Annotated in this window: 44 protein-coding genes and 3 pseudogenes (1 of these 47 running past the window's edge); 23 read left to right on the top strand and 24 right to left on the bottom strand. The window is 70.7% G+C overall.

Translation table 11 applies throughout. From position 1 onward, the window contains the following. The 11 genes from IEZ21_RS38575 to IEZ21_RS38525 all read right to left on the bottom strand — a co-directional run. Positions 1 to 442 carry the 5' portion of a methyltransferase domain-containing protein gene (locus tag IEZ21_RS38575; protein WP_189326490.1) on the bottom strand. Its footprint begins 440 nt before the window's first position, so the window shows 442 of its 882 coding nt (coding positions 1-442); the start codon lies at positions 440 to 442; its stop codon lies off the left edge, out of view. Positions 443 to 479: 37 nt separating this feature from the next. After that, positions 480 to 1,583 carry a type III polyketide synthase gene (locus IEZ21_RS38570; protein WP_189326489.1) on the bottom strand — a complete coding sequence of 368 codons (1,104 nt, stop codon included), beginning with the start codon at positions 1,581 to 1,583 and terminating at the stop codon, positions 480 to 482. Then, a complete protein-coding gene (locus tag IEZ21_RS38565; protein WP_189326488.1) occupies positions 1,580 to 2,029 on the bottom strand; it encodes an SRPBCC family protein in 450 nt (149 codons plus the stop codon). Before IEZ21_RS38565 ends, IEZ21_RS38570 begins: the two co-directional genes overlap by 4 nt. A 38-nt stretch (positions 2,030 to 2,067) precedes the next feature. After that, positions 2,068 to 2,889 (bottom strand): bifunctional 2-polyprenyl-6-hydroxyphenol methylase/3-demethylubiquinol 3-O-methyltransferase UbiG, encoded by an 822-nt coding sequence (gene ubiG / locus IEZ21_RS38560; RefSeq protein ID WP_189326487.1) that lies wholly within the window; start codon positions 2,887 to 2,889, stop codon positions 2,068 to 2,070. After that, on the bottom strand, positions 2,889 to 4,139 hold the full coding sequence (locus IEZ21_RS38555; RefSeq protein WP_189326486.1) for an acyl-CoA dehydrogenase family protein: 1,251 nt from the start codon (positions 4,137 to 4,139) through the stop codon (positions 2,889 to 2,891). The genes ubiG and IEZ21_RS38555 overlap by 1 nt, the downstream gene beginning before the upstream one ends. Before the next feature lie 5 nt (positions 4,140 to 4,144). Further along, positions 4,145 to 5,335 (bottom strand): acyl-CoA dehydrogenase family protein, encoded by a 1,191-nt coding sequence (locus tag IEZ21_RS38550; protein ID WP_189326485.1) that lies wholly within the window; start codon positions 5,333 to 5,335, stop codon positions 4,145 to 4,147. Continuing rightward, the gene (locus tag IEZ21_RS38545; protein WP_189326484.1) at positions 5,332 to 5,607 is read right to left on the bottom strand and encodes an acyl carrier protein; all 276 of its coding nucleotides are present in this window, start codon (positions 5,605 to 5,607) and stop codon (positions 5,332 to 5,334) included. Before IEZ21_RS38545 ends, IEZ21_RS38550 begins: the two co-directional genes overlap by 4 nt. A 547-nt stretch (positions 5,608 to 6,154) precedes the next feature. Further along, positions 6,155 to 6,418, bottom strand: coding sequence for an acyl carrier protein (locus IEZ21_RS38540; RefSeq protein WP_189326483.1), 264 nt, complete (start codon positions 6,416 to 6,418; stop codon positions 6,155 to 6,157). Between the two features lies 1 nt (position 6,419). Continuing rightward, a complete protein-coding gene (locus IEZ21_RS38535; protein WP_246568591.1) occupies positions 6,420 to 7,751 on the bottom strand; it encodes a type III PLP-dependent enzyme domain-containing protein in 1,332 nt (443 codons plus the stop codon). After that, a complete protein-coding gene (locus IEZ21_RS38530; protein ID WP_189326482.1) occupies positions 7,741 to 9,297 on the bottom strand; it encodes a class I adenylate-forming enzyme family protein in 1,557 nt (518 codons plus the stop codon). Before IEZ21_RS38530 ends, IEZ21_RS38535 begins: the two co-directional genes overlap by 11 nt. Next, the gene (locus IEZ21_RS38525; RefSeq protein ID WP_308429687.1) at positions 9,294 to 10,319 is read right to left on the bottom strand and encodes a ketoacyl-ACP synthase III family protein; all 1,026 of its coding nucleotides are present in this window, start codon (positions 10,317 to 10,319) and stop codon (positions 9,294 to 9,296) included. The genes IEZ21_RS38530 and IEZ21_RS38525 overlap by 4 nt, the downstream gene beginning before the upstream one ends. A gap of 270 nt (positions 10,320 to 10,589) precedes the next feature. On the opposite strand from IEZ21_RS38525, the gene IEZ21_RS38520 reads away from it, so the two are divergent. From IEZ21_RS38520 to IEZ21_RS38510, 3 genes are all read left to right on the top strand, one after another. Beyond that, a complete protein-coding gene (locus IEZ21_RS38520; protein WP_189326480.1) occupies positions 10,590 to 12,101 on the top strand; it encodes an MFS transporter in 1,512 nt (503 codons plus the stop codon). A gap of 171 nt (positions 12,102 to 12,272) precedes the next feature. Continuing rightward, positions 12,273 to 12,806 carry an SRPBCC family protein gene (locus tag IEZ21_RS38515; RefSeq protein ID WP_189326479.1) on the top strand — a complete coding sequence of 178 codons (534 nt, stop codon included), beginning with the start codon at positions 12,273 to 12,275 and terminating at the stop codon, positions 12,804 to 12,806. Then, positions 12,803 to 13,192, top strand: a complete 390-nt coding sequence (locus IEZ21_RS38510) for a YrdB family protein (protein WP_246568589.1) — start codon at positions 12,803 to 12,805, stop codon at positions 13,190 to 13,192. The genes IEZ21_RS38515 and IEZ21_RS38510 overlap by 4 nt, the downstream gene beginning before the upstream one ends. 107 nt (positions 13,193 to 13,299) lie before the next feature. Here the strand turns inward: IEZ21_RS38510 and IEZ21_RS38505 are convergent, their stop codons facing one another. From IEZ21_RS38505 to IEZ21_RS38495, 3 genes are all read right to left on the bottom strand, one after another. Further along, positions 13,300 to 15,090 carry a fatty acyl-AMP ligase gene (locus IEZ21_RS38505; RefSeq protein ID WP_189326478.1) on the bottom strand — a complete coding sequence of 597 codons (1,791 nt, stop codon included), beginning with the start codon at positions 15,088 to 15,090 and terminating at the stop codon, positions 13,300 to 13,302. 25 nt (positions 15,091 to 15,115) lie between these two features. Next, positions 15,116 to 15,913 (bottom strand): thioesterase II family protein, encoded by a 798-nt coding sequence (locus IEZ21_RS38500; protein WP_246568587.1) that lies wholly within the window; start codon positions 15,911 to 15,913, stop codon positions 15,116 to 15,118. Between the two features lie 257 nt (positions 15,914 to 16,170). Then, positions 16,171 to 17,016 carry an AfsR/SARP family transcriptional regulator gene (locus tag IEZ21_RS38495; protein ID WP_246568586.1) on the bottom strand — a complete coding sequence of 282 codons (846 nt, stop codon included), beginning with the start codon at positions 17,014 to 17,016 and terminating at the stop codon, positions 16,171 to 16,173. A 219-nt stretch (positions 17,017 to 17,235) separates the two neighbouring features. Between IEZ21_RS38495 and IEZ21_RS38490 the strand changes: the two are divergent. Beyond that, positions 17,236 to 17,460: pseudogene (locus tag IEZ21_RS38490) on the top strand (CoA-binding protein); the annotation flags it as partial. On the opposite strand, the gene IEZ21_RS38485 reads toward IEZ21_RS38490, so the two are convergent. After that, positions 17,358 to 18,488 carry a transposase gene (locus tag IEZ21_RS38485; RefSeq protein ID WP_189326477.1) on the bottom strand — a complete coding sequence of 377 codons (1,131 nt, stop codon included), beginning with the start codon at positions 18,486 to 18,488 and terminating at the stop codon, positions 17,358 to 17,360. The pseudogene IEZ21_RS38490 and the gene IEZ21_RS38485 sit on opposite strands and share 103 nt — an antisense overlap. A gap of 327 nt (positions 18,489 to 18,815) precedes the next feature. On the opposite strand from IEZ21_RS38485, the gene IEZ21_RS38480 reads away from it, so the two are divergent. The 6 genes from IEZ21_RS38480 to IEZ21_RS38455 all read left to right on the top strand — a co-directional run bounded on the left by IEZ21_RS38480 (position 18,816) and on the right by IEZ21_RS38455 (position 26,706). After that, positions 18,816 to 20,534, top strand: coding sequence for a trypsin-like peptidase domain-containing protein (locus tag IEZ21_RS38480; RefSeq protein ID WP_189326476.1), 1,719 nt, complete (start codon positions 18,816 to 18,818; stop codon positions 20,532 to 20,534). Between the two features lie 4 nt (positions 20,535 to 20,538). Then, positions 20,539 to 22,662 (top strand): tetratricopeptide repeat protein, encoded by a 2,124-nt coding sequence (locus tag IEZ21_RS38475; protein WP_189326475.1) that lies wholly within the window; start codon positions 20,539 to 20,541, stop codon positions 22,660 to 22,662. Between the two features lie 67 nt (positions 22,663 to 22,729). Next, positions 22,730 to 24,187 carry a vWA domain-containing protein gene (locus IEZ21_RS38470; RefSeq protein WP_189326474.1) on the top strand — a complete coding sequence of 486 codons (1,458 nt, stop codon included), beginning with the start codon at positions 22,730 to 22,732 and terminating at the stop codon, positions 24,185 to 24,187. Continuing rightward, complete coding sequence (locus tag IEZ21_RS38465) at positions 24,184 to 25,089, top strand: hypothetical protein (protein ID WP_189326473.1); 906 nt, start codon at positions 24,184 to 24,186, stop codon at positions 25,087 to 25,089. The genes IEZ21_RS38470 and IEZ21_RS38465 overlap by 4 nt, the downstream gene beginning before the upstream one ends. After that, a complete protein-coding gene (locus tag IEZ21_RS38460) occupies positions 25,086 to 26,327 on the top strand; it encodes an ABC transporter substrate-binding protein (protein ID WP_189326472.1) in 1,242 nt (413 codons plus the stop codon). The genes IEZ21_RS38465 and IEZ21_RS38460 overlap by 4 nt, the downstream gene beginning before the upstream one ends. Positions 26,328 to 26,358: 31 nt before the next feature. Beyond that, positions 26,359 to 26,706, top strand: a complete 348-nt coding sequence (locus tag IEZ21_RS38455; protein WP_189326471.1) for a CU044_2847 family protein — start codon at positions 26,359 to 26,361, stop codon at positions 26,704 to 26,706. 1,367 nt (positions 26,707 to 28,073) lie between these two features. On the opposite strand, the gene IEZ21_RS38450 is transcribed toward IEZ21_RS38455, so the two are convergent. The 5 genes from IEZ21_RS38450 to IEZ21_RS38430 all read right to left on the bottom strand — a co-directional run bounded on the left by IEZ21_RS38450 (position 28,074) and on the right by IEZ21_RS38430 (position 38,477). Then, on the bottom strand, positions 28,074 to 30,983 hold the full coding sequence (locus IEZ21_RS38450; protein WP_189326470.1) for a S8 family serine peptidase: 2,910 nt from the start codon (positions 30,981 to 30,983) through the stop codon (positions 28,074 to 28,076). Positions 30,984 to 30,998: 15 nt separating this feature from the next. Next, entirely contained in the window at positions 30,999 to 34,118 is a 3,120-nt protein-coding gene (locus tag IEZ21_RS38445; RefSeq protein ID WP_189326469.1) for a hypothetical protein, read from the bottom strand. Between the two features lie 19 nt (positions 34,119 to 34,137). After that, on the bottom strand, positions 34,138 to 36,393 hold the full coding sequence (locus IEZ21_RS38440) for a hypothetical protein (RefSeq protein ID WP_189326468.1): 2,256 nt from the start codon (positions 36,391 to 36,393) through the stop codon (positions 34,138 to 34,140). A 303-nt stretch (positions 36,394 to 36,696) separates the two neighbouring features. Next, a complete protein-coding gene (locus IEZ21_RS38435) occupies positions 36,697 to 37,653 on the bottom strand; it encodes a hypothetical protein (protein WP_189326467.1) in 957 nt (318 codons plus the stop codon). Continuing rightward, positions 37,650 to 38,477: a hypothetical protein gene (locus IEZ21_RS38430; RefSeq protein WP_189326466.1), complete on the bottom strand. Its 828-nt coding sequence runs from the start codon at positions 38,475 to 38,477 to the stop codon at positions 37,650 to 37,652. The genes IEZ21_RS38435 and IEZ21_RS38430 overlap by 4 nt, the downstream gene beginning before the upstream one ends. A 232-nt stretch (positions 38,478 to 38,709) precedes the next feature. Between IEZ21_RS38430 and IEZ21_RS38425 the strand changes: the two genes are divergently transcribed. After that, positions 38,710 to 41,481, top strand: a complete 2,772-nt coding sequence (locus IEZ21_RS38425) for an AAA family ATPase (protein ID WP_246568584.1) — start codon at positions 38,710 to 38,712, stop codon at positions 41,479 to 41,481. A gap of 177 nt (positions 41,482 to 41,658) precedes the next feature. Here IEZ21_RS38425 and IEZ21_RS38420 read toward each other — a convergent pair whose 3' ends face one another. Then, positions 41,659 to 42,687 (bottom strand): AraC family transcriptional regulator, encoded by a 1,029-nt coding sequence (locus tag IEZ21_RS38420; protein ID WP_189326465.1) that lies wholly within the window; start codon positions 42,685 to 42,687, stop codon positions 41,659 to 41,661. 94 nt (positions 42,688 to 42,781) lie between these two features. Here IEZ21_RS38420 and IEZ21_RS38415 point away from each other — a divergent pair, with 94 nt between their 5' ends. Beyond that, positions 42,782 to 43,633: an NmrA family NAD(P)-binding protein gene (locus IEZ21_RS38415; RefSeq protein WP_189326464.1), complete on the top strand. Its 852-nt coding sequence runs from the start codon at positions 42,782 to 42,784 to the stop codon at positions 43,631 to 43,633. 58 nt (positions 43,634 to 43,691) lie between these two features. Then, positions 43,692 to 44,120: a pyridoxamine 5'-phosphate oxidase family protein gene (locus tag IEZ21_RS38410; RefSeq protein WP_189326463.1), complete on the top strand. Its 429-nt coding sequence runs from the start codon at positions 43,692 to 43,694 to the stop codon at positions 44,118 to 44,120. A 326-nt stretch (positions 44,121 to 44,446) separates the two neighbouring features. On the opposite strand, the gene IEZ21_RS38405 is transcribed toward IEZ21_RS38410, so the two are convergent. The 3 genes and pseudogenes from IEZ21_RS38405 to IEZ21_RS38395 all read right to left on the bottom strand — a co-directional run bounded on the left by IEZ21_RS38405 (position 44,447) and on the right by IEZ21_RS38395 (position 49,996). Further along, positions 44,447 to 46,363, bottom strand: a complete 1,917-nt coding sequence (locus tag IEZ21_RS38405; RefSeq protein WP_189326462.1) for a recombinase family protein — start codon at positions 46,361 to 46,363, stop codon at positions 44,447 to 44,449. Positions 46,364 to 48,190: 1,827 nt separating this feature from the next. Beyond that, the gene (locus IEZ21_RS38400; RefSeq protein ID WP_189326461.1) at positions 48,191 to 48,727 is read right to left on the bottom strand and encodes a flavoprotein; all 537 of its coding nucleotides are present in this window, start codon (positions 48,725 to 48,727) and stop codon (positions 48,191 to 48,193) included. Further along, positions 48,724 to 49,996 (bottom strand): annotated as a pseudogene (locus tag IEZ21_RS38395) (helix-turn-helix domain-containing protein). The gene IEZ21_RS38400 and the pseudogene IEZ21_RS38395 overlap by 4 nt, the downstream one beginning before the upstream one ends. Before the next feature lie 179 nt (positions 49,997 to 50,175). Between IEZ21_RS38395 and IEZ21_RS38390 the strand changes: the two are divergent. The 10 genes and pseudogenes from IEZ21_RS38390 to hypA all read left to right on the top strand — a co-directional run bounded on the left by IEZ21_RS38390 (position 50,176) and on the right by hypA (position 57,655). Continuing rightward, complete coding sequence (locus IEZ21_RS38390) at positions 50,176 to 50,616, top strand: ATP-binding protein (RefSeq protein ID WP_189326460.1); 441 nt, start codon at positions 50,176 to 50,178, stop codon at positions 50,614 to 50,616. 2 nt (positions 50,617 to 50,618) lie between these two features. After that, entirely contained in the window at positions 50,619 to 50,906 is a 288-nt protein-coding gene (locus IEZ21_RS38385; protein WP_373302355.1) for a carboxyvinyltransferase, read from the top strand. After that, positions 50,867 to 50,983 (top strand): annotated as a pseudogene (locus IEZ21_RS38380) (IS5/IS1182 family transposase); the annotation flags it as partial. The gene IEZ21_RS38385 and the pseudogene IEZ21_RS38380, both read left to right, overlap by 40 nt. Positions 50,984 to 51,128: 145 nt before the next feature. Continuing rightward, complete coding sequence (locus tag IEZ21_RS38375) at positions 51,129 to 52,709, top strand: hypothetical protein (protein ID WP_189326459.1); 1,581 nt, start codon at positions 51,129 to 51,131, stop codon at positions 52,707 to 52,709. Between the two features lies 1 nt (position 52,710). Continuing rightward, positions 52,711 to 53,802, top strand: a complete 1,092-nt coding sequence (locus IEZ21_RS38370) for an NADH-quinone oxidoreductase subunit B family protein (RefSeq protein WP_189326458.1) — start codon at positions 52,711 to 52,713, stop codon at positions 53,800 to 53,802. A 64-nt stretch (positions 53,803 to 53,866) separates the two neighbouring features. Further along, positions 53,867 to 55,660 (top strand): nickel-dependent hydrogenase large subunit, encoded by a 1,794-nt coding sequence (locus IEZ21_RS38365; RefSeq protein ID WP_189326457.1) that lies wholly within the window; start codon positions 53,867 to 53,869, stop codon positions 55,658 to 55,660. After that, complete coding sequence (locus tag IEZ21_RS38360) at positions 55,653 to 56,216, top strand: NifU-related iron-sulfur-binding protein (RefSeq protein WP_165345782.1); 564 nt, start codon at positions 55,653 to 55,655, stop codon at positions 56,214 to 56,216. Before IEZ21_RS38365 ends, IEZ21_RS38360 begins: the two co-directional genes overlap by 8 nt. Further along, positions 56,213 to 56,809 carry a DUF5947 family protein gene (locus IEZ21_RS38355; RefSeq protein WP_189326456.1) on the top strand — a complete coding sequence of 199 codons (597 nt, stop codon included), beginning with the start codon at positions 56,213 to 56,215 and terminating at the stop codon, positions 56,807 to 56,809. The genes IEZ21_RS38360 and IEZ21_RS38355 overlap by 4 nt, the downstream gene beginning before the upstream one ends. A 42-nt stretch (positions 56,810 to 56,851) precedes the next feature. Continuing rightward, positions 56,852 to 57,058 carry a hypothetical protein gene (locus IEZ21_RS38350; protein ID WP_165345780.1) on the top strand — a complete coding sequence of 69 codons (207 nt, stop codon included), beginning with the start codon at positions 56,852 to 56,854 and terminating at the stop codon, positions 57,056 to 57,058. A gap of 240 nt (positions 57,059 to 57,298) precedes the next feature. Beyond that, the gene (gene hypA, locus IEZ21_RS38340) at positions 57,299 to 57,655 is read left to right on the top strand and encodes a hydrogenase maturation nickel metallochaperone HypA (RefSeq protein WP_189326454.1); all 357 of its coding nucleotides are present in this window, start codon (positions 57,299 to 57,301) and stop codon (positions 57,653 to 57,655) included. The last annotated feature ends 16 nt before the right edge of the window (positions 57,656 to 57,671 follow it).

Raw genomic sequence — 57,671 nt, 5'->3', positions numbered from 1 at the left:
TCTCCAGCGCCCAGACCACGTCGAAGGTGTCGTCCGGGTAGTCGGTGTGCATGGCGTCGACCAGCCGGAACCGGGTGCGGTCGGTGACCTTGGCCTCCGCGGCCTTGGCCTCGGCGCGGGAGATCTGCTCGGCGCTGATGGTGATGCCGTCCACCGTGCAGCCGAGCGCTCCGGCGAGGTGGACGGCGGAGGCGCCGATGCCGCAGCCGGCGTCGAGGACACGGGCGCCCTCGGGCACCGGACCGAAGGCGATCAGCTCCTCGACCAGCCGCACCTGGGCGGCATGCCGGCCGGGGTCGGGCTCGCCCTCGGCCCAGTACCCGTGGTGGATGTGCTCGCCCCACAAGTCCTCGTACAGGTCGATCAGTCCGTCGTAGTGGTCCTTGATCGCCGCGGTGAGGTCCGGGGTGGACCAGCGCGGTTCGAGTGCACTCGTCGTCATGGCGGGATGTCCCATCGGGATCGTCGGGGTCAGGGATTCAGAAGCGGACGAGCGCCGACTCCATGGTCAGCCCGGGCCCGAACGCCATGAGCACGGCGTGCTCGCCGGGCGCGGGCCGGGCCTCGCGCAGGATCCGGTCGAGGATCAGCAGGATGGTGGCGGAGGAGCAGTTGCCGTGCTCGGCGAGCACGGCCCGGGACGGGGCGAGCTGGTCGGGCGTGAGGTCGAGCTTCTCGCCGACGAAGTCGATGATCTTCGGGCCGCCGGGGTGGACGCCCCAGTGCCCTATGTCGCCGACGTCGAGGCCGTGCGGGGCGAGCAGCCGTTTGACGAACGGCTCGATGCTCTCGGCCAGGTAGAACGGAACGTACGGCGAGAGCGTCATCCGGAACGCGTCGTCCTCGATGTGCCAGCTCATCGCGTGGGTGGTCTCGGGGTGGGTCTCGGTGTGGGTGCCGAGGAACACCGGCCCGGGTCCGCCGTCGTCGGCGCCCAGCAGCGTCATGGCGCCGGCGTCCCCGAACAGCGCGTTGACGACGGCCTGTTCGGCCGTGTACTCGGGGCGCAGATGGACGGAGCAGACCTCGGCCGATCCGGCCAGGGCCAGTTCGCCGGGGCGTGCGGCGAGGGCGTCGAAGGCGGCCTTGAGGACGTTGAACGCGGCATTGCAGCCCATGTGCCCGATGAAGGTGCGCCTGAGGTCCTGGCGCAGGCCGAACTCCTTCGCGAGCAGGATGTCGGGGGTGGGGCCCGCGTATCCGGTGCAGCTGGCGAACACGAACGTGCCGATGTGTTCGCGGAGTTCGGCCGCGTCGAGCACCCCGCCGACCGTCCGGCGGCTCATGGCGAGGACGTTCTCCTCCCATGCGGCCATGCGCGGCTTGATGGGCGGAAAGCCGTCGGCGTAGGCGGTGCGAGGGTCCCAGGCCATGTGCCGCCGGGACACCCCGGATCCGCGGAAGATCTCCTCGGCCTGGGGCACGTCCTGGAACACCGCGCGGTAGTACTCGTCGAAGGCGCTCTGCTGGGGTACGACGGTGTCGGGCGCGGCGGTGCGCAGCGCCAGCAGCTTCGCCACTCCGCGGGCCGTTGTGCTGCCGGCGGCGGGGGCCTCGGTCAGGGTCGCCCGGGAGTCGGTCATCCCGTCGCCCCCGACTCGACGCGCTCCTTGATGGCGGCGAGGAAGCCCTCGGTGACCTGGTCGCTCTGCTGCCGGGCGAAGGGTTCGACGAGCGGCAGGACGACGGGCGCGATGTCGACGTCGGCCTCCGAGCGGGTGTCGATCTCCAGGTAGGTGGTGCCGGTCTCGTTGCCCGGGGCGGTGCGGAACTCGCCCCAGGAGCGGAAGTTGTGCTCACCGACCGGTTCCCAGCGGATCCGGGCCGGATCGGTCGCGTCGAAGCGGGTGCGGTGGTCGGGGGTGTGGCTGACGGCGCCGTTGGAGATGGTGGCCAGCACGTAGTGGTAGACGTCGTTGCCCTCGGCGGTGAGGCTTTCCACGCCGGGCATCAGCAGGCCGCAGCCCACCACGTCGAGCAACAGCGCGCGGACGGCGGCCGGTTCGGCCTTCACTTCGGTGCCGGCCACGCTGGCGGAGCGTATGGAGACCATGGCTGTCCTGTTCTTCACGGAGTGCACGAGGTGCTTCGTTTGACGGCGTGGCCGATGTAGCTGGCCGAGAGGTCGCCGGTGAGGGTGAACTCGCCCAGGCGGCGGTGGCGCAGCAGCCCGGGCAGCAGCGCCGGCAGGGGGCGGGCGGGGCCCAGGCCGTGGGTGTCTTCCAGGAGCAGCCCGGCGTCGTGGAGCAGGCCGCGCAGCTCGGTCGGACGGATGAACATCTTCCAGTTGTGCGTGCCCGGTTTGATGATGCCGAGCAGCTTCTCGGCGACCAGGATGAGCAGCAGGTAGCTGCGGACCGTCCGGTTGACAGTGTCGAAGAGGAGCACGCCGCCGGGGGCGAGCAGCCGGTCGATCTCGGCCAGCGCGGTGGGCAAGTCGTGGAAGTGCTCCAGCACGTCGGAGGCGACGACCGCCTCGGCGCAGCCGTCCGGCAGTCCGGTGCCGTAGGCGGAGCCGACCAGGTAGGTGACGTCGACGCCGGAGGCGGCCGCGTGCCGCCGGGCGGCGGCGACGGTGCCGGCGGACAGGTCGATGCCGGTGACCCGGTAGCCGCGGGCGGCAAGGTTCTCGGCGACGAGGCCGCCGCCGCAGCCCAGGTCGACGACGCGGACGGTGCCGGCGGGGCGATCGGGGTAACGGGCCTTGAGGACGCGGTCGAAGTAGCCGGTGCGGGCCGGGTTCATCTCGTGCAGGGCGCGCAGCGGGCCCTCGGTGTTCCACCAGTCGTCGCCGACCTTGTTGTAGTACTCGTTGTCGATCGGCACCTGGCCGGGGTCCAGCGCGCCGGTGCGGCCGGACGCGGTCGTCGAGGATGCTGAGGTCGCCATCACACCCACCTCGGGGTCTCGACCGGGCTGATGCCCAGGGTCGCCTTGCCGATGAACTCCCGGGCCATGTCGTTGGTGAAGGGCAGCAGCGGGCCCGCCTTGACGTCCCGCCAGATCTGGCCGATGCGGGAACCCTCCCGGATGCCGGAGCCGCCGATGACCTCGAAGGCGGTGGCGACGACGTGCTCCGCCTCGTTGGTGATGTAGTACTTCGGTACGCAGGTGTCGGCGACGAACGCGGGCAGGTCCTCGCCCGGGTCCACGTGCCGGGTGGCGTACTCGGTCAGCAGGGCGTCCATGGTGGCCAGCGAGGACCGCATGCGGGCGACCGCGAACTGGATACCGGGCAGCCGCGCGAGATCGGCGACAGCAGTCGTGGACCGGCCCCGGGTGCGCTCGACCGCCAGCTCGTACGCCCGCTCGGCGAGCCCGAGGAACACGGCCGCGAAGCAGTAATGGCCCCACTGTTGACGGGCCATCACGAACAGCGGGGTCAGTCCGTCGGGGAAGACGGAGTCGTCGGCCTCGACGCGCAGGGAATCCAGCTTCAGCGAGTGGGAGCCGGTCATCGGCAGGGCGAAGCCGCTCCAGCGGGACGCGACCTCGATCCCGGCCCCCGCCTCCGGCTTCTCGACGAAGAAGGCGGCGAGGTTGAAGGGCGGTTCGAGGTGGTCGTCGTCGAGACCGGCGGTGACCACCAGGTGGGTGGCGGCGTCGTAGCCGGTGGCGAAGTGCTTGAGCCCGTCCAGGACGAAGCCGTCCGGGACGCGGCGGGCGGTCGTGGAGGGCCGTACCCAGTTGCCGCCGGAGCCCTCGTCGGTGAACGGCCCGACGATGAACGCCCCGTCGCGCACCGCACCGAACATCCGCTCGCGCACGGCCACGCTGAGGTCACTGCGCATCGAGCCGGTCAGGACGGCGTGGATGGCGAGGGTGAACGCGGTGGAGCCGCAGCCGCCGGCGATGATACGCAGCAGGCGGGTGTTCTCCTCCAGGGTGGCCTCGAAACCGCCCATATCGCGGGGTACGTTGACGGCGGTGATCCCGGAGTCGACCAGGTCGCGGATGTTCTGGGCGACGAACTCCCCGGCGTCGTAGGCCTCTTGGGACCGCGCCTCGAAGCGCCGCGCGAGATCGCGGGCGGTGTCCTGCAACTCGGTCCAGCGGGCCGCTCGTTCGCGCCCCTGGTCCGGCTCCTTTCCCTGTACTGCTTCTTCCTGTACCGCTTCTTCATGTACTGCGGTGGCCATGGTGCTCAGCCCTCCCAGCGGGGTTCGGCGAAGACCGGCACTCCGAGCGCGTGCTTGCCCGCCCACTCGGCGGTCACGTCGGGGTTCGGCGGGACGAGCAGCCCGGCCACCACGTCCCGGTAGGCGCGCTGCAGCGGATGCCCGGACAGCAGGGCGGAGCCGCCCTGGACCTGCATCGCGAGCCCGACCACCTCGTGGGCGAGGCGGCACACACTGTTCTTCATCACGCTCATCTCGATGTAGTGGCCGAGCGGATCCTCGGCGATCGCGGTGTCGTGGTCGGCGCGTACGGCCTGGTACAGGTGGGCCTCGGCGGCCGCGAGCCGGGTCCTCATCTCGGCCACCCGGAACTGCACGCCGGGCAGGTGGGCCACGGTCCGGTCCAGCACGTGCAGAGTGCGGCCGCGCTGCTCGCGTACGACCTGTTCCAGGGCACCGCGGGCGATGCCGAGGAAGACGGAGGCGAAGCTGCACCAGGCCCAGTGGACGCCCTGCATGAACATCAGCGGGAGGGCGCCCGGCCGGCCGACCATGTCCTCTGCGGGGACGAACAGGTCGTCGAGGAGCAGCGAGTGACTGCCGGTGGCGCGCATGCCGGCCGCGTCCCACTCGGCGGTGACGGTGACGCCGCGCTCCGGCTTGAGGACGAGGAAGCCGACCGGCTCGGGCAGTCCGCGGTCGTCGGTGCGGGCGGCGGACAGGAACAGCAGGTCCGCGGCCGGATACCCGGTGAAGAAGCCCTTGCGGCCGTTGAGCACGTACCCGCCCTCGACGGGTTCGGCCTTGGTGGTCGGGTGCCACCAGTTGCCGCCCACGCCGGGTTCGCTGAAGCCGCCCGCGATGACCGAGCCGCGGTGGGCGATGGCGTCGTAGGCACGCTCGGCTGCGTCGCCGCCGATGCCGGCGATCATGGCGATGCCGTGGACGTGCATGTTGACGGCGAAGGCGGTGCTCGCGCAGCCGGTGGCGAGCGTCTCCTGCGCCCGGCACAGCTCCTCCAGGCCCGCTCCCCCGCCGCCGTGCTCGCGCGGCACGGTCATCGCGGTGTAGCCGGAGTCCACGAGTTCACGGATGTTCTCGTGCGGGAAGCTGCCGGCCGTGTCGTGCTCGGCGGCCCGGCCGGCGAACCGCTCGGCCAGCTCGGCGGCCAGCGCGACGAAGTCCGTGCGCGCGGGCGCGTCCTGGGTGAGGGTCATCGTGTGCTCCCCGCCACCAGGGGCCGTTCCTCGGGCACTGCCAGGGCGAGGTAGCGGACGAGGCTGCCGACGGTGTCGCCCTCGGCGCGGGTCGCCATGGCAAGCCAGTCCGCGATCTCGACCTCTCCGTACACCTCCCGGACGCGCTCGAAGAGTTCGGCCAGCTCCACCGAGTCCAGGCCGAGGTCGCCGGTGAGCCGCGAGCGCTCGGTGACCTGCCGGCCCGCGGTCTCGGGGCGTACGGCGACGAGTTGCTCGATCAGGGTCGTCATGAAGGCTTGCGTCCGGTCGTCCTGCACATCCACTCCTGGAAGCCGTTGGGAAACCGCTGCCTACGGGTGCGGCGCCTTCGGCCATGCTGGCGGCGGGGGCTGTAGCGGCGGTTGCGCGAAGGCCTGCGGCGCCGGAGCGAGGGTGCGGATGCGGCGCGGGGGGTGCGGATGCGGCGCGGAGTCGGCGGGTGTTCGGCCAGCGCGGTCGAGGGGCGAGGCAGCGAGCAGGGCGGGCAGGGGCCGGGGCCCGTCGTCGGGCTCCCGCCATCCGCCCGGAAGAGGGCGGGGCCCGGCCGGTTGCCAAGTTCCGGCGCGGGGACGGTCATATGCCACGCTCCATCCGCCCCGGAGGAGGGCGCCCGGCCGGTTGCCGAGGCCCGGCACGGAGTCGGCGTGTACCACATTCCAACCGCCCCGAAGAGGGCGGGCCCCGGCCGGATGCCCAGGCCCGGCACGGGGGCGGCCGCGCGGCTCCTGGCCCGGGACGCGCGGACGGGCGGGGCGCGCCCGTGTCAACGGTCTGCGTCCCGCCCGTTCCGATGGATCGTCAGGCGGCTGCCTGGGTGGCCCGGCACCGCTCGATCAGTGCCCACAGCGTGGCCGGTGTGTCGAAGACACCGGGGAGCAGGTCCTCGTCGGGGATGCTGATGCCGTACGTGTTCTCCACGCGGATCAGCACCTCGACCATCGCGAGGGAGTCGAGGCCGACCGACTTCAGGCCGGCGTCCGGCTGGACGGCGTCCTGTTCGGCGAGCCTCGGCAGCACCTCCTTCAGCAGACTCTCGTACGACTCGTCCCACCGCTCACTCATGTCAGCTCCTCGCTGCCGTACCTGTCGTACCTGCCGTTGCTTCCGTGACTGCCGTCACCGCACTGTGTTCGCCGGCCGCCGGAACCTGGTGGCGGTGCAGGGCCAGGCGGGTGGCGGAGACCACCTCCCCGCCGTCGACCAGGACCTCGGCCGGGGCACGGTGGCCGAGGAAGCCGAGCAGGCTGGCCGTGAGGCCGTACGCGCCGACATTGGGGAAGGCGAGCACGGTGCCTGGCCGCAGCCCGGGGATCTCGACGGCCCGGCCCAGCAGGTCGGCCGGGGTGCACAGCGGCCCGGCCAGCGTCACACGCTGCGGTTCGCCCTCGCCCCCGCCCAACGGCCTGGCCTTCATCGGCAGCAGGCGGCCGAGGCCGGACAGCCCGCCGAGGTGGTTCACGCCGGCGTCCAGCACCGCGAACCGCGTGCCCTTGCTGTCCTTCACATCGGTGACCGTCGTCAGCAACGTGCCGCTGTCGCCGACGAGATGGCGCCCGGACTCGAAGGCGACCACCGGCGCCCCGGTCCGCCAGCCGGGCAGCGAGGCGTCCAGCGCCTCGGTGACGGCGGCCCGCAGCCCGGGATAGCGGGGCCGTTCGCCGGGCACCGCGTACGGCGCCGCGAAGCCGCCGCCGAGGTCCACCAGGCGCAGGTCGAGACCGAGTTCGTCGCGCAGTTCGGCGGCGGTGCGGATGCTCTGGACGATCTCGGCGACCAGGCCCGCCTCATCGCGCGCGTTGGTCAGCGGGAAGAAGTGCAAGCCCGCCACCCGGGTGCCGGGCACCCGCAGCCGCGCGGGCGCGGAGAGCAGCACGTCGAGGTCGAAGCCGAACTGCGAGGCGCTGCCCGTCATCCGCAGTCCGGCGTCGCCCGGCGCGCCGGCCGCGTTGATCCGCAGCACGCAGTCCGCGGTCACTCGGTGCGCGACGCCCGCCGCGCCGATCCGCTCCAGGTCGCCGAACGACTCGACGGAGAAGGCCCGTACGCCCTGCGCCACCGCCTCGTCCAGCTCCCCCGGCGTCTTGCCGGGCCCCGAGTACAGCAGCTCTCCCGCCACGCAGCCCGCCTCCAGCGCGGCGGTCAGCTCGCCCCGCGAGGTGATCTCGGCGCGTGCGCCCGCCCGCACCAGCTCGGCGACCAGGCCGGGGTGCGGATTGGCCTTGAGCGAGTAGTAGATGCGGGCGCCCTCGGGCAGGGCGGCGGCGAGGTCCCCGTACGCCTGCCGGACACGGCCCAGGTCATGGACGTACAAGGGACTGCCGTACGTGGCGAGCAGCCGCTCGAAGTGTTCGTCGGCTCGCCGCTCGACGTGCTCCTCAGCTGCGTCAGCTGCCACCGTCGGCCTCCTCCAGCATGGCCCTGAGGCGCTTGCGGTCGGTCTTGCCGTTGGCGGTCAGCGGCAGTGCTGGCAGCACCTGGCACTCATCCGGCACCTTGGCCGCCTCCAGGCGCTCGGCCAGCCGGGCCAGCACCTGCTCGGCCGACGGATCGCCGACCGTGAACAGCACCATGTCCCGCCCGCCTTCGGGCACGAGCAGCGCGGCCTCCCGCACACCCTCGACGTCCAGGGCGGCGGCCTCGATCTCAATGGCGCTCATGCGCAGCCCGCGTCGCTTGAACAGGTCGTCGCGGCGGCCCTGGAAGTAGAGGTGGCCGTCCTTGTCGAGCCAGCCGTAGTCGCCGGTATGCAGGGTGACCCGGCCGTCCGGGCCGGTGCGGAAGCGCAGGGCGGTGGGCTCGGGGGCGCGCCAGTACCCGGCCATGACGTGCGGTCCGCGGACGGCGATCTCGCCGATCTCCGTCGGCGGCAGCGGCCTGCCGTCGTCGTCGAGCACCAGGATCTCGGTGCCCGGCAGCGCGGGGCCGACCGAGCCGGGCCTGGCGAGGTCGCCGTCCGGCTCCAGGATGGTCATCCGCTTGCACTCGGTGGTACCGAACATGGGCGCCACCCGCGCGCCCGGGAAGCGTTCCCGCAGCTGGGCGATGAGCGGGGCGTTGAGGGCGGCGCCGGTGTTGGTGAACAGGCGCACCTTCGTAGGCCGCCCGTCCCGGGCCGTGAGCCGGACCAGGAGCTCGCCGAGCGAGGGCACCAGCGGCACCACGGTGGCGCCGTGGTCGCGGGCGTAGCCGAGCAGCCGGGCGTGTTCGTCGGCGTCGGAGAGCAGCAGTTCGGCTCCGGCCAGCGCGCACAGCAGGGCCTGGTAGAGGCCGTAGTCGAAGGAGAGCGGCACCGCGGTGAGGACCACGTCGTCCTGCCGGTAGCGCAGGCGGGTCTCGATCGCGCGGGCGGCGAAGGCGACCGGGGCGTGCGGGCAGGCCACCGCCTTGGGGGCGGAGGTGCTGCCGGAGGTGTAGATGAGCAGGGCGAGCCGGTCGGCGGGGACCGGGCGGGCCGGGCCCACGGGAGTGTCGGCCGGGGTGAAGTCGAAGTCGTCGACGGTCAGGACGGCCGTGTCGGCGGGCCAGGGCACGCCGTCGGCGGCGGTGGCCTCGGCCGGGGTGGTCACGATCAGGGCGGGTTCGGCGTCGGCGAGTACGGACGTGAGGTGGTAGGCCTTCATGGCGGGGCTGACCGGCACGAAGGTGGCGCCGTGCCGCCAGGTGCCGTAGAGCAGCGCGAGGAACTCGCAGGCGCTGCCGGTCCGGGCGAGCACCCGGTCGCCCGGCCGGATCCCGAGGGCGGCCAGGCGCTGTTCGACAGCGCGGGCGGCCGCGTCGAGGTGGCCGTAGCTCCAGGCCTTGTCGCGGTCGCGGACGGCAGGCGCCGCCGGCCACAGGGCGGCGGCCCGGCCGAGGAAGACCTCGGCCGCGTTCTCGACGGCGCTGTCGACGAAGGTGGCGGTGGACAGCGCGGGGCTGGTGGGGGTGGCGAAAGTGGTCACGACGTCTCCGGGGGTTCGGTTCCGTAGTGCGGCTCCTCGGTGATCTCGACGACGGCGCAGGTGCAGGTGAAGCCGGAGCCGCCGCCGACGAGCAGCACCTTGTCCCCGGCGTGCACCGCGCCGCTCGTCACGAGGTGGTCGAGGCCGGCCGCCTGGTCGCCGGCCCCGAGGTGGCCGGCCTGTCGGGCGAAGTCCCAGCTGGACTTGGCGAGCGGGATGCCGAACAGCGTCTCGACCTGCCAGTCCATGCGGCTGCGCCCGCTGGCGGGCACGACCACGCGGGCGACGGACTCCATGTCGGTGTCCGCGTCCGCCAGCGCCCGGGCCACGGCCCGCTTCACGACGCCGGCCAGCCGCTCGGTCGCGCTGCGCAGCCGGCGCGGGTCCTTGGCGTAGTGGCCGAGGCGGCCCGCCAGGTCCAGGGGTTCGGCCGTCGGGCCCGGCTGGAAGCCCGTGCCCCGGACCACGGCCTCCAGGGAGTTGTCCGCCTCGGTGGCGGTGGACAGCAGCCGGGCGAAGCCGCCGCGGCGGGACAGCAGCAGCGCCGTGCCGCCGTCGGCGTAGACGAAGCCGGGCTCGCTGCTCCAGCGGTGGATCATCGGTGCGCCGAACCGGTCGGCGGAGGTGACGACGGCGGCCGCGGTGGGCGGCCCGGACGCCAGGTGCCGGGCCGCGAGTTCCAGGGCGGCGAGGCCCGCGTTGCACTCCTGCCGCAGGCCGAACGACGGGACGTCGTGGCTCACGGCATGACCGGCGACGTAGGAGGCAGCCGGCCACATCTCCACGCCCTGGAACCAGATGCAGGTGTGCACCAGCAGTTCCACGTCACCGGCGTCGAGTCCGGAGCGCTTGAGCGCGGTGGTGGCCGCCTGGACGGCCATGTCCGGCGGGGCGCTGTCCTCGCTCGCGACCCGCACCGAGACCAGGTCGTCGGCGGCGCACTGCTCCGGGTCGTAATGGCCGTCCTCCACCGCTGACTGCGCGGTGACGGGCTCGGGGAGCCAGACCCCCGTACCCGCCACGTGTACGCCTTCCCAGCGCATAGATCTCCCATCGTCGCCTCGTCGATGCCGCCATCCGCCGGTACGAGTACGCATGCGTGACCGCACCCGGGATGCGCCTGCCGGGCATGCTCCGGATCCGGGCTTTGGCGCGGCTAAATCCCCTGGAATGGGGCCGGAGGTACGGGATCGGACGGCGGCCGCGCAAGCGGGACTTCAGCGTCCGCCGCCACGCTGCTGCCGGGCGCGCGCCCCGTGCCGCCCTCTCGGGAGCGCGACGGAAGGACCGCGATGCAGGAGACGTACGAGACCCGGGCGCCGGAGCCCGGCGCGGACAAGCCGGATCCGCGGCGCTGGTGGGTGCTCGGGGTGCTGTCCCTCGCCCTCTTCGTGATCATCCTCAACAACGGTCTGCTCAACGTCGCCCTGCCCAGCGTGATGCGGGACCTGGACGCGGGCATCGGCATGACCCAGTGGATCGTCGACGGCTACGCGCTGGTCTTCGCGGCCTGCCTGCTCACCGCCGGCACCCTGTCCGACCGCTACGGCCGCAAGCGGGCCACCCTGCTCGGCATGGCCCTGTTCGGGGCCGGCAGTCTGGTCGCCCTCGCCGCACAGGGCGCCGGTCAGCTGATCGCGGCCCGGGCCGTGATGGGAGTGGCCGCGGCGCTGGTCATGCCGGGCACCCTGTCGATCCTGGTGGACGTGTTCCCGGAGCGGGAGCGGCCCCGGGCGATCGCCGTGTGGGGCAGCACCTCCGCTCTGGGGGTGGCCGCGGGTCCGGTGCTCGGCGGCGCGCTCGCCGCCCACTTCTGGTGGGGCTCGGTGTTCCTGGTGAACCTGCTGCCGGTGATCGCAGTGCTGGTCGCGGGTGTCGTCCTGCTGCCGGAGTCGGCGGCGCCGGTGCCGCGCCCGGCGGACCCGGTGGGCGCCGTCCTGGGCGCGGCCGCCATGGTGGGGCTGGTGTACGGCGCCATCCACGCCTCGGGCGAGGGGTGGACGTCGGCGCCGGTGCTCGGCGCGTTCGCCGCGGCGCTCCTCGCGGGCGGCGCGTTCGCCGCGTGGGAGCGGCGGCACCCGAGTCCGATGGTGGACTTCGCACTGCTGTGCCGACCGGTCTTCCTCGGCGCGAGTGCGGGGAACATGCTGCTGTTCAGCGGGCTGGCGGGCACGCTGTTCGTGCTGACCCAGTACCTTCAATTCGGTCTCGGCTACGGCCCGTTGCGGGCAGGACTCGCGATCGCCCCCATCGCGGTCGCGGTCGGGCTCGGCTCCGCCGTCTCGCCGTGGCTGGCCCGGCGCACCGGACCGCGCGGCGGAGTGACGACGGGCCTCGCAGTGGCCGCCGCGGGCATGCTGACGCTCGCCGCGGCCGACACCTACCCGGGCATCCTGACCGGGCTGACCCTCATGGGCATCGGCGTCGGCGTGGCGCTGTCCCCGGCGACGGACACCGTGCTGGGGCTGGTCCCGGCGGAGCGCTCGGGCAACGCCGCCGCCCTCAACGACACCATGCAGGAGCTGGGCAACGCCGTGGGCGTGGCCGTCGTGGGCACCGTGCTGGCCCGGGGGGCCGACGGACCGCACGGCGGCGGTCCGTCCGGCTTCGAGAGTGCCGCCACCGGGTTCGGCACCGCGGCGGCGATTGTCGCCGCGGGCGCGGTGTTGGCCTGCGTGCTGCTGCCGGGGCCGACGCGACCGGGTCGCGGAACTCCGGTTCGCGAGGGCCCCCGGACGGGCAAGGATGCGCCGGGGGATCCTGCGCACCGGACCGCCGACCGACCCGCCGTGCACCGCTCCTGACCGACCGCACCGATCGTGCTCCGTGCTCCGTGCTCCGTGCTCCGTGCTCCGTGCTCCGTCGCAAGCCTGTCACCAAGACCTGTCGCCGACGCCTGATACCAAGACCTGACTCCGATACCCGTCTCCCCTGCTGATTTCCCTACCCGACTCCACTACCTCTGGGTGGCCACCATGCCTGTCGCCTCACGTTCGTTACTCGGCCGCGTCTTCTACAGCGGTCCTCCGCTCACCGAACTCCAGCAGCACTACGCCAAGGGCGGTCTCATCGACGACCGGGCGCCCGTCGCCGCCTCCAGCCGGGTACGGATCGAGGCGCCTCCGGCGACCGTGTGGCGGCTGCTGCACGACCTGCCGAGCTGGCCTTCGTGGGTGCCGGGGGTCGCCGCCGTACGGCAGGGTCCGGGCGGCACCGTGCCGGACGAGTGGTTCCGCTGGAAGCTCAACGGGATGTCCATCAAGTCGACGCTGGCCGTGGTCGATCCGCGGCGGGAGCTGTGCTGGACAGGAGTCCTGGCCGGCACCCGGGCGGTGCACCGCTTCCGGCTCACCCCCCTCAACGAGGGCCGCGCCACCGAGGTCCTGTCCGAGGAGTCCATCGGCGGCCCGCTCATCGCCCTCTACTTCCCCAGCGACAAGCTGCGCACGGTCCTGCGGAACTGGCTGGGGGCCCTCAAGTCCACCGCAGAGGCGGAGGTGTCCCGGTGAGTTCCACGACGCAGGCGCTCGCCAACAACGACGCCATGCTCGCCGTCCGCTTCCTGCTCGAAGTGGTCTCGCTGGTCTGCTTCGGCATCTGGGCCTGGCGCACCGTGCCGTCGCCGTGGCGCTGGCTGGCGGTGGTCGTGCTGCCGGTGGCCGTCGGCTGGGCGTGGGGCTCCTTCACCGTGCCGGACGACCCGTCGCGCTCGGGCGAGAGCGACATCCACACGCCCGGCCCGATGCGTCTGCTTCTCGAACTCGCCGTGTTCTTCGGCGCGGTGGCGGCTCTCCACCTCGCGAGCCTGCGCCGCGCGGCCCGCTGGCTGCTGGTGGTCATGGTCGCCTACCAGATCCTCGCCTACGACCGCATCGGCTGGCTGCTCAGCCACTGAGAGCCACGCACGTACGACGACGAGGGCGCCCTGCTCACCCAGCAGGGCGCCCTCTTGTTGCTCGTGTTTGGCCTTGTTGCTCGTGTCCGGCAGTCCAGCCGTCCGGCTCAGACGGCCGCCGGCGCGGAGCCGACCAGTTCGCCCACCTCCGGCTCGACGACGGCGTACAGCGTCTCGAAGCCCGACGACAAGAACAGCCGCCGCATCAGGGTGCGCTGGATCTTGCCGCTGGTGGTGCGGCGTACGGTCCCGGGCGCGACCAGGATGATGTTGCCCGCCGGCACCCCGAACTCGGCGGTGACCACAGCCTGGACGCGCTCGACCAGTTCCCGCCCACGCTCCTCGTCACCGCTGTCCGGCCCCGTGATCTCCTGGACGACGACCAGCCGTTCCCGCCCGCCGCGGGCCGACTGCACCGCGAAAGCGGCTCCCGTGCCGAGGGCCGGATCGGCGGAACGGACGGCGGACTCCACGTCGTGCGGGTAGATGTTGCGGCCGTTGACCAGGATCATCTCCTTGAGCCTGCCGCTCACGTACAGGTGTCCGTCGGCGAGCGCGCCGAGGTCGCCGGTGCGCAGCCAGCCGCCGGGCGCTCCCCCGTCGCCGCCGTTGCCGTCGTCGTCGCCGTCGGTGAGCCGGGCCCCGAAGGTCTCCACGGTGGCGTCCGGGCGGGCCCAGTAACCGTCGGCCACGCTCGGCCCGCGCAGCCAGATTTCCCCGACCCGCCCCGGAGCCAGGCTCCGTGCCGTGTCCGGGTCGACGATCCGCACCTCGAAGTCCTCGGCGTGCACCACGCCGCTGCTCACCAGCCTCCGATGCGGATTTCCCGGTTCGGGTGCGGCGAGTTCGCCGGCCTCCAGGGCGGCCGTGCCCACGGTGCGGGTAGCGGGGCGGCCGCCGCGCGGGGTGCCCGCCACCAACAGCGTGGTCTCGGCCATGCCGTAGCAGGGGAAGAAGGCCTCGGGCCGGAAGCCCGCCGGTGCGAAACGCCGGGTGAAGGCCTCGATGGTGTCAGCGCGCACGGGCTCCGCCCCGTTGCAGGCCCGCTCCCAGCCGGAGAGGTCGAGCCGGGCGAGGTCGGCGTCCTTCACCCGGCGTACGCACATGTCGTACGCGAAGTTGGGGCCGCCGCCGATCGTGACGCCGTGCTCGCCGATCATCTCCAGCCAGCCGGCCGGGCGGCGCAGGAAGGCGCCCGGGTCCATCAACGCGGCCCGGGCACCCAACCACAGCGGCTGCAGGACGTGCCCGATGAGCCCCATGTCGTGATAGAGCGGCAGCCAGCTCCCGAAGCAGGACTCGGGTGTCGACTCCAGGGCGCGCTGGATGGCCGCCTCGTTGGCCATCAGGTTCCGGTGGGAGATCATCACACCCTTGGGTGCGCTGGTCGAGCCCGAGGTGTACTGCAGGAAGGCCAGGTCGTCGGGGCGCAGCGCCGGTTCGTGCCACTGCGCCGCGTCACCGACCGGGCCGGCGTCGGTAGCGATGCACGGCACCTGGTGCGGGCCCCTGCCGACCAGCCGGGTGCGCAGGGTGTCGGCGTGGGCGGCGGTGGTCAGGACTGCGCCGATCCGCGCGTCCGCGGCGATGCGGGACAGCCGCTCGAAGTGCCGTTCGCGGTCGGACGGCAGCGGGGCAGGGACGGCCACGGCGCCCGCGTACAGACAGCCGACGAAGGCCGTCACGAAGGACAGGTCGGAGGGGTGGAGCAACAGCACCTGCCGGCCGGCCAGGCCGCGGTGCTGCAGCCAGGAGGCGATGTCCCTGGCCTTGCGGTCCAGTTCGGCGTAGGTGAGCCGGTCGGTGCCGGCAGCGCGGACGAAGGCGAACGCCTCCGCCTCGCCGCGCTCGCCGACCCGCGCCAGCATCCATTCGGTGTACGTCTTCTGACGCTGCATCAGTGCATCTCCTGGGGCGGGTGGGTCAGGCGGACAGGGCACCGGCGAAGACCGGGGCGTGGGCGTACCGGCGGACCAGGGAGGCGAGTTCGTGCAGGAACGTGTCCTCGTGGGCCCGCATGAAGAAGTGCCCGCCGGGCATCACCCGCACCTCGCAGCCGCGTCCGGCATGCCGTCGCCAGGCCACCACCTCCGGCACCGACACCAGCCGGTCACGGGCGCCGATGAACAGGTGCAGCGGCACTCGCACGGACTCGGCGTCGGACGCGAAGGAGGAGGTGCACAGCAGCAGGTCGTCGCGGGCGACGGGCAGCAGCGCGGCGAGGAAGTCGGGGTGCTCCAGGATGACCCGCGGGATGCCGCCCAACTTGGCGAGTCCGGCCACCAGTTCCTCGTCGCTGGCGCCCGGGTCGGCGATCTTCGGCGCGGGCAGATGGGGTGCCCGGTACGAACTCAGCGCCAGGGCGAGCGGCAGCGGGGCGCCGCGCTGCTGGCGGCGGCAGGTGAGGGCGTAGGCGATCAGGGCGCCCATGCTGTGCCCGTAGAACACATGCGGGTGCTCCAGCTCCTCGTCGAGCTGCTCGTCCAGATCGGCGACCAGGGCCCGCAGGTCCCGGAAGCGGGGCTCGTTCATCCGGCCCTCGCGGCCGGGCAGGTGGACGGGCATCACACGGGCCCCGGCGCCGTGCACGTCGAGGCTGCGCTGCCAGCGCCGGTACGCGGACGCGCCGCCGCCCGCGTACGGGAAGCAGAACAGCCGCAGTCCGGTGCCGGCGTCGTCGTCCATGCCGGTCAGGGAAGTCTGGGACAGGTAACGCGTCATTCCGTTCCGCCTCGGGGCTCGTCCGATGTCGGGACGCCCGCCGGGGCCGGCCCGCACAGCGTGGCCGCCGGCGGCCGGCCGGCGGGCGGCGGACGTCCGGGTCCTGGGTGCGGTGAGCCGAAGGGGGCCGGTTGCGGCGCTCCCGGAGGCGAACCGGGTCACACGGACTCGGGCGGATCACCTGCCCGACCGGCCGGACACCTCGACGCACGGTTGAGCAGGCCCCGGCAGGCATGCCACGAGGATGCGGACGACCGCTAAAAAACAGCCAAACCGGCGGCCGGCGAGTCCAGCGCGGGGTCGTCGCGGAGGATGGCGTGATGCAGTCGCTGGAGCCGGTGCGAGGGCTCGATGCCGAGCTCGCTCACCAGCGCGGCGCGCAGCCGCCGGAAGGCCTCCAGGGCCTCGTCGGAGCGGCCGCAGCGGTGCAGGGACACGATCAGCAGGGCGTGCAGGCTCTCCTGGAGCGGGTGACGGCTCGTCATGGCACTGAGCTCGCCGAGGAGTTCGGCCTGCCGGCCGAGCAGCAGGTAGGCGCTGATGCGGTGCTCCAGGGCGGCGCGGCGCACCTCGTCAAGGCGGCGCACCTCGGTCCGCAGCACCGGCCCGGTCCGTACGTCGGCGAGGGCGGGGCCGCGCCACACGTCCACGGCGCGGTCCAACAGCGCCGCCGCCTCGGCGGCCTCCTGCCGAGCCAGGGCCCGCTGCCCGTCCACCGTGAGCCGTTCGAAGGCGCGGGCGTCGGTCTCCGCGCCCGGCAGGTTCAGGACATAGCCGGTGTGCGTACGGCTCAGCAGTTCCTTGGGGCCCGGCCCGTCGGCCGGGTCGAGCACGGCGGCCAGGGCACGCCGCAACTGCTTCACGTACGTCTGCACCACACCCGTGGGCTGGCCGGGAGGCGTGCCGTCCCACAGTTCCCGGACGATGGCGTCCAGCGACACGTGCCGGCCGAGGTTGACCGCCAGCAGTGCGAGCACCTGTCGCGGCTTGGCCGCACTGGGCACGAGGGACCTGCCGTGCATCGTCACCACGAGCGGCCCGAGAAAGCCGACCTCCATCTCCGTTGCTCCTTCCACGCCGTGCAGACCTTCTTCTGTCTCCATGGCGAAGGTCGCATACGCGCCAATCCCACCGACAGGGACAGGCGCATGTGACGGGTGTGAATCGGCGGGGGTACGGCATATGAGATCTTCATGTCGCCCAGCTGGGAGCAGGTGAGAGTGGCCGCTGCGGCACGCCGCTTTGGCCACGAGGAATCACCACGCTCTGGCCACTGTTGTCGGGCACAGCAGGCACCGCAGAAAGCCCCGAGGAGGCCGAACGTGTACGGCGACTCAGCAACGGTCCGCAAGATCCTCACCGAGCTCGGTGACACCTGGGCGGTCGTCGGGCTGTCGACGAACGAGCGCCGGGCGGCCTACGGAGTCGCCGGCGTCCTCAAGCGCTACGGCAAGCGCATCGTCCCGGTGCATCCGAAGGCGGAGACGGTCCATGGGGAGAAGGGGTACGCGTCGCTGTCGGAGATCCCCTTCGACGTGGCGACAGTGCTGTGAGGTGTTGATCCAACGCCTACCAGAAGGCGCGGGTCGACGCGCCCTTCCACTCGCAGCGGAGGCAGTGCCCCGGCCGGAGGAACCGGAGTCCCCTCCGCGTCTGCCAAAAGGTCCATGATCTCTTCCCACAGTCCTGATGCCGCCCAGCGCTGATACCGCGACTGGTAGCCAGTCGATGGCCACGGGTGCCCAGTACGGGCCTTGTGCAGGATCGCCTCCATCACTTCACGATCAGAGAGACAATCCTTGCGTTGCCGTTTGCGGGCGGCGGTCAGAACTGGCTCGATCTTCGCCCACTCCTTGTCGGTGAGAACAGGTACGGGTCGCCCTCGCTGCCGGAACCACCGAGTCAGCGAGCAGTCCGCCTTGCGTACTTTCGGCACCGGTCCCGTAACCATGACTCGGACATCCATCAAATCGAGCACCTCGCGCTGCTGCTCCGGCGGCATGTTGTGCAGGCGGTCCCGAGCCAGTTGTGCCAGAGCTTCGAGGTCCTGGATGCGCTGACTGGCCTCTTCGGCTTCGACTTGCCACGCGAGCACCTCGGATTTCATCTTGACCAGCTGCTCCCGCTCCTCATTCAGGGTCCGGGCCGCCTTTTCGATGGCATTCGCAGGATTCTCCTGCTTCGCCGCAACGACCATCACCGCCGCGATGGCAGCATCCTGAGCCTCGATCTGCCGGTCCAGCTCAGCAATGCGCTGTTCGAAGTTGATCTTCCCGCCGCTGGCCAACCCAGCCCAATCCTCGGCCAAAGCGCAGAGGCGGTCTCGGTCTCCCAGCAAAGTGCAGACTTCCATCCAGATCCGCTGCTCCAGCGAGTCCGCGTGAATGCGGGAACAAGAACAGATCGGCGCCTTGGCATACTTCTCCGTCTTGCCACTGCAGCGGTAGACACGTCCCGACGGATCTTTGCAGCGCACGCCGGTGTAGCGGCCACCACACTGACCTTTGACACGGCCCGACAGCGGATACAGCTGTCGCTGTTCCTTGACCCGGTTCCCCCGCCTGTTGCGTGCCATGGCCACCCGTAGGCGGCCGTGGACGGCAGCCCGGCCACCGTCTGGTCGCCCGCCGCCGAATGCGCCTTTCTCACCGTCGATCTCGGGCGGGGCGGTGCGCGTCGGGACGGTCCGACCGGAGTGGCGGACGCGGCCGCAGGCGTACCGGGTCGAGGTCTCGACGGACGGCCGGACGTGGCACGCGGTGGACGGGAGCGCCGTCCACCTCGTGCGGGTGAATGTGCGCGGGCAGGGAGCCCTGGCGGAACTGGACGTACGTACCCGAGAGGCGAGGGTCCGGCTTGACAACTCGGTTCCGTGTGACGCTCGTTGCCCTACCGTGGGCCCATGGCGCAGCATCACCACAGCGACGGCCCGTGGCGGGTGAGGGTGGACGACGAGGACGGCACGCCCTGCGGCGCCGGTGTGCTGCTCGACGACCGGCATGTGCTCACCTGCGCGCACGTCGTCCGGTACGCCGGGGCGGGCCCCGAGGGCGCCGAAGGCGCCGCGGGCCGGGTGCGGATCAGCAGCGTGGCGTGTCGTCCGGAGTGGACCCGCACCGCCCGGGTCGCGCCCGGGACCTGGGTGCACGAGGACGGCACCCAGCGCGGCGACGTGGCGCTGCTCGAGCTCGACGAGCCCGCCGGGTGCGGCACCCGCACCACACTGTGGAAGGTGCCCATCTCCGGCGGCACGGTGCGCGTGTACGGCTTTCCGCGGGCCGAACTGTTCCGGGGCATGGGCGCCGACGCGCGGCTCGCCGGGTCCGGGGGGCGGCAGGGCGAGTGGGGACTGCTGAAGCGGGAGCGCCTGGGCGATCCGTGGATCGAGCGGGGGTATTCGGGCGCCGGAGTGATGGCACTCGGCGGCGAGTTCGACGGACATGTCATCGGCATCGTCGTGGCCGACTTCGTCGACGGCGACGCCAAGGCCGCCTGGATGCTGCCGACCGAGACGGTGCTGACGTATCTGCCCCGGATCGCGGAGCTGGGGTTCACCGAGGGCGACCCGGCCGACCGGCTGGGCCACGCCCGCAACGAACCGGCCGAGGACGTGCTCGGCGACCCGCTGCGGCTCGCCCTGACGCAGGAGCTGACCCGGCTGCTCGACAGCGACTGGTCGGGCACCGTCGTCGTCGGCACCGGCGGCACGACCGCGGTGGGCGACTCCTGGCTCGTCCGCCTCGTCCGTACGGCCGACCCGGCGGCCCGCGCCATCGTCTCCGACGCCGAACTCACCGACGCGCCCGGCGACACGGTCCTCGGGCTGGGCGCCATCGACGCGGCCTACGACGCGCGCGGCAGGTCGGTCGCCGACGTGTGCGGCTATCTCGCGCGCCGGTTCGGACTGCCGGGCGGGGACGCCCGTGCGGTGGCGTGGCAGCTGCTGCGCCGCAGACCACCGGCGTGTGTGGTGATCGGCGGTGTCGACCGGGCCCAGGACCCACAGATCCTCGTACGGGATCTGCTGGAGCCGCTGGCCGAGCGGGCCCGGTCGCGGGGTCTGCGGCTCGTCCTCGGCTTCGAGGGCGTGCCCCCGGCAGGTCTCGCCCGTGACGTGTCCCTGGACCCGGAGCCGATCGGGGGATCCGCCGTCGGGGGCGTGAGCGCCGGCGTCGTCCAACAGGTCGTCGGCCGGCTCGCCGCCGAGGAGGACGCCGCGGCGGCACTGGAACAGGAGTGGGGGGTACGGTTCTTCGCCGCGCCACGGCTGCCGCAGCGCGCGGCGCCCCGCCTGCGGGTCCGGCTGGCCGTCGCCCGAGTGACGGAGCCCAGCCCGGAGCTCACCGCCGTCCATGACCAGGCCGTCGCGGCACGCACCGCCGTGGCCGCCTTCCACCGCGATCTGCGCAGGCTGATCGGGACTCACCGGGACCTCTCCTCGACCCTGGAACTGCACCGCGTCCGGGCCGCCCGGTACTTCGGCGACGAGGACCGCCACCTGGCGGAGTTCCACGCCCCGGCCGCCCGCGCGCTGCACATCGTGCCGATCGACCTCGCGGCGGCACGCCGGTCGGTCGGCCGGTACGTCGACGAGGTCAACCGCCGTATCGAGGAGGGCTGACACCGTGCCGCTGTGCAACCACCCGGACTGTGGCCGTGGCGAGATCGACGAACAGGGCTTCTGCGACGCGTGCGACCGGCAGCCACTGGCGCGGGACGACGCCGACGCGGCCGTCCCCGTCCCGGAGCCGGCCCAGGGTGCGGGCGTCGGCGTGGCGCATGTGCGGCCGGACCCCTGGTACGGCCTCGGCCTGGTCGACTCCGACCCCGGTCCCGACGCCCCGGACCTGCCGCCGCCGTCCGCGGACCCCGTCCCGGAGGAGCACCGGTTCTGCGCCGCCCCTTACTGCGGGGAGCCGGTGGGGCGCGGTCGCGACGGTGAACCGGGCCGGACGAAGGGCTTCTGCGCGAGCTGCGGCACCTCTTTCGACTTCGGCCGTCCGCAGGGCCTCACCATCGCCGGCCGCTACGCCGTCGAACGCGTCCTCGGCTCGGGAGCGTACGGCACGGCCTACCTCGCCCACGACCGCAACCTCGCCACCCATGTCGTCCTCAAGTCCCTGAACAGGTCGGTCGCCCGGACCGCCCTGCACGAACGGGACGTACTGGTCGGGCTCCGGCACGACAGCATCGTCCGCATGCTGGGCTTCGAGGACGAGGGGCCGCACCTCGTCCTGGAGTACGTCCCGGGCACACCGCTGACGGCGGGCGACGACGACCGGCTGGAGACCCTGCTCGCCCACGGCGTCCGCATCCTCCAGGCGCTCGACTATCTGCACGCCCGGGGGTTGCTGCACTGCGACGTCAAACCCCTGAACATCATGCGGTTCAGGGAGCAGAGCCCGGCGGGGGCGGTGGACCGGGTGCGGCTGATCGACTTCGGCGCGGTGCGCCGCGAGCGGGATGAGGGGCCGATTGTGGCGTACACCCGGGCGTACGCACCCCCGGAGGGCGATCCGGAGCATCGGCGCCCGACCCCGGGCTTCGACCTGCACTGCCTGGGCATGACCCTGCGTGAGGTGTGCCGCGCCCGCTGGACGGACCGTTCGGCGCCGGGCGTCGACTCGCTCCATCTGCTGCTGGAACGCGCCACGGACACCGAGCGGCCGTGGCGGCGGTTCGTGTCCGCGCGGCAGTTCGCGGAGCAGCTCAGCGGCGTCATCCGGCAGATCGTGGCGGCGCCGCCGACGCATCTTCAGGTGGCCCGCCCCTCCGCGCTGTTCGGCTCGATGCCCGAGTCGCTGCACGGCGGTCTCGGGGCGGCCCGGCCGCTCGCCCACTGGGTCGAGGCGCAGCTCGGTGAGGACGCGGCGCTGATCATGCACGCCCCGTTCGCCTCACCCGAGCCCGGCGACGCCGCCACCGCGCTCCCGGCCCCGCTGTCCGACCCCGACGCCCCGGACATGGCGGACTGGACCCGGCGCGCCCTGGCCGAGAGCCGTAGCGCCCTGCACCGCAGGGCCCCGGATCACGCGGAGCGGGCGCTCGCGGCGGCGGGGCTGGAAGAGTGGCACTGGTTGCACGCCTGGTACTCCGGCCTGATCGCGCTGGCCCGCGAGGACGCGGGGTCGGCCGCCGCGGCCTTCACCACCGTACGCAGGGCCGTCCCCGGCGAGTTGATACCGCAACTCGCCCTCGGCCTGTGCGCCGAGCTGCAACGGGACCTCGCCACCGCCCGCTCGCACTACGGCGCGGTCTTCGACACGACCCCCGCGCTCGGCGCGGCCGGCTTCGGCCTGGCCCGGGTCCATCTGCTGTCCGGCGAGCGCACGAAGGCGGTGGACACCGCGGAGCGGCTGGCGCAGGAGTTCCGCTACGAACGCGAGGCACAGGCGGCGGCCGTGCGCCTCAGCGTCATGACCCTGGACGGGCCGGCCCACCCGATACCGACCCACGACGACCTGGAACGCGCCGAGGCGAGACTGAGGAGCCTCGACGTGGACCAGGCGGCGGAGGCGGCGCTGCGCGCCGAGATCCGGTACGCCCACTTCCTGCACCACCGCGACCGTGAGCGGCTCTCCGACGCGATCCGGGAACTCGGCCCGCACGCGCCCACCGAGCGTGAGTACGTCGCACTGGTGGACCTCGCCAACCGGCTGCGTCCCCCACTCCGGTGGAGATGGGCGGGACCACGGAGAAGATCCGGTCATTGGCGTTTCGGAGGAACACCCAGCACGCTAAGCTCCTGATACGCCGAGTGAGGGACTTATCTACACTCCGTCACAACAACGCAGCGACGCGATCGGGGGATTGCGGGTGGGGGACAGCTCGCCTCTGGGGCTCGACTTCGTCCTGGAAGTGGACGCACTCTCGGAACTGGCCCACGACGATCGGCGCGCGGACGCCCTCGTCACCGTCACGGCACGCTCCGCCGGGCAGGAGTCCGCGCAGACGCCGGGCGCCGAAGTCCTCATCATGGACCGGTCGTTGTCGATGTACGGCCGCAAGCTGGACGAGGCGAAGCGGGCAATGTGCGCGGCCATCGACACCCTGCACGACGGCACGTATCTGGGCATCGTCGCGGGCCACCACGAGGCCGAGGTGATCTTCCCGGCCGACGGCGGCCTGGCCCGCGTCACCGCCCTGACGCGGGAGGACGCCAAGCTGCGGGTCTTCGGCCAACTCGCCGAGGGCGGCACGGCGATGGGCCAGTGGCTGAAGTGCGCCCGGGACCTCTTCGCGTCGTCGGACTCCCCCGGCACCGTACGCCACGCCGTCCTGTACACCGACGGCAAGGACGAGCACGAGAGCCCGCAGGAACTCGAGGAGATCCTCACCGCCTGCACCGACCGGTTCGTCTGTGACGCCCGCGGGTTGGGCGACGACTGGCACTACGCCGAGCTGCTGCGCATCACCGAGGCCCTGCACGGCACCGCCGAGGCGGTCCTCACCATCTCCGACCTCACCGAGGACTTCACCCGTCTCATGCACCAGGCGCAGCGCATCGTCGTGCCCCGTGTCTACCTGAGCCTGCGCCTGAACGACCGTTTCCAGCTGGCGTCCGTACGCCAGACGCGCCCGGTCGAGGCGGAACTGACGCCGCGCCGGCGGGACGAGCGCGAGCTGTATGTCCCGCTGGGCGCCTGGTCCCCGCAGACCCGGCAGTATCAGGTCTCCCTCGAGTTCGACCCGCACACCCTCACCCTCGACGAGAAGCTGCGCGCCGCCCGCATCACCCTGCATGCCGAACTCCCCGACGGCACACGCCGGCCGTGCTCCGAGACGGCGGCCATGGTCGTCCGGCGCCTGGCGACGCCCGGCATCGGCATCCCCCGCTCGGCCGAACTCACCCGGGTCGAGGACGAACGCGAGCTCGGCATGGCGATGCGGGCCTGCGCCGACGCCCACCAGGGCGGCGACCTCCCCCGCGCCGACCACGAACTGCGCCTGGCGATCCGCCGCGCGGAGAAGCTCCAGGACCTCGCACGCCTGCGGCTGCTCCGCGCGGTGGCGACCACCGGCCCCGACAACGTGCTACAGGTGCGGCGCGACGTCTCACGGGCGGAGATCCAGAAGATCGGCGTCGACTCGACGAAGACGGTGGCGCCACCCGTGGACGCGGCCGAACTCCCCGTCAGCGACGCCCCGTCGGGGCCACGGGTCTGCCCCGAGTGCGATACACCAGCGGTGTCGCCCTCGGCGAACTTCTGCGAGGAGTGCCGGTACCGATTCGGGGACCCGGCTGTGGACGGTGGTCCGGTGGACGCCCGGTGAGCGGGGCGCGCGGGCTCTCCCGGGCACGGCTCCGGGCGGCTCATCCGGTCGTGGTGTTGCGGTGGCTCAGGGCGGGCGTGCTGGCGATGGTGGCCATGACGGCGCTGCTGTACGTGATGGTGTCGACGCAGGCCGGAGACCAGGTGACCGCGGGCGAGAGCACGGACCGGGCCCTACAGGACATCGCTGAAGCGCAAGACCAGGCCGTCCAGGCGGACAAGGCGCTCAAGTACGTCTCCGAGACGGACGCGGCGCATCTGATCGGCACCGGTGCGGGATTCACCAACGCCACCGCCCGGGTGAGCAGCCTGCTCACCTCGGCGACCGAGGGCAACGCCGCGGGAAAGCGGGGGCTGAACCACATCCAGTTCGTGCAGGGTCAGTTGACGACCTGTGTGCAACGGGCCAACACGGCGGTGCGCGACAGGTCCAGTATGGACACAGCGCGCGATGAGCTGACGCGCGGACGGCAGAAGGGCAGTGACGACAAGGCCGTGGCGTTCACGGGCGGTCTGAGGGCGTCCCTCGTCGATCTGGAAGCCCTCCAGAAGGAGGCCGTCGACGAGCAGCGCGCGTCACGCTGGCTGAACCCGGCCCTCTTCTGGCCCCTGCTCATCGGGCCGGCGGTCGTCATGCTGGCCCTCGTCGGGACGACCTGCCGTATCGTCGCCCGGCACTACCGGCAGTACCCCAGCCCGGCCCTCGCCCTCGCCTGGCTGGCCACCGCGGCGGTCGGCATCGCCACCGGCTTCCTGTGCTCGCGCGACCGGTCCGGCAGGGCCGATCCGCCGGCGCCGGACGAGGCCATGGCGATCATGCTGCCCCTGCTGGCGGCGGCCGGTGCGCTCGCCTACCTCGCCTATCGCCCCCGGCTCGCCGAATACAGGTTCCCGCGCTCATGAGAATGCCGACGATCCCGCTCATCCGCTGCCTCCTGGCCCTCGCTCTGCTCCTGGGCGCGGTCGGGTGCGGTGAGTCGAAGCAGCGGGTGACGATCATGGTTCCCTGGTCCGACGACGAGTTCCGCGCGTTCGACTCGGTCGTCCGGGCCTTCGAGGACGAGCACGACGGGCGCATCGAGGTCGACGTACAGGTCACCCGTGATCTGACCCAGCAGCTCGACGCCGCGGTGGTCGCGGACGCTCCGCCCGATCTGGCGGTGCTGCCGAGCATCGCCGCCCTACACAAGTACGCGGGGGAAAAGCTCAGTTCCCTGGAAGAAATGGACACGAGCTCGTTCGTGCAGCCGTTCCGCGGGCTGGGCATGGAGGGCGGGAAGGTCTACGCGGTCCCCGTCAAGGCCGACGTCAAGAGCCTCGTCTGGCACGGCCCCGACGTCACCGGGCCACTGCCCCGCAGCTGGCCCGCGTTCCGCGACCGCACCGAGCGCTGGTGTCTGGGGCTGGAGTCCGGGCCCGTGTCCGGCTGGCCCGGCGCCGACTGGATCGCGGACATCCTGCTGGCCCAAGAGGGCGTGGCCACGTACAAGAAATGGCTCTCGGGCGGCGCGGACTGGGATTCGAAGCCGATGGTGCAGGCCTGGACCACCTGGCGTGACCTCGTGGAGAAGAGAGGTCTCGACGGCGCCTCGACACGCGAGTTCCGCGCGGCCACCGCCGGAATGACGAAGCCGTCCGCCACGTGTTCGCTGAGCCACGGCGCCCTGTCCGCGACGGCCTTCGAGCAGCGCGATGTGAAGGACGGGAAGTACCGGTTCGAGGCGCCGACCCCCAAGCTGCTCCAGGTCTCCGCGGACTACATCGGCAAGTTCACGAAGGAGGACGACCCGGACAACGCGAGCGCCGACGAGCTGATCGCGTACCTCGCGAGCCCCGAGGGCCAGCGGGCCTGGGTCAACGCGCCCACCAGCTACGCGCTGTCCGCCCACGAGGCGGTGACGCGCTACGACAACAGCACCACACAGCGGGACTTGGCGAGCTTGCTCCGCTCGGACGCGACCCTCTGCTTCAGCGCCGCCGACGCGATGGATCCCGATGTGTCGGCCGCCTTCTATCGAGCCGTCCTGGACTACGCGAGGGGCACGGAAAGGGACCCGACCCGACTGCTGCGCGACCTCGACAACGTCCGGACCACGCCCCCCCGCACCCTCACCGACGACCTCTGCGCCACCCGTACCTGACCCGAACCCCCGTTTTTCCCAAGGAGTCCCCATGGCGGACGCAGTCCAGTTCACCCTCTCCGACGGCACCGTCGTCCTCGTCGCCCCGCCCACCCGCGCGGGTACGGGGGCCGTGGGCCTCGGCACCCGTCTGGAGAGTGCGGCGACCTCATTGCGCGACGCGCTCGCACCGGTCACCGCCGCCGCCTCCGACGTTATCGGCGGCTTCCGTTCCCTGGCCCAACGCCCCGACGAGGTCGAGGTCACCTTCGGAGTCGTCCTGGACGCCAAACTGGGCGCCGTACTGGCTAGCGCCAACGCCACCGCCCACCTGGACGTCACCCTCCGTTGGAAGGATGGGGGCACGCTGCCCCCAGGGGCGGGGGCGGCGGGGCCCTGAGACGGGCGGCCCGGCCAGCTGGGCCATGCAGGCTGCCGACCATCGGGACTTCACCAGCCAGGACCTCGTCATCCTGCTCAACCCATCGACCGACAGAGGCCACAGCGCGCGGCGCTCGCCGCGTCTGCACCGCCCTGAAGGGCAAACGCCCTCCGGTGAATGGGTGAATGGGTGAATGGGTGAATGTAGGAGGCGTACCCGGCCACCACCAACGCACAGCCACGCCTCACCCACAGCTCAAACCGGACACCGCTGCCGACGGCCTCCGACAATGCATCCGGAGACTCCGCGCGCTCCTCTGCCCCGGGCGCTCACCGGGAACCGCCCCGACGACAACGGCGCCGCTGCCGTGACACCACCACCGTCCCGGAAAGCACCAGCTCACGGCTGACGTCGGACCGTACAGATGCTGTCGATGCCCCGTCAGGGGCTCGAATCTGCGATCACGCCCGAAGCCCTACCGCTTCAGCTGTACAACCATCTGGATCACCAGCGCCCCCAACGGTTTTGCCTGTTCCCATGCTCCGTGTCCCCCGCCGGAGATTCCTATCTGCGCGAGAGCGCCCGTAAAGGCTTGGAGCACTCACCGGCCCACTCCCGGGGTGACCGGAACGAGCCGAGATCGCCCCTCCACCGTCACGGTGGCAGAAATCCGCAGATCAGCGCCATCGGCACGACCAGCCATGTTCTGTGGTTCCCGCCGGGTGTCCTCGCTCAGGACTCGAACCTGCGGCCAAGCCTCGCCATCGCCCGATCCCGGTCCCGCCCGCGCCCACCGACAGCCAGCCGCCAGGCTGGCTGCACCGCGCGCCACGTGGCCGCCCCGCCCGGCGAACACCGCCACCCGGCCCGTCGGGCCGGGGTTCGACGTTCTGGCGTTACGTCACGACACGGGTTCAACCGCCGCCCGCCGAGCTCGGGATGCACCGCGATCCAGCACCCCTTCAACTGACACACCATCAGAAATATCCAGCACCGATCCAGCACGGGAAACGCAGCGGGGCCGGACCGCAAACGGCCCGACCCCCCTTGACCTGCATGTTTGCCAGATCGAAAACGATCTACTAACGCAGGCACTAAACGTTGAAGCGGAACTCCACCACGTGCGCCGACACTCTCTACCTTCCAAAGGCTGTCAACGGCCATCTTTGCCACGGCCGCCGTCACAAAGGCGCGTCCGTCCGGCACTCCCAATTCAGAAGCACCGTTGCCCACATCACGAGCACCGCGCCGTGACTAACCGGGACTTCCCACCTGGTCGCGGCATGGTGAAGAGGCACGTCGGGGCCGGCGAGGATGCCGCGGCTGACGGGCCGTTTGAGCGTCGTGCGCGGACTCTCGGTTTGCCGGGCTCGGTGCGGCTGGGGTTACTCCAACGGCACCACCAGTCGGCGCCGTTGCGGCCCTCGCTCCGGGGTGATTGCGATGACGGGAGCATCGGCCCGCTCACTGTCGGGCAGCGAATAGGCGATGTCAGGCCAGTCGTTCGAATCGGCACTGGCCGCCAGGGCCCGGTAGTACACCCTGTCTGCCTTGGCCAGGTAGCTCCAGCAGTATTCGGGGAGCCGGATCACGACTTCGGGACCGACCGCCTCGACCAGCCCCTCCTCCCAACTCCCGTAGCTGTTCTCACTCGTGCGCCCATCCCTGGTGGGCGCGAACAGAACCGGATCGGTGACCACATCGATGGCAACCCAGCGGTTGGCACCGGGCCGGATCACGAACGCCGGTGGGGTGTCGGCGGCTGCTCGGGTCGGTGCGAGCACCGACGGCGCCCGCCGGTCAGTGACCTCCCTGCGCGAGCGGCGGGCGTCCCGCCTGCGGCGCGCAGCGACCCACTGGTCGAACTCGGCCTCGCCCATAACCGCTCCCTCGTACACCCACGATGCCGGCTCGCCGCGCAGGTCTACGTGGACCGTGGTCGGTCCGAGCCCGATGCCGATGTCACCGCCGGCCACTTCCAGGGCCAGCTCCGCAGCTTGTAGCGGAGTCAGGCCGCTGACCTTCAGGTCCGCTGCCCGCCCGGCCATGTGCTGGCTGCGGTTGGCTCCCTCGACCGAGGCGTTGTACGTGGGTGGTCGGTAGGAGGAGGCCAGCGTGACGGCCGCGCCGACACGCTCGCGCATTGCCTGGAGGGTGTTGACGAGTTCGACGGATACCCGTGCGTAGCGGAACTGGTCGGCGGCGTTGCCGACGAACTCTCCGAGGGTGAAGTTGGGCGACAGCTTCTCGTCCAGGCGCCCGGTGGTATCGATCAGCGGGACCACGCCACCGCCGGTCGGATCGGCGTAATCCTCGCCGGCGGTGTCTTCGCCGACCACGGCGAATCGGGCGCCCGACGGGTAAACCGCCTCGCGCACAACCGGGTTGCCGCCACGGCCGCTCGGGCCGCCCGTCACGGTGATGAATGGGGCGCCGGCCGCGGAATCGTCGGGGGTGGTGATCTGGAAGTTGGACAGATCGTTCGCCGAGCGGCCGGACATGGCCCGGTAGTGGAGCCGCTGCCCTTTGCTGAGCCGCCGCCACACGGCTTCCGGCAGTCGGTACGGCGTTCTGGTGAGGAGGCCATCTGCCTGGTAGGAGCTGAAGAAGTTGTCGGCGTTCCGGCGGCCACCATTGCCGGGCTCGTCGAACAGGGCAGGGTCGGTTGCCACCTCGACCGCGTAGACACCATTGCCGGCCAGGTCGATGTCGAACACCGGCGGTGGACCCGCCGCGCTTGCCTGACCACCGACCGGACTGATCGACAAGCGCCTCCCGCTGTCTGTACCCGTACCGCGTACACGCCCCAGGGCCTCGGCCACGGCGGCGTCGGCATCCAGTCGGCCGCAGCCGAAATCCACGCTGTGCCCGTTCACGTCATAGAAGGATGGGTCGCCGATCTTCTCCGCCGTCGAACGCAGGATGTCTCGGACCTCCGCCGCGGCCAGGTCGGGATTGGCGTCCAGGATGAGCGCGGCCGCCCCGGCGACCAGCGGTGTCGCCGACGAGGTGCCGCCGAAGTCGGTCCGGTAGTCGCCGGGGTCCTCCCCGGCCGTGCCGCTGCGGTCGGTGGTGGTGATGTCCTTGATGCCCCCGCTGGACGGAGCGCAGAGATCCACCTCGGTGCCGAAGTCGCTGTAGGGAGCAATGGTGTCGCTGTCCGTCGATGCGGCCACCGCGATCGTGTATGGGCTGGCCGCATACCCGTCCGTGGACATGTCCTCGGCCTCGTTGCCTGCCGCGAAGAAGATCGGCACGCCTTTTTTATCCCGCTTGTCCGTGCTCACCTCGCGCAGCGCCTGCACAACCACATCGGGCGGGAAGTACGGCTGGTCAGGGCCCCAGGAGCAGCTGATCACGTCCGCCCGGCCGCCGGCCCAGAGGAACATTATTGCCTCGTCGATCGCGCTCATGGCGAAGTTGAGGCGCACCGCGAGCAGGCTGGCCGCGGGGGCCGAGCCTGACAGCCGCGCGCCGCGAGCCACGGCCACGCCGGCGCACGAGGTGCCGTGGGTGTCCTCGGGTGTCTTGGGCCGTGCGTCCGTTGAGTTCTCCTCGAAGTCGCGCTGGCCGACGACCTTGCCGATGCTGTTGAACTCGATGTGGTCCACGTCCACGCCGTCGTCGATCACCGCGATGGTTACGCCGTGCCCCTGGAAGCCGTGGTTGCGCCATGCGTCTCGCACCTTGGCCAGGTCCAGGTGCCATAGGTCGAGAGTATGGGCGGCCATACCTTCGCGGCTCTCCCGCTCTGCCAGGGCCGTCGCCCGCGGACCGACCTCGTGGACGATATCGGGGGAGGCCCAGGCCGCACCCTCCTCATCCACCATGCGCAGAGCGAGGGACAGGGTTCCGTAGGGCCCGTCGGTGGCGGCCGCCTCCAGCAGATAGCTGCCCGGTCCGGGAGAGCCGACGCCCAGGACTCCGGCCCGCAGGCGCCTGGCTCGCCGCTCGACCTCGTCGGCCCCGGGGTCGGGGTCGTAATGGGCGGCGACCCGGAGGGTGTGGAAGACGACCTGCGAGAGGTCCTCGCGCAGCCGGTAGACCGGGGAGGCGAATTCCACGTCGTCGTCGACGGCCAGTTCCTGGAACCGGTCCGGCACGACCGTGATCAGCTCTACTCCCAGGTGGTCGAACGACACCAGGGGTTTTGAGCCGATCAATGCCTCGGACCGCCGTACCCGCTGTTCCCTGCGACGATCGGGATTCCAGCGCACGGCTGCCACCCCCGGGATGGCCCGCAACTCGATGAACCGGTCGCCGGATCGGTATCCGGACGGCATGTCGGCGGCCATGGCTGCTCCTTCTTGCTAGGCCGTGGTCTCCCCGACCGCGATGACCGAGGAGGCGTTGAGGTTGTGGTCCCGCCAGTCGGCGTCCGGGGCGGCTCCGGCTTGCGGGCGCACCCGCCAGCGCAGGACGGTGGGGACGACCGCGCCAGTGAGCGGAAGCGTGAAGGTGACCTGGGCGGCGGGGCTCTTGTCGGTGAGCGTCACTGCGGCCGTCTCGCCAGTGCCCGGGAGGGTCAGCTCCACGTCGATCGAGGCCCGGCCGCCATCGGCCAGACGGGTCGTCAGGATCACCAGGATCTCGGCGGCGACATCCTCGATCACAACGCGGGCCTCTTCGACGGTGGCGGGCGCGTCGCCGATGGGTTCGGATGCGGCCACCAGCCAGGGCGCGTCGGCGGAGCCGCTCACCAGGGCCTCGCCCAGAGCGTCGACCACTCGCTGGACGGGGACGGCGATCTCACCCGTCTCGTTGTGCAGTGCGTGGACGAGGACCGGCTGGGCCAGCCTGTTGCGCAGCCGGTAACCGGAGGCGGTGGGGGCGATGTCGACCGGGCCGTCCGGCCACGGCCCTCTGATCCGGCGCAGATCGATGACCAGGTCCGATCGCAGCGAGGTCCGGTCGGCCAGGGTGACCACGAGCGCGCCCTGGATGCCACTGCGTTCGAGTAGCGAGCGCATCACCAGCCAGTCCGGAACTCTGAGGTCGGCCGAGACTCGGATACGGCCGTCGTGGCAAGCGAGCGAGACCATGGCCGAGCCGGCCGGCAGCCCGAGCCAGTGGAACGAGGGTGTCCCGTCAACAAGGCTGGTCGCCCAGTCCAGTACAGGGGTGGCACCACCGCACAGCCGACGCGCGCCAGCCCCCGCCCGGAGCAGGTCTGCCTCGTCCACCTCGGGCTGGAGCATGGCGTCGAACACGATACGCACGTCGGCCGGGTCGGGATCGAGCGCCGCGTGCAGGATCACAGCCGGGTCGTGGGGCTGCTCCGGACGCCGACTCAGCACATAGCGGTCCGGCACCAGCACAAAGCGGTCGGGCTGGGCGAGCTGTCTGAAGACCCGCAGCCCGGGTCGGCGCAGTTCGGGTACCTCGGCCAGCAAACGCTGGTCGACTGCGCCGATCCCGAAGGCGTCCGTGCACCCGACTGACCTGGTCGAGCCATCGGCCAGTTCTTCGACGAAGCGGTCGGGGAAGCGATCGCAGGGCATCGAGATGTCGACGGCATGGACCTGGGGCACGGTGCGACGGACCCTGAATGGGGTCGGACGGAGCTGGACCAGCTTGAGGCTTGGCACTACGACGATGCCTGCCAGTTCGGCCCGCTGGGGGACCGCGATGCGCCAGCCGTGGTCCGAGCGCAGCGTCACCCGCGCCCCCGGAGCGGCTTGGTCGAGCTTCACCGCCGACCGCAGCACGAGTGTGGATGGCTGCTCGACGCGGTCGTCGGGCGCGTCCCAGCCGACTACCAGGTGGGCCACCCGGCAGGTGATCGGCTCACCTCTTGCCAGCGTGGCGTACGCGAGCCGGGTCCACTGATCCGCCAGGGTCACCCGCACCACTAATTGGTCGTCGGCCGCCCTTGTGACAGTACCGGTGAGGAGACGCCGTCCGGTCTGGCCGGTATCGGTGTCGGTGAAGGGCAGTTCGACGGTGGCCTCGGCCCCGTCCAGTGGGACGGGCCGGAACGTCGTGCCGCCTGCGGCTGCCCGAGCGTCGCGCACGGCCGCGGGCTCTCCGAGCGCCAGGGGTACCACCAGTTCACCGGTCAGGGCCGAACGGCCGGATGGTCCGAGGCCGGCCTGGTGAAAGCGGAGTTGCAGATCGTCGGTCCGCGGCGGCCCCGACTCGGCACCGACGACGCGTAACTCGGGGACGTACCAGCGCACATCGGCGTCACGCTGGTCGGGCCACGAGCCGTTGCCCGGGGTGTCCAGGACCGGGCCCGGCTCGGTCTGGACCAGCGGCCGCACCACGGCGCGGCCAAGCCCGATCGGCAGAGGCCGGCCGCCAAGGCGCAGTGCTTCCCTGACGACAGCCGGGTCGGCCTGCTGCACTCCGAGGCCGACGGCCGGACTGGCGCTGAGCCCTGCCGCCTTGACCTGCCTCTCCAGTCGTGTGGGATCGGCCTGTCGGCGGCGTGCACCGGGACTGCGCTCGGCGATCACTTGAAATCCGCCGCCGGGAGCCTCGACCACGAGCGAGACGACGTCGGCGGTCCGCGGTGGCTCCGGATGCGCCTGCCATGTCTCGGCCAGGGCCGTGTCCAGGCGGAGCTCGGCCCGCTGGGCGATCGATACGGTCGAGGCGGTGTCGAGAGGCCACCCGATCGGGGGTCCGGCCGACAGCCGCCATGTGTCCGCTTCCTCGGGAATCCGATCGGCGATGGCGACCAGCATCGGAGCGACCAGTTCCGCGGCGGCCCGTATCAGGCCGTCGTCCTCCACCGCTTCGCCGCTCAGCTCGATACCGCCTCGCCGGTACAGGGCGGCGAGCGCCCTGGTCAGCTGATCGCGTCCGAAGCGGCGGTCGGGACCGGCCAGGGCGCGCAGCTCCTCATGGACGTCGGCCCAGCTTCCGGCCACCTGGACCTTCACGGTCTCGTAGCCGAGGGCGTATCCGACCACGGCGGACAGGGTCAGACCGGTCGGCCCGCCAGCCAGCGCGCGCAGGGCCAGCCGGGTCGCCTCGGCACCCAGGGTGGCCTCGAGGTTCCCGGCCAGGCGCTGGTCCAAGCCGGCCTCCGCGAGTGGTGGTTCCCCCTGGGCGTCGTGATCGGCCAACTCGACCCGGCCGTCGAGCGGGACTAGGGCCTCCACCTGCTCCCCGAGAGCCTCGCGCAGTCCGCTGAGCTCCTCGGGTCGCAGGTCGGCACGTACGTCGAGCCGGAGCAGGGCCCGGTCGACCAGGCCTGCGATGTCGGTTTCCTCCGGTCGGGGGCGGCGCCGAAGGACGACGATGAGCCCGGCCGGGACGGGGCGCCCCGGGTCGAGGCGGACGCCGTCGAAAACGGCGCGGGTGGGCGCACCGGCCTGTGAGGGGAGCACCAGGCGCGCCCGGCCACGGCCGTCCGCCAGTGGCACCGATCGTGTCTCGTGCGTTCCGCGGTGGCCGGCACCACGATCACCGGTGGTCAGCATCGTCCCGCCTTCCGGGAGGTCAGAGTTTGTAGCCGGACACCGGTGGCGTGGCGCGCGGTGCTCGCCTGGCCTCCCTGACCGGGCGGCTGACCGGCCAGGTACTGCTGCCGTCGGTCCCGGTCGGTATCCGGCCGTTGCCGTTACCGTTGCTGCCGACCGTCCCTGTTCCTGCCCCGGCACCGGCCGGAGCCTCGCCGTCCTGGGCCGGGAGACCGTCGTCCACCGCTGTCTCAGCCGGATCGAGGCCGGCCCGCAGCGCTCGCGCTTCCCTCTTGGTGAGACTGCGGCGGGTCACGCCCTCGCCATCCGGATCCGGGATGGTGACCGTGAGCACGTCGCCACCGACGGCAGTGAGCCAGGGCCCGGTCCAGTCCTGGCCGCCAGGCTTGCCGAGCGGGGCCAGGACCATGCAGCGCACGCGGTAGTCGAAGCGGGGCTGGTAGTCGGGCTGGCCGGTGTAAATACGCAGTCGGCGCGGCTCTGACTGGTCGTTCTCGTTCCACATGAACCGCTGCGTCGGCCGGTCGGCCCCTCGGATGGTTTTGCCGTGCGGCCGGATCTCGACCTCGACGCGCTCGTTCGAAGCGCTCAGGTACGCCCCGAGGAAGAGCGTGACGTCCAGCATCCCGTCGTTGGAGCGCACGTCGACCGCCATCTCGGAGGTGGGCGTGCCCCCTTGCGGGTCGAGCCTCATCTGGTCGGTCTCGACGATCGTGCGGTTGTTCAGGTTGCGCCCGGTGGCCGAGGACTGGTCGAAGAAGACACTGCGGCGCAGGTAGGTGACGTCCGGCTGCCAATCGGCGGGCGGGGCCTTGGCCTCGCCCGGACGGAGCTGGACCCACTCGGGTATCCAGTTCTGCTCCGGCCCGCCGCCACGCGTGAACTCGGTGCCCTTCCACGCCAACGTGGTCTCGGTGCTGGGGTACCCGAACTCGACGACCATACGGGCGGCAGGGTCCTCCTCGCCGAAGACGGGACGCACGATGCGGCGCAGCTTGGTGCCGAGGTTGCCGAGGATCACCCGCTGGAAGTATTTGGACTCCTCGTCCGGACTGGCCTTGATCCGCCTGCGCAGGCCCTCGAGCTGGCTGGAGATGGTGTCCGGGTAGTTGTACTTGAAGATCCGCTCCTCCTCGTAGCGAAGGTCGAGGTCGATCTGTTTGCGGACCAGTTTGAAGGCGAGCCCGACGCTCCACGGGCCGGGACGGCTCTGGGCCTCGGCGGCCTTCTCGTCGGGCGCGGCCGGTTCGAAGATCGTCTTTTTTGCTGCTTCCAGGAACTGATTGACAATCAGGTCCTTGTCCTCCTCCATCTGCTTCTGGATTTCGGCCGCGTTGGGCACCGTCGTATCCACGACGACCCGAACCGTGAGCGCGCCACTGCGTCGCAGGTTCTCCACCTCCGCCGAGATCTCGGCGGAGAAGAACAGGTAGCTGCCCTTGGCCTGGCCGCTGAAGTGTTCGTAGACCTGGCGCCAGTTGCCGTGGATGGAGATGGTCGCCGCGGGTGTGGCCATCGGGATCAGGAGGTGCTGGCTGACCGTGAACGGCGTCGCCCCGCCGTGCAGGGCAGTCCATACCAGTTCGGACGGGATCATCCCGAGCAGACCGCCGTACGCGTTCTCACCGCCGGTGGTCGAGCCGGCGCCCTGCCCGTCGAGCTGTACATGCCAGGCGCCGAGCTCACGTTCGCGGCTGCGGAGGTCCCGGCCGTGGCGGATCCCACGCCGGGTGATCAGTTCCCGCTCCCCGCGGGGCGCGGCTCCGCCGCCTGCGCCGTCGTCCGGCCGGAGCGGGCTTGCGTCAGGGGCCAGACTCGAGATCGTGGTCCTGTTCTCGTTGATCGGAACCATGGTGATGTCGGGCCGCCGGTTCTGGTTCGACCAACGCCACAGTGGGTCGTTGTTGCCCCTGATGCGCTCGTGCAGCTGGGCCTCGGCCTGCTGCATCACGGCTGGAGGGGGCTGGCTGGTGGTGGTGAAGGCGAGCAGGCCGCCGACGGTCTCCAGCTCGGTCTCGACCCCGACGTTGGCGTCCTCGGTCAGTACCCCGGCGAAGTGGACGTGGCTGAACTTGTAGTCGCCGGTGTCCGGGAACTGCGCCAGGCGGAGTTGCTGGGGCGCCCAGTAGTACTTCGGCGCCTGGCCCGCGTTCTCCAGTTCGGTCTGCATGATGTCCGGGTAGAACCGGATCGCCCAGCCCTCTCCGCTGGAATTGTCCGGGATCACATATTCCTGGAACCCGCCGTGACGGGCCGGACCCCCCTGCCCCACCATGTCGTGCTCCTCTCCTCGCTGGCCGTCGTTCGTCGTGACTTGTCGCCCGACCGGGAGCCGCCGATGGCCGGCTGAACCGACCTGCGACCGTGCCCCGGACGGAGCCCTCTCTGCCTCCTGGTGACGACGGGAAGGGGACCGGAGGAACGACGTGGTGACGTCGATCCCGATCCTGATGTGACGATCCCGCTCACCGCGGATCCCCAGGGGACCGCGAGTCGCCGGGATGCCGCTTCCGGGAACTCCCTATATCCGCTCCTCCGCGACCGGCGTGCCCCCGGTTCCTGCCCGGCCCCGACAGGGTCACCGAGCGGCGCGATCTTCCAGCATGGCGTGACGGTCCACCAGGGCGAGGAACCTGTTTCCGTGGTCCACAAGTGGGACGAAACGTCCCGGTATACCGAGGACCGCATTCGGCTCGGCCTCCTCGACGGCGCGCACGGTCACCCGGTGGTGCCCGAGCGAGCCGCGCAGGGTGCTGCCCAGCAGTCGCGCATCCACCCACTGTGCGTGCTCTGTGTGCTGCCCGATTTGTGTCCAGTCCGGATGACCGGCGTGTACCGCAGCTTCCGTCGGCGCGACAAGCTGCCTCACAGTGCCCTGCATGAGGCGGTTCGCCGCAGAGGCGTCCAAGGCCCTCGTTCCGTAGCCGTCCTGGCTCCGGATCTCCTCCCATGCCTTCGCGAGCCCGGACTCCAGCCAGGGATACTCCCAGGTGAAGGCACGGCGCAGGTCAGCGGGTGACGTGATCCCGACGAGCCGGTCCGCGCCGTCATTTCCCGACCAGCCCGTGAAAACCAAGCATTCCGTGTGCTTGAGTTCCTCCAGCACGACGGCAAACACGAGTAGCCGAGAAGTCAGCCACTGCCGCCCGTCCTCCAGATTGACGACGGCATAGGTCGCAGCACCCGGTTCTCTCAGCATGACGTCGAAGGCGTGGGACCCGGACTCGGGCACGACTCGGCCACGCAGCTCTCCGATGGCTTCCGCGGGCACGGCGGCGTCGGGCAGCGAGGCGAGGGAGAGTTGAAAGTCAATACCCGCGACCGAGCCCGCAAGACCCTGCAACCGGGGAAGCAGTACTGCCAGGAGCAGCAGCACTGCGGCCGCCACGACCAGTGTCACCGAAAGAGCTCCACGGTCCCGATGCGCCCAGACGCCCAGCACGAACAATGCAAGCCCGACCGAGCCGAGCAGCAACCGCTCGACCGGCATCGAAGCCACCGGCACTCCGCCGGATACCGGCCCGCCGCCGCTCATCGAGCCCCCCGCAGATGTTCCAGCACCAGCCGCGTCTTCGCCGTCTGCTCCGTATCGGATTCCAAGCCGAGCCTCCGCACGAGCGCCTCAAGTCCCGCCTGCGCGATCTCGGCCTCATCGGGTGCCGCCCGCAGCGACAGCTCCAGGAATTCGAGCGAGCCGCCATCAGCATCAGTTCCCCGTACGGTCCACCGCTCGGCGGTCAGGCCACGCAGACGGCACCGCGCATCCCGCCAGCGTGTCGCCTGGACCGGGCCGAGCACTTGCAGTGCCCTGAAGTCGACAGGGATGTCCGCACAGTCGACGAGGAATTCCTGTTGAGCCGGAGAGAACAGTTCCTGCATCAGCCCGCCGCCGTCCGGAGGCAGATCAACACCTCGATCCAGCTCGGTCACCAGTGATGCGGCCAGCACCCGTTCCTCGCCCACCCAATCCGCCTCCAGCCGCAACTCGTCCCTGCCGCCAACACGAAAAGCAAGCCACCGTTCTGTCAGGCGTGATCGCCGGCAGGGCCTGAGCTTCACCGTGGAGTCACCACGACGGTCCTCCCGGGTACGCAACCGGAGGATCACGCCGCTCTCCAGCAGCGGTAGCTCGCCGGGTACCAGCGCGCCCTCGGGCAGTTCGCAGAAGTGGACGCGGCAGCGTTCGCCGTCCGAGCACAGCCCAATGGAACGTACTGCCTGACCGACGGCGCGGCCGCCCAGGCTGATCTTGACCTGAACCGCGTCCAGGCGGGCCGATGGCCCCGCACCGCGGTGACCTGACGGACGGTGGCGCTGCGCCCTCTCGAGCGAGCGGTGTGGATCTCCTTCGCCGGACATGACGTCTCTCCTCCGCCACGGCAGGCCACATGCTGCTCGCCGATCCAGTCGAGCACCGCGCCAGCCCCTCGCGCTTCCGGGAATACCCTCCGAGCACTGCCCTCGATCTGGGCAAAAGGTGGCACAGTCGGGCAGCATGAGGGGCGCGCCAGGCAGCATGGCGGCCGCTGTCATCCAGCATCGGGGGACTATGGACGGCACTGATCCACCTACACAGCCGACCGCGGCCCCCGTGGCAGCACCATGGCTGCGGCCGTCTCCCGGCATCGTCGGGCGCGAGCGCGAGAAGCGACTGCTGGCGAGTCTGAGCGGTGCCGCGCCGGACCGCGGCGCCGCGCTGATGCTCTGGGGTGAGCCCGGAGTCGGCAAGACCTCGTTACTCGACGATTCCGCCCACCACACCGACTGCCGGGTCCTGCGTATACAGGGGGCCGAATCCGAGGCGATCCTGCCATACGCGGCGCTGGCAGACCTGCTGCTGCCGATCCAGCAGTATTTCGCGGAGATCCCCAAGGTACAGCGAGAGGCGCTGGAGGCATGTCTGGCACTGTCCGGGAAACCGTCCGTGAGCCCGTACCCGGCGTGCATCGGCGCATTGAATGTGCTGTCTGCGGCCGGCCAGGAGCGACCGACCCTGCTCCTGGCGGACGACCTGCACTGGATGGATCCCTCGTCACAACAAGCACTGCTCTTCGTCGCACGGCGACTGTCGTCCGAGCGGCTCGCGATCGTGCTGACCTTGCGTGAGGAGCACAGAGAACTCGGCGCCCGAAGCGGACTGCCCATGGTGGAGGTACCCCCGCTGTCCAGGGCCGAGTGCGCGGAACTGCTCGCCGTGCGGAACCTCGATGTCGCCCCCTCGGTGTGCGACCGCCTCGTAGAGATCAGCGGCGGCAACCCGCTGGCCCTTCTGGAAGCCGCTTCAGGGCTGTCCACCGCGCAATTGCGCGGTGGACAGCCCATGCCGCACTTACCCTCCCTGGGCTGCGAGCTGGAACGTGCCTGGTCACTCCGCATCGGCCTGCTGTCGGCCGAGACCCGGAAGGCGCTCACGCTGCTGGCGGCAAGTCATTCCTCCACGGCGGGGGCGCTGCAACCCGCGCTGGCCATCCAGGGCCTGCCACTCGCCGCGCTCTCCCCCGCCGAGCAGGCCGGGTTGGTGATCCAGACGGTGGACGGGCTGGAGTTCTGCCACCCGGTACTCAGGGCGGTCGCTCTGCGGCAAGCGCCGCTGGAACAGCGGCTGGGCGCCTTCCGGGCGCTCGCCGAAGCCAGTTCCGGGACATTGCGAGCCTGGTACATGGCGGCGGCGAGTACAGGGCCTGACGAGGAAGCGGTACGAGCTCTGGTCGAGGCCGCGACCGAGGCTCGGCACCGCAGCGCGTTCGGCGAATCGGCCGTGGCCTGGCGCCGGGCGGCCGAACTGACGTCCCAGCCGGATCTGCGCGCCGAACGGCTTCATCAGGCGGCGGCCGACGCATTCATCGGCGGCGCCTCGTTCCGGATGGCGTGGTGCGATGAGGCCCTGCACCTCACGGAAGATCTTCGTACCCGATCGGACATCGAACTGCTCCGCGGGCGTGTCCATATTTGGCAGGGCGAGCCGTCCGAGGCACACCGACTTCTGGTGGAGGCCGCGGAACTGATCCGCGGCAAAGACCCGGCCCGGGCGTCCGTGCTGCTGGCCGAAGCCGCCTCAGCCGCCGTCATGGCAGCCCGGATCGGAGCTGCGGCCGAGGCTGCCGAGGAAGCCGCCGCCCTGGTCGGCGCACCTGGCGACTGGATAAGCACAGTGATCCTCGGATTGGTACGGATCATGCAGGGCAGCGTCTCGGAGGGGAAGTCCCTGCTCCGGGCGGCGGCCCCTGCGCTGGCCTCCGCCGACCCGATCCGACATCAGCAACTCCTCATCCTCTCGGCCCAGGCGTGGAACACGGCTGAGGACCGCCGCGAAGGGGCACGCCTGCTGGATGTCGTCATCAAGGCCGCCGCCCAGCACAGCGCCCCGGCCGCGCTGGCTCCCGCGCTGGCGATGCGGAGCGAGCTAGAGACCTGGGCGGGTCGCTGGTCCGCGGCGTACGCCGACGCCGAGGAGTCCCTTCGGTGGAGCGAGGAACTGCGCCAGATCTCCTGCATCGGATACAGCCTCGCCTGTCTGGCCCGTCTGGACGCCGTCCGCGGCCAACTGGCCGACTGCGAGGAGCGGGTGGACCGCGCTCGCGCCGAAGCCGGGTCACACCATATCGGCTGTCTGGAAACGTACCTGACCAGCGCGCTCGGACTCGCGGCACTGACCCGCGGCGACCACGCCATGGCCGTCGAGCAGCTCGAGAAAGCATTCGACGAGACGCACCGCGCGGAACTCGGCAACCCCATCGTGGTTCCGTTCGCCGCCGATCTCGCAGAGGCCCAGATCCGGACCGGTAACATCTCGCGCGCTGTCGAGGTGGTCTCCTGGCTGGAGGAACGCGCACGGGGTACGGGGCTCGCCTGGCCGGTGGCAACCAGCGCACGCTGCCGCGGACTGCTGGCCCAAACCGCGGAGGAGGCCGAGACCCATTTCAAGGCCGCGGTGTGCACCCATGAGCTGACAGATGTGCCGTTCGAGCATGCCCGCACACTGCTCTGCCGCGGCGAGGTGCTACGCCGGTTCCGGCAGCCGACAGCAGCCCGGGAACCCCTCCTCGCGGCCCTGAAGATGTTCGAGTCGCTGGGCGCCGGCCCCTGGGTCAGGCGTGCCTCGGTCGAGTTGGCCGCGGCGGGGATGCTTCCCGGCAACCGCCGCGTACCATCCGGGCCCAGGCTGGTCGACCGACTCACATCACAGGAACTGCAGGTCGCCCGCGCCGTCGCGCGCGGGCTGAGCAATACGGAGGCTGCCGTTTCGCTTTTCGTGTCCCGTAAGACCGTCGAGGCCCACCTCACCCGCGTGTACCGGAAGCTCAGCGTACGGTCACGCACCGAGCTGACCCGTGCCCTCACCGAGGCAGGTCTGGCGAACTAGGCACTGTGCCGAGTTGAGATCACGAATCCGGTCGTTCTGCTGTCTCGGATGAGTCCGCCCGCAATACTGTCGCGCGGCGGCGAGGTCGGTGGCCCAGTCGTCGGCCTGCGTACAGCGCGGCCGTGGCTTCTCCTCCTCGGCCGCGGGCTCGATCCCGAGGACGTTCTCGCATATCCGCTAAGACCGCACACGAACCACGGGAGAAGGAGCGGGGATGACAGGCAGCACGGCGCCCGGAGGCCGCAGGGGCGGACCGGTCGGTCGCTCGGGAACGACCGTTCCGGTGCGTCGGAACTCGCTCGGGCTGACGCCTCGGATCCGTTTGAACGCCGCGCTGAATGCGAACGCGTCGGTGTAGCCCACGATGCGGGCGATCTCGGCGACGGTCGCCGCCTCGCGCTCGGCCAGCAGGTCCGCCGCGAGCGTCATGCGCCAGCGGGTGAGGTAGGTCAGCGGCGGTTCGCCGACCAGGTCGGCGAACCGCTTCGCCAGGGTGGAACGCGACACCCCGGTCCGGTCGGCCAGCGCGGCGACCGTCCAGGGTGCCGCCGGTTCGGCGTGCAGCAGGCGCAGCGCGTCGCCGACCACCGGGTCCCGCTGAGCGGCGTACCAGGCCGGGGGCTCGCCGCCGGGCCGGTCGAAGTACTCGCGTACCGCGCAGACCAGCAGCCAGTCCAGCAGCCGGTCCAGGACCACCTGCTGGCCCGGGGTGTCGGCGGCGACCGTGGCGGCGAGGTGGTCGAGTACGGGGACGGCCCCGCCGCCGGAAGCCACGCGCAGCACGACGGGCAGCGCGTCCAGCAGCCTGCGGCTGATCTCGCCGCGCACCGGGTAGGCGCCGACGATCAGCGTCGTCGCGCCGTCACCGGAGTCGCAGCTGGTGTCGTTCCAGCCGAGCCGGTGCCGGGTCCCGCCCTGCTCGGGCGTCGCGCAGAACTCGCCGCACGCGACCGGTTCGGCCCGCGTGCCGACCTCGTCGACGAAGGTGAACGGTGCGGGGCCCCGCACGATGACCGTCTCGCCGGCGCGGAGCTGTTCGGGCGGGCGATGCTCCGGCACGATCCAGCCCGCCCCGCCGAGGACGGTGCACAACGTCAGCGGCGGGCCGTCCACGAAGTGCAGCGCCCAGGGCGGGGACAGGGTCGAGCTGCCGAACAACGAGCCCTGGGCCCGCATCCCGCGGAAGAGGTCACCGAACGCGTCCACCCCGCCGAGGTTAGACGCCGAGTTGGACGATGACAAAGGCGATTCGGCTTCTCACCCATGGATTCGTCCGAGCAGCTGCCGTTGAATCGCTGCCATGAGCAACGCTGCCAGCAGCAACGACACCACCCTCATCCTCGGCGCCACAGGCAAGACCGGCCGACGGGTCGCCGCCCGGTTGCGGCTGCGCGGTACGCCGGTGCGTGCCGCCTCCCGATCGAGCCCGACCCGCTTCGACTGGTCCGCCCCCGACGGCTGGGATGCGGCCCTGCGGGGCATCACCGCCGCCTACGTGGTACCCCCGCCCGTGCCGGGCCCGGTGCACGAGTTCGTGGCGCGGGCCGAGGCCGCCGGAGTGCGGCGCCTTGTCCTGCTCTCCGGGCGCGGCGCCGACACCTGGGGCGACTCCACGTTCGGTCTTGACATGCGCTCGGCCGAGGACGCCGTACGCGGCTCGGCGCTGGAGTGGACCGTCCTGCGGGCGTCGAACTTCAACCAGAACTTCGACGAGGACCTCTTCCACGCCCCGCTGGTCGCCGGCGGGCTGGCGCTCCCGGCCGGTGCGGTCCCCGAACCGTTCATCGACATAGACGACGTCGCCGATGCCGCGGCCGCGGTGCTGGCCGAGCCCGGCCGGCACGCCGGGCGGATCTACGAGCTGACCGGGCCGCGCGCCCTGACCTTCGCCGAGGCCGTCGAGCTGATCTCCCGGGCGTCCGGGCTGCCCATCACCTACAAGCAGGTTTCCCCCGCCGAGTACACCGCGGCGCTGGTCGAGGAGGGCTGGGGCGAGGACGACGCCCACCACGTCGCCGAGATGTTCGTTTTGATGGAGCGCGGGGTGATCGCCGAAACGACGGACGGTGTCGCCACCGTGCTGGGGCGCGCGCCCCGGACCTTCGAGGACTACGTCGTGCGGGCCGCGGCAGCGGGAGCCTGGCGGCCATGAGCCTCCACCGTCACCGTCCCCGTCTCCATCCCCGTCATCATCTTCTGAAAGGGCCACGATGAGCACCGCCACCAGCCTGCTGACCGCCGAGGACCTCGAGTTCCTCGGACGCCCCCTGCACGGGTTCCTGTCCGTGGCCGGGGGAACGCAGCCGCCACAGCCACGGCCCGTGTGGTTCGAGGCCACCGCGGAGGGGACGATCCAGTTGATCACGGAGCCGGACTCGCTGAAGGTGCGGCGCCTGCGCCGCGACCCCCGCGCCTCGATCGTTGTCGCGGCACCGGTCGATGAGCGCGAACGCTGGGTGTCCGTCGCCGGCCGCGCCACGGTGGAGGCCGACGGAGCACACGACCTGTGCTCCCGCCTCGCCGCCCGCTACTGGGACCTCGACGACCGGACCCGGGCCGGCGACCTCGCCACGATGCTGGCCGCCGACCTGTCCCGTGTCGTCATCCACCCGGAGACCGTGCACCGCTACGCGTACTGACCTCCGCCGCGACCGCCTGCCGTCGACATCGACCTGCCCAAGGCGTCCTTCCAGACACAGCGCCGCGCCGCTCGGGAGGCACTGGAAGCCGATCTGCCGGGGCCCGGAGAACTGCGCTGAGCGCGCTCTGCATTCGCCATACCTCCCACCATCTCCCCGGCGCACCGGCTTTCCGTCATGCCAGCCGAACTCATGAAACGCATCACCCCGGGGCGGTACTCTTTCTCGCCACGCTCGCGGATTTGGCAGCCGCCGGGGTCGTCCCCGGCTGGAGCGGTACCAGCCGGGACCGTCCCTCCACCATCACGGTCGCACAAATACGCAGGTCAGCGCCGTGGAAACGACCAGCTATGTTTTGTGGCTCCCGCCGGGGGCGCTCCGCAGAAGGTTGGCGGCGGCGTCTTCCTCTCCGCTGCCATTCCTTCCTCCTCGCTCGTTCGGAGTGTCGTCCCGCCCGGTCGGCCGGGCAGGACCTCCGCCATGTCGGCGATATCACCAATGCTGCCGCTGGTCAGGGTCACGCGGCAGGTGGCCAGTTCCGTTTTGTGGTCGTAGTGGATCTCCAGCCGGAGTGTCTCGAACAGGCGGCGCGACAGCGCGTCCGGCAGGGCGGTCAGATCGACCGCGGTGACCGGCAGACCGGTGAGGAGGTCCGGATTCGGGGTCTCTTGGATCTCGGTCTCCAGCCGCGACAGCTGCCGCTCGAGATCCATCTGCTGGCCGTGGAGCTCGGCTCGGCGCTCGTTGAGGTCCCGGATGAAGTTGCGGTCGGGGTTGTCGACGAGTTCCAGGCTGTGGAGGAGCCGCTTGCTTTTGGTCTCCGCCTCGGCGATGGCTCTGCGGAGAGACGCCGCACGTGCTTCGCGTTCGCGCTCCGCACCGGCGTCCATCTGGTCCATGGTCTCGGTCAGCAGTTCTCGCCGGTACACGCCGAAAACCCGGTCGGACAGGAAGTCACCGAGCCCTTCGAGCATGCCGGCTTCCGGCACCCAGACGCTCGCCGGGTGATCCGCAGCTCGGTACGGCTTCTTCGGCGCACAGACGTAGTAGTTGATCCCCTTGCTGGGCTTGCCGTAGAAGCGGCGCTCGCATTGCGCGCAGAAGATGAAGCTGCGCAGCCGGTAGGTCCGCTGTGCCTGCGGGTGCCTGCTTGTCCCGGCGGCGCTGCGGGAGCGTTCGCGGTGCTCGGCGACCTGCTGGGCTTGTACGAACGTCTCCAGGTCCACCAGCGCCTCATGAGTGGGCTCGATGGACCACACCCACTCCTCCACCGGGTTGGGCCGGTTACGGCCGGCGCCCTTGCGGGCCCGTCGGTTCCAGACCATGTGCCCGGTGTGCTTCGGGTTGGTGAGCACGTCCCGGGCGCTCGAGTAGGTCCAGTGGCCGACCGCGGTGTCGGCCAGGATGGGTGACGGGGGTGGGTTGAGCGTCAGGTCCGCGTTCAGCCGGTCGGCGATCGCCTGGTAGCTGAGGCGCTCCACGATGCGCCAGTGGAACATCTTCCGGACCACCGGGCCCTCGACCGGGTGGACCTCCAACAGGGTCTTCTTGACTCCCTTGGCCCGCTTCGCGGGCACCGGATGCGGTACCGGTCTGGCCTGGTAGCCGTAGCACGGCTTGCCTATGTTGTAGCCCTGCTCGGTGTGCATCTCGAAGCCCGACCAGGACTTCTCCAGCATCTCGGTGACGTACCACTCGGCTACGCCCTGCTTCATCCGACGGGTGAGGACCTGGGTGGCGGCCTTGGCCTTGCGAGGGCTTACGTCGAGCCGGATCGGCTCGTCCGCGGCGAGCAGGGGCACGCCGGCCTGCTCCAGCTGGTATTCAATTCTGGTGCTGAAGTAAGTGGTTCGTGCGATCCGGTCGATCGCCTCACAGATCACCGCGTCGAACCGCCGATCCGGTCGCTGCGCTTCCTCCAGGAGGTCCTGGATGCTGCCGTCCCGTGGGATGGGGATCTGGAACTTCTCGTGCGCGGTGCCGTGGCCGCGGGCGTCCAGGGCCAGGCGGCCGGATTCCACGTCGTAGAAGTGGGCGACGATCGCGGTGTTCTCGGGCAGGGCGGCCCGGCTGTTGCGCAGCTGCCGTGGCAGGGAGAGCGTCGGATCCTGCAGGTCGCGCGTGGAGGTCCGGCCCAGCCACGCGACCCGAATCAGCGGGGATCCCGTCCCGCTTGCCGGTCCTCCTCTTCTGGTGCTGGAGCCCCGCTCGATCCAGGCTCGGATCGCCTCTGGGCCACCCATTCCACAACCTCCCGTATCACCTGTGCTTGCTCGCGGCGCAGCCGAACTCCCTCCGGGCCTTCCAGGATCTGGATCTCGAAGACCATCCGGGGCGGCTCGCGCGGGACGAACCGTCCGCCCGTCGATCGGTCGCTGCGCTTGGGTGAGGCCTCAGCCATGGCATCGGGCCCTGTCGCGCCATTCCTCTGCGCCGCATTGCCGCACCGAGGCAAGAGCAGGGGGCACAGATTCGCGTACGGCGGGGGCTGGGGCCGCGGTCGAACGGCCAGGCATGGCCACCAGTCGTCGTGCATCAGCCCAAAGGCCGAGCCGACGCAGCGGAAATCCCAGTGTAACGCTCAGCAACCATTGGCAGGAAGGGAGTTGAGCGCGCAGATGGAAGACACGTGCACTGATCACTGCGCTTCCCCCCGCTCCCGGCAGCCGGCGGATGAACAGGAACAGACCGCTATGTGACTGGTCAGACACTGCACCCGACGCGATCTGGTCGAGTCGATGCAGACCCATACGGTAGGGCGCACTCACCAAATGGTTCGGGAGATCGATCAGTTCGCCGCGGCAGCGATGACTATGCGTGACGTCGGCGATGATCCCGGTGGTCCTGGATAATCCGGCTTGAGAACTGCGGTCGACCCATTTGGCAGATCGGCCGGAGTCCGTTGGGTACGAGGGAGTCCGGTGAACGACTGGATCCGGCGGCTTCGGACTCGAAGGCGACTTCGCCAGTCCGGGTACGGACTCACGCTCGATCGGTTGCTCGACAAGGGGAGCAGAGCAGGGGTGCACGGAGGCGACCATGCGCCCCTCCACAGTCCTGCCGAGTCGCAAGGCAGACCGGGCAGTCTGCAACGGGGCGACGAGACCGGCCTTGCGAGACTGAACCGGTGATGGGGCCGACACGAGAACGCGTTGGCGCGGGTAGCCATAACGCGTTGCGCCGTCGGGAACGGCGTCCGTTAGCCAAGCCACGGCTTCCTGATTGTCCGGCCTGTTGGCCCGCGGCATGTCGATGTCCTCTCGCGCGGAGTTGCCCTGGTGCTATAAAAGACCGGAAATCACGCGCCTTTTGGACACGGCCCCACGTCATCTTGGAGGTCTCTTGAGCTACGGTCGGCCACCACGCCAATGACGGCCTTCTGAACCCACGCCTAAATCATGACTAAAGAGGCTGTTCTGGCATCATCTTGTGGCCGAACTGGAAAAGACCCGCCGTGCCCTCACCCGCAGGCCCTGGGTCTTCGCCACCGCTCCGCGTGACCTTCGCGAGGCACCCGCACTCGGCGCTGAGGCAAACAGGACCAGCGGAGTCAGCACGAGCGGGGCTGCTCACTCCTCCAGGACGGTCTCCAGAACTCCACTGCGGAGGCTTCGGGTTGACTACGCAGAGATAGCCGCTGTCTTGCCTCACAGAGGCATCACGGGAGCCACTCAATGCCAGTGGCCGCCAGCCGAACTGCCCAAGACCAAGCCACCCGACAGAGTCCAAAAGAGCCTCGCAGGGCGGCCTTCTCAAGTGCGGGAGACCCAGACGATCCTCACGCTGAGTCGCCCGGAGACGCGCCAAATACGCAGCCACTTCATCATCCTCGCGAGCCAACATCACCTCGCCGGACACAATTTGCCTGTTCACATCCCTAGGGATACTTAGTTGCAGGCGGCTCAGGAAGACGGCATGACGCCATGGACCTGCAACAAGGCTACCCGTCTAGGGGGAAGACGAATTGGTAGACGAATAGGTAGATGAATTGGGCGGGGTATTGGAAGAGGCCTCAGCGAGGGCGCAAAAACCGTCGCGTCATACACAGCGCCCACCCCGCGACAGGTCGCCTACCTCACCTTGGGCCCCAGCAGCTCCAGCGCTTCCTCCCAGCGGAAGCGGTCTGCGCCGCCGCCGGCCTTGGGGCGGTGGGGCTCGTAGCTGCCGATCAACACGCCCATCCCGCGCAGCCGCTCCAGGCTCTCCTGATAGGCGGGGTGGGCGGCCTGTGCTGTATTCAAGTACGGCAGAACGGCGATGGGGATGCCCATGCCGTACGCCTCGCACAGGATGCCCAGGGCAAGGGTGTCGGAGATCCCGGCGGCCCATTTGTTGATCGTGTTGAAGGTGGCCGGCGCGACCGCGACCGCGTCCGCGGGCGGGAGCGGGCGGGCGTCGCCGGGTGCCCGCCAGGCCGAGCGGATCGGATAGCCGGTCTGCGCCTCGACCGCCTCCGTGTCGAGGAATCCGAGCCCCTGCGGCGTGGCGATCACGCCGACGTCCCAGTGCCGCTCCTGCGCGGCCGTGATCAGCTTGCCGACGTCCCCGGCAATGCCGCACGCGCACACGACGACGTACAGGAAGGGCTTCTTGGTCGGCTCGGTCACGCGGAAACCCCCAGTTGGCGGCTGAAGTGGTGGAGTTCGGGCAAGGCTCGGTGGCGGTCGCGGGCTGCCATGTCGGCGACGAGGTCGCGTACCGCGGGGCGTCGTACGTCTTGGGCTGCGCAGCTCTCGGCGATGCGCAGGGCCTGGTAGCCGTCGGCGAGGCGGCCCTGCTGGCTGTACGCGCGGGCAGCCTCCACCCATAGAGCAGCTCGGCGTTCGGGAACGGGGATGTGCCGACGCATCAGCGGACGGGCGGCGGCCAGGGCGACGCCCGCGTCGCCGAAGGCAACCGAGGCACTCACCTCGTGCAGGGCGACGTTCGTGGGGCTGAAGTTGGCCCAGGAGTCGGGGCGGTCGAGGGTGACATAGCGCGCGACGTCCTTGGCCTCGGTGAGGAACTCCTGGGTAGCGGCGCGGTCACCTCCGCTGCTGGTCGCGGTGACGCCACGCAGCAGCAACAGGCCCACGGCCGCAAGGTACTTCGGACAGCGTTGGTCGTACGTCCCGGTGAGCTGGTCGGCGGTGTGCCGGACGAGCGTGACGGCCTGTGCGGTGTGCTTCTCCCGGGCCAGGACGTGGGCGTGGACGCGGACGCTGGAGGCCAGCACCACGGGGTCGCCCGAACGCTCGGCCTCGGCCATCGCGGCCGACCGCGAGCCAGGCGTTGCCCTGATCGTTCTGTTTGAGCAGCAGGCTGGTCGAGGTCTGGTACGCGGTGGCCAGGAGAGCTGACAGGGCGTCTGAATCCCGTGCGTCGGCAGCGGCCTGCCTGCCGCAAGTCGGCGATCAGGCCCGGCAGAGTGCGCTCCAGTTCGGTGTAGTCACAGGTGTAGAAGAGCCGGCGTGCCGTGGCGAGGCGCTCGCGCAGATCTGCGGGGCCCAGCGACCTGCCCGAGGCGGCCGGGCTCGGTCCGGGCAGGAGGGCCCGGACCAGGTCGTCGTGCGCCGCGGCGGGGTGGCCGGGACCGCGAGCGCGGCGATGCTCGCGGCAAGGAAGGTACGGCGGTGCATGTCCTCTGTCTCGAGGTCAGCGGCGGAGACGTCCGGGGCGGTGGCGAGGCCGAACTGGTGGGGTGGGATGTTCAACTCCTGGGCGACGGCGCGCAGGACGCGGATGTCCTCCGTACCCCGTCCGCCCTCCAGGCGGCTCACCTTCGACTGGTGGTAGCCCAGTGCGGCGGCGACGTCTGCCTGCGAACGTCGCTGGAACACGCGCGCCTGACGGATCACCTCACCGATCCGTCTCGCTTCGCTCTGTGCCTCGGCCATCTGTGCCACGGCCCCTTCCGCCGTCGCCGATCCTGCCTGCTCAACCGAGCGTAGGTCAGTCGTACTTCGCGGTGATGCAGCTCCTGCATAAGCGATGCAGTACTCGCAGCCGGGATTACCACGGTCCGCGACCAACTGGTTGCTTGTAGTGGCCGCACCCAATCTCCAGGAGGCCGCTCATGGCAGCGCCCCAGCTCATCCTCTCCGTACCCGGCACACCCGCCGCAGCCACCGCTGCCCGGCACGAGGTCATGGATGCGATACGAGGCTGGGGCGCGAGCTTCGACGCGGAAGCGCTGGACACCGTGGAGCTGGTGGTGAGCGAGTTGATCACCAACGCGGTACGTCATGCCGCGACCGGACCCAGCTCTGTGACCGTCCGCCTCCACGACGCCGTCCTGCTCATCGAGGTCTGCGACTCCAGCCCGGTGCTTCCCCAGCCTGGCCTACCGGGCGCGGGCGCGGAGAGCGGCAGGGGCCTGTTCCTCGTCTCCGCGCTGGCTGACTGGTACGGCGTCGAGCCGACGCCGTGTGGCAAGCGGTCCTGGGCCGAGATCACGGTGATCGATGCGGCCGCCGCCCTGGTCCTTCCCGCACGCCTTTCCCTGCAGAGGAGCTGACCGTGACAACGATCCGGAATCCCGCCGTGGCCGCCGAGGTGATCGCCGTACAGCCCGGACCACCGCTCACCGGCACCGTGAGCGTTGACGGCTCCAAGAACGCCGCCCTGCCCATGCTGGCCTCCGCGGCCGCCCTACGCCGACCGGTACGGCTGCGCAGCCTCCCCGCCAGCACTGACGTACAGGTCATGCTCGCCCTGCTGCAGCACGCAGGCTGGCACGTGGCGCAGCCGGTCGGCGAGCCGCAGTCCGCGGTACTGAGACCCTCCCCGCCAGCTCCGAAGCCGTGATCCACATCGCCTAGATCGACAACCTCGCCAAGCGCATAACGGACGAGACCACACCCACCTGGCGAGACACCTACTAGGGCATACGGGGTGATCTACCTAAATCAAACGCCCTCTGAGTGCCCCTCGAACGGCTCAGCGGTGCTGCGCCATAGGAGGCGAGGGCGGATGAGCGATGTGACTGTGGTGGAAGGCATGGCGTGCACACGGAGACGAGGAGGCGCGATGTCGGAGGGATTGGCCGAGAGCGGCATGCCGTGCGCTGCCACGGGGGGTGGCGCGGAAGGGCCGTCGGACGGGTCCCCATGCGACTTCGAGCAGCTGAGCGCCGTCGCCGACGCCGTCCTGTATGAGGGCTACCTCCTCTATCCCTACCGTCGGTCTTCGGCCAAGAACCGCGTCCGGTGGCAGTTCGGGGTGCTTTTCCCCCGGGATTGGGTTGAGTCGGAGGGCCCCGTCGTCCCGGGTGTGTCCGGCTCCGCCGACTCCTGGTACCAGCAGACCGAGTGCCTGCTGCGAATCCGCCGGCCCGGCGCGTCCGTACGAGTGCGACTTCGGTACCTGCAGATGCAGCGCAAGCAGGTGCAGGAAACCGGCCGGGACGGTGGCCACAGCACCGTCGAGTCGTTGCGGACCGACAACGGCACGGCTCATCTGACCTTCGACGAGGCAGTGCCGCGCGAAGTCGATGTCGCGGTCTGCCTGGACGACCTATTTCAGGGTGAACGCACCGTTCCGGTGGGAGCGGCGGCCGGGGTGGACATCGAGCCACTGCCGGGTCACGCCGGTCGGGTGGTGCGGCGCCGGGAGGAGCTTCGGGCGAGCACCACTGTCACCGCCGAGCAGCTCTCGCCTGACCTCTGCCGACTCCGGGTACGCACCACGAACACGGGATCTGTGCCGGATTCGAGGACCCCACGCGACGAGGCGCTGCGCCGTGCGCTCATCGCCACCCATACCCTCGTCAGCGGTGAAGGCGTGGAGTTCGTCTCGCTGATCGATCCGCCCACGTACCTGGCTACACATGTGGGCAGGTGCCGGAACGAATTCACCTTCCCCGTCCTCGGCGGTGGACCCCCCACCGCCCCAGCCCACTCCCGCAGCCCGCAGGGCGGCGGCACCGGACACGTTCTGCTGTCCTCACCGATCATCCTGCCCGACCACCCGCAGGTGGCTCCGGAGAGCCCGGGGGATCTGCACGACGCAGCGGAGATCGACGAGATCCTCACTCTGCGCACGATGCTGCTGACCGACGAGGAGAAGCGCGAGGCACGCGCCACCGACCTGCGGGCCGCCGCGATCCTCGACCGGGTCGAGACCATGCCCCCGGAGGTCTTCGCACGGCTGCACGGTGCCGTCCGCTCCCTGGCACCGGTCACCCCCGCCACAGCCGCTCCCGCTCCCGAGCGACCCGCATGGTGGCAGGAGGGCGCCGACGACGGTTTCTCCCCGTCCACCGACACGGTCCTCGTCGACGGCGTGCTCCTCGGCGGTGGCAGCCGCGTCCGGCTTCGACCACGGGGACGGGGCGCCGACGCCCAGGACATGTTCCTGGCCGGCCGGACCGCCGAGGTGGCCGCCGTTTTCCACGACGTCGACGGCAGCGTGCACCTCGCCGTCACCCTCGACGACGATCCTGCGTCCGAACTGCACACCTGGTACGGCCGCTTCCACTACTTCCGGCCCGACGAGCTCGAACCGCTCGAGCCCGCCGAATTCCCGGACGAGCGGGCGTCACCGGCTCCCGCCGCACCCCCGGCGCAGCACACGACCGACTCCGAGACCCCCTGCAGCGGAGGCCGATGACATGACAACCGACAGCAGTACCGCAGAAGTCAGCAAGGAACCCAGTCGCGCCGAGGAGCGGCAGGGTATCGACGAGATCCACATCCTCTGGATCTCCGAGGGCATGAGCTGCGACGGCGACACCGTCTCTCTCACTGCCGCCGGCCAGCCCTCCATCGAGGATCTGGTGCTCGGTTTGATCCCGGGCCTGCCGAAGGTGAACCTGGTCAACAAGGTGCTCTCACCGAGCCTGGGCGGCGAGGACTTCCTCGCTCCTTACCGGGCGGCGGTGCGCGGCGAGCTGGCGACCCCGTTCATCCTCGTCATCGAGGGCTCGATCCCCAACCAGAACATCATCGAGGGCGACGGCTACTGGACATCCTTCGGCAATGACCCGGAGACCGGTGAACCGCAGACCCTGAACTGGTGGATCGACCAACTGGCCCCCAAGGCCTGGGCGGTGGTGGCCGCCGGCACCTGCGCCACTTTCGGCGGCATCCACGCCATGGCCGGCAACCCGACCGGCTGCATGGGCCTCGCCGACTACCTGGGCTGGGACTACACCTCCCAGGGCGGGCTGCCGGTCGTCAACGTGCCCGGCTGCCCGATCCAGCCCGAGAACTTCATGGAGACCCTGATCTGGGTTCTCTACCACGCGGCCGGTTCCGCACCTCCGCCACCGCTGGACCACATGCTGCGCCCGCAGTGGCTGTTCGGGAAGACGGTGCACGAGGGCTGCGACCGCGGCTCGTACTACGAGCAGGCCAGCTTCGCCAAGGACTACAACTCGCCCAAGTGCCTGGTCAAGACGGGTTGTTGGGGTCCTGTCGTCAACTGCAACGTGCCCAAGCGCGGCTGGATGGCCGGCATCGGCGGCTGCCCGAACGTCGGCGGTATCTGCATCGGGTGCACGATGCCCGGCTTCCCTGACGCGTTCATGCCGTTCATGGACGAGCCTCCCGGCGGCACGCTGTCCTCGCTGGCCATCAAGCCGTACGGGGCCGTCGTCCGCCGCCTTCGCGGCATGACGAACGAGCTGGTCAACCACGAGCCCAAGTGGCGCCACAACAAACGGAAGCTGACCAGCGGCTACGACCCGCGCTGGCGGCCCTGATGCCGCGCGTCACCCATCCCAATACCCACCCACGGAACACCGACAGCGAGGGGCAGTACCGCAGATGACCACAACCGAGGCCCGGCCCACGGGGCGCAAGCCGCCAGAGCTCGTGGACATGTCCTGGGATCCGATCACCCGGATCATCGGGAACCTGGGCATCTACACGAAGATCGACTTCGCCAACCGGGAAGTCGTGGAATGCCACAGCACCTCGTCGCTGTTCCGCGGCTACTCGGTGTTCATGAAGGGCAAGGATCCGCGTGACGCGGGCTTCATCACGTCCCGGATCTGCGGCATCTGCGGCGACAACCACACGACCTGTTCCGACTACGCCCAGCAGATGGCCTACGGCGTCAAGCCTCCCCCGCTGGCCGACTACATCGTCAACCTCGGCGAAGCAGCCGAGTACATGTTCGACCACACGATCTTCCAGGACAACCTGGTGTTCGTGGACTTCTGCGAGGCGATGGTCAAGGCCACCAACCCCGGTGTACTGGCCCGCGCCGAACGCACCGAAGCTCCCCACGGGGACATTCACGGCTACCGGACGATCGCCGACATCATGCGGGCCTTCAACCCCTTCGAGGGCGAGGTCTACAAGGAGGCCCTGAAGGTCAGCCGGGTCACCCGCGAGATGTTCTGCCTGATGGAGGGGCGGCACGTCCACCCGTCGACGTTGTACCCCGGCGGCGTCGGCACGATGCCGCAGCCGACCACCTTCACCGACTACCTCAGCCGGCTCATGCGGGTCATCGACTTCGTCAAGAAGGCCGTCGCCATGAACGACGACGTCTTCGACTTCTTCTACGAGGCGCTGCCCGGCTACGAGGAGGTCGGCCGCCGCCGCATCCTGCTGGGCTGCTGGGGAGCCTTCCAGGACCCCACGTCCGTCGACTACCGCTACGAGACGATGAACAACTGGGGCAAGGACATGTATGTCACCCCGGGCATCATCGTCGACGGCGAGCTGGTCACCAACAACCTCGTCGACATCAACCTCGGCCTGCGGATCCTGCTCGGCAGCTCGTACTACGAAGACTGGGTCAACGAACAGCCCTTCGTCACCCACGACCCGCTCGGCAACCCCGTCGACATGCGCCACCCGTGGAACCAGACGACCGTCCCGGTGCCGCAGAAGCGCAACTTCGACGAAAAGTACAGCTGGGTGATGAGTCCGCGCTGGTACGACAAGAAAACGGATCAGCACCTCGCCCTCGACACCGGCGGCGGCCCGCTCGCCCGGCTCTGGTCGACCGCCCTGAACGGACTGGTCGACACCCCGTACGTCAAGGCCACCGGCCACAGCGTGCGCATCTCGCTGCCCAAGGGCGAGTCTCTGCCGGAGACGACCCTGGAGTGGCGCATCCCGCAGTGGAGCAACACCCTCGAACGCGACCGCGCACGGCCGTACTTCATCGCCTACGCGGCCGCCATGGCCCTGCAGTTCGTGGAAGAGGCCATGGGGCTCGTGCGGGCCGGCGAGACCAAGGTGTTCGAGAACTACGAGGTGCCCGACGAGGCGATCGGCTGCGGCTTCCACGAGGCCGTACGCGGTGTCCTCTCCCACCACCTGGTGATCAAGGACAAGAAGATCGCCAACTACCACCCGTACCCGCCCACCCCATGGAACGCCAGCCCCCGCGACATGTACGGCACGCCCGGCCCGTACGAGGACGCCGTCCAGGGTCAGCCCATCTTCGAGGAGAACGGCCCCGACGACTTCAAGGGCGTCGACATCATGCGCACGGTCCGCAGCTTCGACCCCTGCCTGCCGTGCGGCGTGCACATGTACGTCGGCAAGGGCAAGACGCTGACCACCCTGCACTCGCCGACGTACGGGGCGAACCATGGCTGAGGCCGGCACCGCGCGGCTGGCGGACCCGGACGTGGAGGCCCGGCTGGCCCGGCTCGACGACCTGCTGGAAGGGCTCCAGTCCACGCCCGGCCCCACCACGCGCTCCGCCACCGAGGCGGTCGTCCTCCTGACCGAGGTCTACGGCGAGGCGCTGGCCCGGATCCTGGACCAGGCGGACGGGCAGCTGGCCGAGCGCCTGGCCGACGACGAGTTGCTCGGGCACCTGATGGTGCTGCACGACATCCACCCCGAGCCGGCCGAGCGCCGGGCGGCCCGCGCGGTCGAGCGGCTGCGGCCCGCCGTACGCGAACGCGGCGGTGACGTCGAGTGGGCCGGTGTGGAGGGGCAGGTGGGCCGGGTGCGCCTGAAGTCGGGCGGCGGGTGCGGCTCCGGATGCGGCAGCGGGGCGACCGAGGTCACCGACGCGGTCCACGAGGCGGTACTCGCCGCCGCTCCGGAACTGACGGCGGTGGAATCGCTGCCGACCTCCTCCGACCGGCAGGCGGCTCCGGCGTTCGTACCGCTGGCCACGCTGACGCACCGAGGCGCCCGGTGATCACGGACGGAGCGCTGGCCCGCCTCGTCCGTGCCTCGGCCGACCGCACGGCAGCGGCCGAGTCGGAGGTGTGCGACCTGTGCGCCGCGCCGGTGCCCGACGAACACGCCCACCTGTACGACACCGGGCAGCAGGAGGTGCGCTGCGTCTGCCGTCCCTGCTCGGTGCTGTTCGCACAGGGCGGGGCGGGCGACGGCCACTACCGGCTCGTACCCCGGCGCCGAGTCCGGCTTCCCCGAGTCGACACAGAAGTCCTGGGCGTACCCGTCGGCCTGGTCTTCTTCGTGCCCCGGGCAGACGGCACGGTCACCGCCGAGGGCCCGAGTCCGGCCGGGGCCATGCGGTGGGAGGTGGACGCGGCGGCATGGCAGCAGCTGGCCGCCACGTGTCCGCAGCTCGCCGACGTGGAACCCGAGGTGGAGGCACTGCTGGTGAACACCGTCCACGGCCTCGACCACCACTGGATCGTGCCGATCGACGACTGCTACCGGATGATCGCGGTCGTACGCCGGGAGTGGCGGGGCCTGTCCGGAGGCGGCCGGATCTGGCCGGCCGTCGAGCGGTTCTTCGAGGACCTCACCGAACGGCCATGAGCACGCACTCCGCAGGTCGGAGGCGAGGAAGGAGATCATCCCGTGGGCAGCATCAGAGTGGGCAGGCCCCAGGCGAAGCCCGACACGCCCCGGCACGTCGCCGGCATGCACCAGGGCAACAAGGGGCGCTACGAGGACCAGACCGGTCACCACGAGGACGGCACCGCCGACGCGCGGCGCTCCACCGGGATCCACTGGAAGCGGCATGACGCGCTCGCGGACACCATGCCGAACATCTCGCCGGGATGAGCGGGACGAGAAACAGCAGGGAGTCGCCGAAGATGAAAGTCCAACGAGCACGAAGGCCGGCTGCCCCGGGCAGGCGAGCCAGGATGACCGGACAGCGGGTGCTGAAAACCGAGGCCGTCGTGGCGGGCGGTCTCGTGGTGGCGCTGCTCTTGCGAGAGCTACCCAGCCTGAGGCGGGAGGCGCGGATCTGGCGGATGGCCGGCGGTTTTCGCGCCGGCCACCGGTACCCGTGAGCAGGCCGTGCACGAACTGTCGATCGCGACCGCGATCATCGAGCGGGCCGACGAGCTGGCCCGGGCCGACGGGACGGATGCCGTCGCGGCGGTGACCGTCCGGGTCGGCGAACTGGCGGGCGTCGTCCCCGACGCCCTCAATTTCGCCTTCGAGGTGGCCCGCGACGGCACCGCCCTCGCCGACGCACGGCTCGTGGTCGAGCAGGTCCCCGCGCAGGCATGGTGCGACCCGTGCGCCGAGGAGTTCCCGGTGGGCATGCCGCCGTTCTTCTGGTGCCCGCGCTGTGACCAGCCCTCCACCGAGCTGCGCAGCGGCCGGGAACTTCAGATCACCGGGATCGAGCCGTTACCGGTCCCGACCTAGCGCGAGTGGGCCCCGC

The sequence above is a fragment of the Streptomyces flaveus genome, assembly GCF_014647675.1.
GTDB lineage: Bacteria > Actinomycetota > Actinomycetes > Streptomycetales > Streptomycetaceae > Streptomyces > Streptomyces flaveus.
The sequence above is the reverse complement of the archived record's forward strand: the minus strand, read 5'-3'. Positions and strand labels throughout refer to the sequence as shown.

Bases quoted from the DNA above. Each gene is read 5' to 3' on its own strand.
- IEZ21_RS38540 (WP_189326483.1), bottom strand. From the start codon at position 6,418: ATGAGTGAGCGGTGGGACGAGTCGTACGAGAGTCTGCTGAAGGAGGTG.
- IEZ21_RS38545 (WP_189326484.1), bottom strand. From the start codon at position 5,607: ATGACGACCCTGATCGAGCAACTCGTCGCCGTACGCCCCGAGACCGCG.
- IEZ21_RS38445 (WP_189326469.1), bottom strand. From the start codon at position 34,118: ATGCTGACCACCGGTGATCGTGGTGCCGGCCACCGCGGAACGCACGAG.
- IEZ21_RS38480 (WP_189326476.1), top strand. From the start codon at position 18,816: ATGGCGCAGCATCACCACAGCGACGGCCCGTGGCGGGTGAGGGTGGAC.
- IEZ21_RS38370 (WP_189326458.1), top strand. From the start codon at position 52,711: ATGACAACCGACAGCAGTACCGCAGAAGTCAGCAAGGAACCCAGTCGC.
- IEZ21_RS38390 (WP_189326460.1), top strand. From the start codon at position 50,176: ATGGCAGCGCCCCAGCTCATCCTCTCCGTACCCGGCACACCCGCCGCA.
- IEZ21_RS38505 (WP_189326478.1), bottom strand. From the start codon at position 15,090: ATGCAGCGTCAGAAGACGTACACCGAATGGATGCTGGCGCGGGTCGGC.
- IEZ21_RS38360 (WP_165345782.1), top strand. From the start codon at position 55,653: ATGGCTGAGGCCGGCACCGCGCGGCTGGCGGACCCGGACGTGGAGGCC.
- IEZ21_RS38440 (WP_189326468.1), bottom strand. From the start codon at position 36,393: ATGGTGGGGCAGGGGGGTCCGGCCCGTCACGGCGGGTTCCAGGAATAT.
- IEZ21_RS38455 (WP_189326471.1), top strand. From the start codon at position 26,359: ATGGCGGACGCAGTCCAGTTCACCCTCTCCGACGGCACCGTCGTCCTC.
- IEZ21_RS38515 (WP_189326479.1), top strand. From the start codon at position 12,273: ATGCCTGTCGCCTCACGTTCGTTACTCGGCCGCGTCTTCTACAGCGGT.
- IEZ21_RS38375 (WP_189326459.1), top strand. From the start codon at position 51,129: ATGTCGGAGGGATTGGCCGAGAGCGGCATGCCGTGCGCTGCCACGGGG.
- ubiG (WP_189326487.1), bottom strand. From the start codon at position 2,889: ATGGCGACCTCAGCATCCTCGACGACCGCGTCCGGCCGCACCGGCGCG.
- IEZ21_RS38460 (WP_189326472.1), top strand. From the start codon at position 25,086: ATGAGAATGCCGACGATCCCGCTCATCCGCTGCCTCCTGGCCCTCGCT.
- IEZ21_RS38485 (WP_189326477.1), bottom strand. From the start codon at position 18,488: ATGGCACGCAACAGGCGGGGGAACCGGGTCAAGGAACAGCGACAGCTG.
- IEZ21_RS38520 (WP_189326480.1), top strand. From the start codon at position 10,590: ATGCAGGAGACGTACGAGACCCGGGCGCCGGAGCCCGGCGCGGACAAG.
- IEZ21_RS38495 (WP_246568586.1), bottom strand. From the start codon at position 17,016: ATGGAGACAGAAGAAGGTCTGCACGGCGTGGAAGGAGCAACGGAGATG.
- IEZ21_RS38500 (WP_246568587.1), bottom strand. From the start codon at position 15,913: ATGACGCGTTACCTGTCCCAGACTTCCCTGACCGGCATGGACGACGAC.
- IEZ21_RS38550 (WP_189326485.1), bottom strand. From the start codon at position 5,335: ATGACCCTCACCCAGGACGCGCCCGCGCGCACGGACTTCGTCGCGCTG.
- IEZ21_RS38430 (WP_189326466.1), bottom strand. From the start codon at position 38,477: ATGTCCGGCGAAGGAGATCCACACCGCTCGCTCGAGAGGGCGCAGCGC.
- IEZ21_RS38555 (WP_189326486.1), bottom strand. From the start codon at position 4,139: ATGGCCACCGCAGTACATGAAGAAGCGGTACAGGAAGAAGCAGTACAG.
- IEZ21_RS38450 (WP_189326470.1), bottom strand. From the start codon at position 30,983: ATGGCCGCCGACATGCCGTCCGGATACCGATCCGGCGACCGGTTCATC.
- IEZ21_RS38365 (WP_189326457.1), top strand. From the start codon at position 53,867: ATGACCACAACCGAGGCCCGGCCCACGGGGCGCAAGCCGCCAGAGCTC.
- IEZ21_RS38570 (WP_189326489.1), bottom strand. From the start codon at position 1,583: ATGACCGACTCCCGGGCGACCCTGACCGAGGCCCCCGCCGCCGGCAGC.
- IEZ21_RS38405 (WP_189326462.1), bottom strand. From the start codon at position 46,363: ATGGGTGGCCCAGAGGCGATCCGAGCCTGGATCGAGCGGGGCTCCAGC.
- IEZ21_RS38415 (WP_189326464.1), top strand. From the start codon at position 42,782: ATGAGCAACGCTGCCAGCAGCAACGACACCACCCTCATCCTCGGCGCC.
- IEZ21_RS38410 (WP_189326463.1), top strand. From the start codon at position 43,692: ATGAGCACCGCCACCAGCCTGCTGACCGCCGAGGACCTCGAGTTCCTC.
- IEZ21_RS38435 (WP_189326467.1), bottom strand. From the start codon at position 37,653: ATGAGCGGCGGCGGGCCGGTATCCGGCGGAGTGCCGGTGGCTTCGATG.